Source organism: Adonisia turfae CCMR0081 (genome assembly GCF_011009555.1).
GTDB classification, from domain to species: domain Bacteria; phylum Cyanobacteriota; class Cyanobacteriia; order Phormidesmidales; family Phormidesmidaceae; genus Leptothoe; species Leptothoe turfae.
Window position 1 is genome coordinate 84,433 of sequence record NZ_QXHD01000003.1, and the last position, 47,045, is coordinate 131,477.

38 protein-coding genes and 1 pseudogene are annotated in these 47,045 nt (G+C 47.6%); 27 read left to right on the forward strand and 12 right to left on the reverse strand.

What is annotated here, in order from left to right; translation table 11 throughout:
- Positions 1-882: 882 nt before the first annotated feature.
- Entirely contained in the window at positions 883-3,162 is a 2,280-nt protein-coding gene (locus DXZ20_RS01185) for an NACHT domain-containing protein (protein WP_163695877.1), read from the forward strand.
- Between the two features lie 101 nt (positions 3,163-3,263).
- Here the strand turns inward: DXZ20_RS01185 and DXZ20_RS01190 are convergent, their stop codons facing one another.
- A complete protein-coding gene (locus DXZ20_RS01190; RefSeq protein WP_163696561.1) occupies positions 3,264-4,004 on the reverse strand; it encodes a transposase in 741 nt (246 codons plus the stop codon).
- Between the two features lie 364 nt (positions 4,005-4,368).
- On the opposite strand from DXZ20_RS01190, the gene DXZ20_RS01195 reads away from it, so the two are divergent.
- A complete protein-coding gene (locus DXZ20_RS01195; RefSeq protein ID WP_036020012.1) occupies positions 4,369-4,608 on the forward strand; it encodes a hypothetical protein in 240 nt (79 codons plus the stop codon).
- A gap of 397 nt (positions 4,609-5,005) precedes the next feature.
- Here the strand turns inward: DXZ20_RS01195 and DXZ20_RS01200 are convergent, their stop codons facing one another.
- Positions 5,006-7,378 (reverse strand): tetratricopeptide repeat protein, encoded by a 2,373-nt coding sequence (locus tag DXZ20_RS01200; RefSeq protein ID WP_163695880.1) that lies wholly within the window; start codon positions 7,376-7,378, stop codon positions 5,006-5,008.
- Between the two features lie 426 nt (positions 7,379-7,804).
- Between DXZ20_RS01200 and DXZ20_RS01205 the strand changes: the two genes are divergently transcribed.
- The 3 genes from DXZ20_RS01205 (at position 7,805) to DXZ20_RS01215 (ending at position 10,256) form a co-directional block, all read left to right on the forward strand.
- Positions 7,805-9,049, forward strand: coding sequence for an FAD-dependent hydroxylase (locus DXZ20_RS01205; protein WP_163695883.1), 1,245 nt, complete (start codon positions 7,805-7,807; stop codon positions 9,047-9,049).
- A gap of 400 nt (positions 9,050-9,449) precedes the next feature.
- Positions 9,450-9,722 carry a hypothetical protein gene (locus DXZ20_RS01210; protein ID WP_163664261.1) on the forward strand — a complete coding sequence of 91 codons (273 nt, stop codon included), beginning with the start codon at positions 9,450-9,452 and terminating at the stop codon, positions 9,720-9,722.
- Between the two features lie 255 nt (positions 9,723-9,977).
- A complete protein-coding gene (locus DXZ20_RS01215) occupies positions 9,978-10,256 on the forward strand; it encodes a hypothetical protein (protein ID WP_006514800.1) in 279 nt (92 codons plus the stop codon).
- A 64-nt stretch (positions 10,257-10,320) separates the two neighbouring features.
- Here DXZ20_RS01215 and grxC read toward each other — a convergent pair whose 3' ends face one another.
- Together grxC and DXZ20_RS01225 are read right to left on the reverse strand one after the other, a co-directional pair.
- The gene (grxC, locus tag DXZ20_RS01220) at positions 10,321-10,587 is read right to left on the reverse strand and encodes a glutaredoxin 3 (protein ID WP_163664259.1); all 267 of its coding nucleotides are present in this window, start codon (positions 10,585-10,587) and stop codon (positions 10,321-10,323) included.
- A gap of 89 nt (positions 10,588-10,676) precedes the next feature.
- Positions 10,677-11,810, reverse strand: a complete 1,134-nt coding sequence (locus DXZ20_RS01225) for a cob(I)yrinic acid a,c-diamide adenosyltransferase (RefSeq protein ID WP_163671647.1) — start codon at positions 11,808-11,810, stop codon at positions 10,677-10,679.
- A gap of 177 nt (positions 11,811-11,987) precedes the next feature.
- Between DXZ20_RS01225 and fraC the strand changes: the two genes are divergently transcribed.
- From fraC to DXZ20_RS01240, 3 genes are all read left to right on the forward strand, one after another.
- A complete protein-coding gene (gene fraC / locus DXZ20_RS01230) occupies positions 11,988-12,557 on the forward strand; it encodes a filament integrity protein FraC (RefSeq protein WP_163664257.1) in 570 nt (189 codons plus the stop codon).
- On the forward strand, positions 12,554-13,549 hold the full coding sequence (locus tag DXZ20_RS01235; protein WP_163664255.1) for a DUF5357 family protein: 996 nt from the start codon (positions 12,554-12,556) through the stop codon (positions 13,547-13,549). The genes fraC and DXZ20_RS01235 overlap by 4 nt, the downstream gene beginning before the upstream one ends.
- A 73-nt stretch (positions 13,550-13,622) precedes the next feature.
- Entirely contained in the window at positions 13,623-14,405 is a 783-nt protein-coding gene (locus tag DXZ20_RS01240; RefSeq protein ID WP_163664253.1) for an ABC transporter permease, read from the forward strand.
- An 82-nt stretch (positions 14,406-14,487) separates the two neighbouring features.
- Here the strand turns inward: DXZ20_RS01240 and DXZ20_RS01245 are convergent, their stop codons facing one another.
- From DXZ20_RS01245 to DXZ20_RS01265, 5 genes are all read right to left on the reverse strand, one after another.
- Positions 14,488-15,684, reverse strand: coding sequence for a hypothetical protein (locus DXZ20_RS01245; RefSeq protein WP_163695885.1), 1,197 nt, complete (start codon positions 15,682-15,684; stop codon positions 14,488-14,490).
- A 16-nt stretch (positions 15,685-15,700) separates the two neighbouring features.
- Positions 15,701-16,612, reverse strand: coding sequence for a SagB/ThcOx family dehydrogenase (locus DXZ20_RS01250; RefSeq protein ID WP_163695888.1), 912 nt, complete (start codon positions 16,610-16,612; stop codon positions 15,701-15,703).
- 145 nt (positions 16,613-16,757) lie between these two features.
- On the reverse strand, positions 16,758-18,065 hold the full coding sequence (locus DXZ20_RS01255; RefSeq protein ID WP_163664247.1) for a YcaO-like family protein: 1,308 nt from the start codon (positions 18,063-18,065) through the stop codon (positions 16,758-16,760).
- A gap of 4 nt (positions 18,066-18,069) precedes the next feature.
- Positions 18,070-18,930, reverse strand: coding sequence for a hypothetical protein (locus tag DXZ20_RS01260; RefSeq protein WP_250565546.1), 861 nt, complete (start codon positions 18,928-18,930; stop codon positions 18,070-18,072).
- Between the two features lie 1,098 nt (positions 18,931-20,028).
- On the reverse strand, positions 20,029-20,604 hold the full coding sequence (locus DXZ20_RS01265) for a Uma2 family endonuclease (protein ID WP_163695894.1): 576 nt from the start codon (positions 20,602-20,604) through the stop codon (positions 20,029-20,031).
- A 59-nt stretch (positions 20,605-20,663) separates the two neighbouring features.
- Between DXZ20_RS01265 and dacB the strand changes: the two genes are divergently transcribed.
- The 5 genes from dacB to DXZ20_RS01290 all read left to right on the forward strand — a co-directional run bounded on the left by dacB (position 20,664) and on the right by DXZ20_RS01290 (position 28,619).
- A complete protein-coding gene (gene dacB, locus DXZ20_RS01270) occupies positions 20,664-22,061 on the forward strand; it encodes a D-alanyl-D-alanine carboxypeptidase/D-alanyl-D-alanine endopeptidase (RefSeq protein ID WP_163695896.1) in 1,398 nt (465 codons plus the stop codon).
- A 202-nt stretch (positions 22,062-22,263) separates the two neighbouring features.
- The gene (locus DXZ20_RS01275; protein ID WP_163695899.1) at positions 22,264-25,497 is read left to right on the forward strand and encodes a glycoside hydrolase family 15 protein; all 3,234 of its coding nucleotides are present in this window, start codon (positions 22,264-22,266) and stop codon (positions 25,495-25,497) included.
- Positions 25,498-25,620: 123 nt separating this feature from the next.
- Positions 25,621-27,111 (forward strand): Asp-tRNA(Asn)/Glu-tRNA(Gln) amidotransferase subunit GatB, encoded by a 1,491-nt coding sequence (gene gatB / locus DXZ20_RS01280; RefSeq protein WP_163664237.1) that lies wholly within the window; start codon positions 25,621-25,623, stop codon positions 27,109-27,111.
- A 640-nt stretch (positions 27,112-27,751) separates the two neighbouring features.
- On the forward strand, positions 27,752-28,093 hold the full coding sequence (locus DXZ20_RS01285) for a hypothetical protein (RefSeq protein WP_163659702.1): 342 nt from the start codon (positions 27,752-27,754) through the stop codon (positions 28,091-28,093).
- 319 nt (positions 28,094-28,412) lie between these two features.
- Positions 28,413-28,619, forward strand: a complete 207-nt coding sequence (locus DXZ20_RS01290; protein WP_163659700.1) for a hypothetical protein — start codon at positions 28,413-28,415, stop codon at positions 28,617-28,619.
- Here DXZ20_RS01290 and DXZ20_RS01295 read toward each other — a convergent pair.
- The 3 genes from DXZ20_RS01295 to DXZ20_RS01305 all read right to left on the reverse strand — a co-directional run bounded on the left by DXZ20_RS01295 (position 28,577) and on the right by DXZ20_RS01305 (position 31,554).
- Positions 28,577-29,212 carry a response regulator gene (locus DXZ20_RS01295; protein ID WP_163695901.1) on the reverse strand — a complete coding sequence of 212 codons (636 nt, stop codon included), beginning with the start codon at positions 29,210-29,212 and terminating at the stop codon, positions 28,577-28,579. The genes DXZ20_RS01290 and DXZ20_RS01295 overlap by 43 nt on opposite strands.
- 293 nt (positions 29,213-29,505) lie before the next feature.
- On the reverse strand, positions 29,506-30,690 hold the full coding sequence (locus tag DXZ20_RS01300) for an LL-diaminopimelate aminotransferase (protein WP_163695902.1): 1,185 nt from the start codon (positions 30,688-30,690) through the stop codon (positions 29,506-29,508).
- An 87-nt stretch (positions 30,691-30,777) separates the two neighbouring features.
- The gene (locus tag DXZ20_RS01305) at positions 30,778-31,554 is read right to left on the reverse strand and encodes a PspA/IM30 family protein (protein ID WP_163661645.1); all 777 of its coding nucleotides are present in this window, start codon (positions 31,552-31,554) and stop codon (positions 30,778-30,780) included.
- Between the two features lie 504 nt (positions 31,555-32,058).
- On the opposite strand from DXZ20_RS01305, the gene DXZ20_RS01310 reads away from it, so the two are divergent.
- The 14 genes and pseudogenes from DXZ20_RS01310 to DXZ20_RS01375 form a co-directional block, all read left to right on the forward strand.
- Positions 32,059-34,365: a DUF6242 domain-containing protein gene (locus tag DXZ20_RS01310; protein ID WP_163695905.1), complete on the forward strand. Its 2,307-nt coding sequence runs from the start codon at positions 32,059-32,061 to the stop codon at positions 34,363-34,365.
- 42 nt (positions 34,366-34,407) lie between these two features.
- Positions 34,408-35,031 carry a DJ-1/PfpI family protein gene (locus tag DXZ20_RS01315; RefSeq protein WP_163695907.1) on the forward strand — a complete coding sequence of 208 codons (624 nt, stop codon included), beginning with the start codon at positions 34,408-34,410 and terminating at the stop codon, positions 35,029-35,031.
- A gap of 121 nt (positions 35,032-35,152) precedes the next feature.
- Entirely contained in the window at positions 35,153-35,320 is a 168-nt protein-coding gene (locus DXZ20_RS01320) for a PCP reductase family protein (protein ID WP_163659691.1), read from the forward strand.
- A gap of 66 nt (positions 35,321-35,386) precedes the next feature.
- Positions 35,387-35,590: a hypothetical protein gene (locus DXZ20_RS01325; protein ID WP_163659689.1), complete on the forward strand. Its 204-nt coding sequence runs from the start codon at positions 35,387-35,389 to the stop codon at positions 35,588-35,590.
- 462 nt (positions 35,591-36,052) lie between these two features.
- Positions 36,053-36,151, forward strand: a pseudogene (locus tag DXZ20_RS37150) (toxin-antitoxin system toxin component, PIN family protein); the annotation flags it as partial.
- A 24-nt stretch (positions 36,152-36,175) separates the two neighbouring features.
- Complete coding sequence (locus tag DXZ20_RS01330; protein WP_250565593.1) at positions 36,176-36,718, forward strand: DUF4253 domain-containing protein; 543 nt, start codon at positions 36,176-36,178, stop codon at positions 36,716-36,718.
- 1,243 nt (positions 36,719-37,961) lie between these two features.
- The gene (locus DXZ20_RS01340; RefSeq protein WP_163695913.1) at positions 37,962-39,893 is read left to right on the forward strand and encodes a phage tail sheath C-terminal domain-containing protein; all 1,932 of its coding nucleotides are present in this window, start codon (positions 37,962-37,964) and stop codon (positions 39,891-39,893) included.
- Between the two features lie 15 nt (positions 39,894-39,908).
- Entirely contained in the window at positions 39,909-40,430 is a 522-nt protein-coding gene (locus DXZ20_RS01345; RefSeq protein ID WP_006514820.1) for a phage tail protein, read from the forward strand.
- Positions 40,431-40,436: 6 nt separating this feature from the next.
- Positions 40,437-41,171, forward strand: a complete 735-nt coding sequence (locus DXZ20_RS01350) for a T4 family baseplate hub assembly chaperone (RefSeq protein ID WP_163668139.1) — start codon at positions 40,437-40,439, stop codon at positions 41,169-41,171.
- The gene (locus DXZ20_RS01355; RefSeq protein WP_163695916.1) at positions 41,168-42,019 is read left to right on the forward strand and encodes a hypothetical protein; all 852 of its coding nucleotides are present in this window, start codon (positions 41,168-41,170) and stop codon (positions 42,017-42,019) included. The genes DXZ20_RS01350 and DXZ20_RS01355 overlap by 4 nt, the downstream gene beginning before the upstream one ends.
- A gap of 3 nt (positions 42,020-42,022) precedes the next feature.
- The gene (locus DXZ20_RS01360) at positions 42,023-43,255 is read left to right on the forward strand and encodes a Pvc16 family protein (protein WP_163695918.1); all 1,233 of its coding nucleotides are present in this window, start codon (positions 42,023-42,025) and stop codon (positions 43,253-43,255) included.
- The gene (locus DXZ20_RS01365; RefSeq protein ID WP_163695920.1) at positions 43,252-45,252 is read left to right on the forward strand and encodes an ATP-binding protein; all 2,001 of its coding nucleotides are present in this window, start codon (positions 43,252-43,254) and stop codon (positions 45,250-45,252) included. Before DXZ20_RS01360 ends, DXZ20_RS01365 begins: the two co-directional genes overlap by 4 nt.
- On the forward strand, positions 45,249-45,641 hold the full coding sequence (locus DXZ20_RS01370; protein ID WP_163695922.1) for a hypothetical protein: 393 nt from the start codon (positions 45,249-45,251) through the stop codon (positions 45,639-45,641). The genes DXZ20_RS01365 and DXZ20_RS01370 overlap by 4 nt, the downstream gene beginning before the upstream one ends.
- The coding region (locus DXZ20_RS01375) for an eCIS core domain-containing protein (protein ID WP_250565547.1) at positions 45,634-47,045 on the forward strand (1,412 nt) is incomplete at its 3' end. The genes DXZ20_RS01370 and DXZ20_RS01375, both read left to right, overlap by 8 nt.

Below are 47,045 nucleotides of genomic sequence, written 5' to 3' on the forward strand. Positions count from 1 at the left end.
GCGTCTGTTATCCCAGGGTGGGCACGAGGCACCACCCCTACAGGGTTGTTGGTTTGAACCGGGGGTATGAATAATGACACGACGTAGGGGCACTCCCTTGTGGATGCCCCTTGCGATATGGTTGCCAAGTTGCAATCCTCACAATTCCGGATTGTCATGAGGATATTTGTGCTCTGGAATTCTGGTGAATGACGTCTGTTATCCCAGGGTGGGCACGAGGCACCACCCCTACAGGGTTGTTGGTTTGAACCGGGGGTATGAATAATGGCACGACGTAGGGGCACTCCCTTGTGGATGCCCCCTCCGACATTGTCGCCAATTTACGATCCTCATTGAATTCGGATTTTGGCAAAATAATAGGCACGCTATCCTAGAGTCAATCGCTACCTGCACCCCCTATGGCGTAGGAGTAGTCCAATGACTTGGCAAGAATTATAGAGTCAAGCATTACACCTGCCCATTGACCAGCGCTGGTATTTGATTCAAGCATTGTTGACATCGATTCAACAGGACACTCGTCCAACCCAAATAACTGCTCTTTCATCTGAAGCAAATTCAATCCCTGGCTTAGATCGCTGGACTCAATGCTTGGTTGGGGTTATCCAACTTACCTCAGAAGATACGAATAACTCCTATGTGGACTATCTGGAGGAAAAATATAGCCAATAGGGGGTCGGCAATGTTGGGTTAATGGGAATTTTGGCAAGGTGCAACACATGTCGATGGGGTGCAACCCAACCTACGGGGTGCCAACATCTGCCTACCTTTGCCAGATTTTTTGCCCTCGCTGTGTATTGATGTTACAGACTATAAAAATCAATAATTTGCAGCATATTCTCGGAATGAATGCCATATTCATAAAAGTTGATTCTTGATGGGTTTATGGCTGCTGATCAACCGCCGGGTCCTGAACGTCGTTGGATAGAGCAAGGTCTAAATCAGTTTATTCGCTGGGCTCCCCTGGGGGGCAGTGGCAGTGCTTTTTTACATTTCCTATTGCAACAGGACTGGGGCATGTCCATTGCCATGTTTCCGGTGACGGCGGTAACGGGGATTTGGGCCGCCTATACCGAAAGCTTTTTGGGGCGTCTGCGGGAAATTTTTAGTGAGCGCGGTAGCCAAGACGCTGAGGCGCTGGTTAACAAGCTAGATCGGATGGATCAGGCCTTACAATGGCAGCTGTCGGGGTTTGACGGCAAATATCTAGAGCGGGTAAGCGCCGCCTGTTTGTATAGCGAAACGGAAGGCTACCGCCAGCCCGATGACATTAAAATACCGTTGCTAGCAGAAGTATTTGTGCCCCTCAAGTTTAGTGGCAGCGGCTTTAGTAAAAATACCGCTGGGGATGTGGTGCCCTTTCAAATGGGGACACAATCCGAAGAGATTCAGGCACTGATGGGAAAGCAGGGAGAGCAAGATCCGCTGACCATTTGGGATATTCTCTCTGAAGCAAAGCACAATCCCCGTTATCGATCCATTGCGATTCAGGCCTGGGGTGGGTTTGGCAAAACTACGTTAATGAAGCATCTGGCCTTTACCTATGCCCACAATCCCGGCAAAGTGAGACGTTCTAAAGCCCCCAGGTTGATACCGGCACTCTTATTTTTGCGTAAGTGGAAACAGGTACTCACCCAGGAAAATCCACCTACACTACCCGAGTTACTAGAAAACCATTATATTGCTAACCTACCAAGGGCTGATCAGTTAACCATTCCAACAAACTGGGCTAAGAACGCCCTGGGCAATGGCAAGCTACTGGTAATGTTCGACGGCTTTGATGAAGTGGCAGAAGCAGACCGACCCGCCATCAGCGAGTGGATTAGTGAACAGATCCGCAACTACAGTAAGTCGGTGTTTATTCTCACCTCTCGTCCGGGGGGCTACAAGCAGTTTACGGCGGAGAAACCCAAAACAAATCTGTTGGTGAACCCATTTAACGAAGACCAGCGAGAGGACTTTGTGCGGAAATGGTATGGCTGCCAAGAACGGTATGGGCGCAGTCAGAGCAAAGAGAATGCCTTAGCAGTCATCGATATTGCCAATAAGAAAGCAGAGGATTTATTGCAACAGATTGAAGGGCGAGACGAACTACAGGCAATGGCGACAAATCCACTGTTGCTGAATATGATTGCCACGTTTCATCGGTTTTATCCGGGCAGTGAACTGCCCCGGAAGCGGGCGGAGCTGTATCAAGAGATCTGTCGACTACAGCTGGGAGATCGACCCAGGGCGAGACAGATTGATATGGTATTGTCCCCAGAGCAGGCTCAGCAGGTATTACAGTCCCTGGCACTGGAGATGACCCGGCGAGAAGTGGAGATTATTGCCTATGATCAGCTACTGGCATTAGTAACTGACTATGTGGCTGACCTGGATGGCACTGTGCCGGTAGAGGAGTTAATCAAAAAAGTAATCCGGGTGAGTGAGCTATTGGTGGAGCGAGAACCCAGGGAGTATCAGTTTGCCCATAAGAGTTTACAAGAATATTTGACAGCGGCTGAAATTAAGCGACAGACGTTAGAGCATTTATTGATTGAGACAAATGAAGCTTGGCGGGGGACAGTATTGCTGTATGCGGCTCAAGTCACGCCTACTACCCGTTTGATTGAGGGGCTATGTGATGTGGGTGGGGAGGAGGCCCTAACACTAGCCTATGATTGCTGGTATGAGAACCCGAAACGTGTGCCGGAGGCTACCTATCAACGGGTGATGGAGCTGAGTTATGGGGTGCTGGAAGGGTATATGGCAGAGCGGGAGTGGCGGAAAGCTGATACGTATACTTATCAGGTGATGGTGCAGGTGTGTAAACAGGAAGCCTATCTATCGTTTGATAATTTACGAAACTTCCCCTGTGAGGATTTGAATAGAATTGATGACCTGTGGCTGAAGTACAGTGATAACCAGTTAGGCTTCAGTGTTCAGAAGGAAATTTGGGTTGATGTGGGTGGTAAGCTGGACTTTGGCAAAGATTGGCAATCAGCAGGGAAAGCCTTCCAAAAGTTCGGAGCTACAGTCGGTTGGCGAGTGGAGGGTGAGTGGGTGTATAGAAAAGGAATTGATTTTGATTCTCCGGAGAAAAAACCTGGGAGCCTTCCGGGTGTGTTTCGATCTGTTGTGTTTGTTGTCGATCTCTTCTCTCGCATCCAGGCTTGCAAAGTGTAACAGATAAGGCTTTTCGCAGTTCGTAAACAATTATTTCAGGCATCAGATCCACCAGTTTTCAAGGGTTTCAACGATCCGATACCTGGCACTAACGGGCTATTTTACTTTTCTGGATGTTTATTTGCCTCAATAAATTTCTCGGTTACCCGCTTAACCTCATCCCGCTCAGAAACCCGTGCATTTTCCCAAAGTTCCTGCTGTCCTGGGGAGGGTCTACGTTTGCCTTTCTTAGGGATCAGCCCTTTCAAAAGTTGACTACCCCAGGCACTTTTGCGCTCTGTTTTTGGCTTAGGCCGATACCGAATGCAAAACCGCTTATAAGCTTCTGCGCACTCATCCAGACTCGCTCCCAGGTCCAAAAATGCCGGGTGCCATTGGGTCAATCCATCCTGGGTTAACCGCTCATAGGTACCATAGTTGCTGAAATCATAGAAAAAGCCTCGCTGCATATTGGCCGCTTTCGGGTTGGCATGGATATACCGAATCGTATTCAGTGCCCGACGATAGTCATTCATGGGAAACCCGCTGCTGTGATAACGTTTCTCCCAAAAATGCCCCGTCCGATTAAGCATGCGGTTAAAACACATGGCCGTATACCAATTAAGCCAGTGCATTATCTGGGGTAACTCCCCCGGCTGTTGCGGTTCGATTAGATAATGCACATGGTTGCTCATAACGCACAGGGCATAGAGCTTAAACCCATATTTCTTCTGACATTCTTGAATGGCATAGAGCAACACCGAGCGACATTCGTAACGGGTTAAACGAAATTCTCGATTGTTACACCGAATGGTGATGTGATAACAAAAACCAGAATACAAAATACGATTTGGTCGCGGCATCATCGACACCCTAGGGTTTACTCATCAACCTTTTTCAATATGAAACCTTCGATGCCTGATTAACACTTTGTATCTTGACTCCAACAAAATTTTGTCCTACTTTCGTCTAATGTCGTGATGTTCACGACGCTCTCACTAGAACCTAATAATTTGGCACCATCGGCAGGTGCGGCAACACCGTACCGATGGCTAACCCCCAGAAAGCCAAGGCCAATCTGGAGTCTGGGCATTATTATGCCTCAGTCACCCCGATTAGCAAAACATTCACGGGGTGGCTGAGTTCTTAGGTTCTGGCTTTCCTTAAGCCTCATACCTCTTCTCGTAAGAGGCCGAGGCCTTGTACCCAACCGGAGAACCAGAACCCATGTTTCAAGACAACGCCCAAGGCGCGTTTAACCTTCCGCCTGCCAACAATCCCTTGCCCGACTACCAATACGAAACCGTTAACCACACCCTATTCGGCAGCCTTACCGCCATCCGCAATACCATTGCCCTGTTGCATAAGCTCCACTATGCAGAGCCGAACGACTGGAGTAAACCGCTGCCCACAGGGCGACCCAATGAGATGATGGCAATTTTAAGCAAGCGGGTGCGAGTGGATTGAGGAGTGAACGGGTAACGAAATATCGGCTAAAAGCATATTAAACAACGTCCTCCCCTTGGTAAGGGGAGGTGCCGTAGGCGAAGGGGTCTCGACCACTAGTGCCAAGTCTCGAAAACCCCTCCCTGACGGTTCCCCTTGGCAAGGGGAACCAAGTATCGCCAAGCCTTTGAGAGCGCTCTCATCTCTGCCAAATAGACTTTAGGAGTGGTCTTGAGCTTCACAACCAACCTTGATGTAAATTCTGTGCCAAGTCGGCAATGTTGGGTTAATGGGAATTTTGGCAAGGTGCGACATATCTTGATGGGGTGCAACCCAACCTACGGAGGGGTGGTGGTGGGTTGGAATGCGATCGCACACAACCACAGACAATAACCCACCCTATAAAACATTCAAACCCTCAAAAATCACGATAACAATTCAGCCGATCCATTGTCTGTTTGCGATTCAGAGTATCCTGCAACTGTTCCGCAACAGCCAAGCCCCGATCGTACGACCCGTTTCTGCCATAGGCAACCGCAATTTTCTCATAGAGACTACCCCGATCCTGTTCATCATCAACCGCCAAATCCTCACGCAGATAAATCACCTGAGACTCTTCACCAGGGACTGTCTTAGCCACCTCAAAGGCCCGATCCAACAGCGGCACAATGGACTCCGTCTGTCCCAGATAGCTATACAACTCAGCCATGCGTAGCCACTGATCTACACCGACCTCAGAAGCATTAGCAACCCGATTCAAAATCTTTAAAGTTTGATCAGTCTTACCATCTCGAAAATAGAGTTCTGCCACTCGCATCATTTCAGCCGCTTTGATGGCAGAATCCTCACGGGATTCAATCACCTCTAACGCAGTGGCATAGTCTTCTTGATCTTCAATTAAGCGATCAACCAGCAGCGTTTTCCAACGAGGACTTTCAGGATACTCTTCTGGCACTGCATCTAACATCTGCACTGCAAAGCCATATTCCCCAATTTCGGCCCAAGCCTCAACCAATGGTTGTAACATCCACAAATCATCGGTTGATTGCGCCTTTAGAGTTACCAAGACCGGCTCCAAAAAGTCACTAGCCGCTTCAGTCAGCCCCATTCTGGCATGTTCCAGAGCAATGGCATTTAACGCTATCAACTGATCGGGTTCATTGTCTATGGCCTGCGCCACTTGATGTGCCTGCTCTACTGTGACATCCGCTGCTTCTAATAAACCGCCCCGTTGTTGTTGCAAGCCAATCCTGACCAATGCTCTAACATAATCAGGTCCAGGGAAAGAATTGGTTTTCTCCACTGTGGCAAAGGCGGTGTCAAAGTCTCCAGCAACGGCATAGGCCACGGCAATCTCACCCCAGGCTCGATTTGTGTTGGCGATGTAACTGGGGTCAATCTGCGCAGTTGCCTTGAGGGCAGATTCTATTTGCCCCGACTTAGCGGCGGCAACGGCAATGGTGGTGTAATCTTCAATCTCGTTAAATGACAGACCTTTGGCAACTAACATGTCAACGGCTGCGAGGGCCAGGTCATAATTTTCTAGCTCAAGGGAACGCTTATGGATTTTCTCCCACAGATCACGTTGCATGTAATCCTGTTCCACCTCAGCCGTTGCCGTCATGGCCTGCTGCAAGGCATCGCTGGCTACAGCTTTATTGTTTTCAACGTTGGCATAGTAGGTGGCCAAATCCATGAGGCCATCAACTTTGAACTGACCCCCTGGAGCAACTGCAAGTGCCTTCATGGTTGTTTCAGAAAGGCCAGCATCCAGCATCGTTTCGGTAAAAAGTGGCCCTGGATAACCATGGTTGGCAATGGCCGTAATGGCCTGATCAAAATATAGCTGTGCCTGGGCCTGATCATCGCGTTTGGCCAGGTATACACCAATGTTCTTGGATGCTTCGATCGTCGGCTCGTCCAGTGTCAGTTGCTGTACTAGATCGGCGGCCTGGTCCATTTGCCCCAGTCGAGCCGCTGATAAGGCAATACTGCCCATGGCATTTTCTTGGGCGTAAGGCTGCTCGATAGACTTCGCTAGCTGTAGGGCCTGACCTATATCTCCCGCTTCAGCGTAAATGACAGCAATGGCGGCTAAGGTTTGAGACTGCCTGTCTGGGTCCTGAGGGTTAATGGTCTCAGCCTGTTGTAAGGCTTGGTTGGCAACTTCGATCGCGATCGCACCCGCACCAACAGCCGCATATTGTCGGCCAACCATCGTTAATGCTGTTGTTTGCAGCCCTGCCCCCTGCACATTGGCGGCAAGTTGTCGCGCCTGGGAGAGTAGCTCTAGAGCTGTTGTTTGCTCTCCCAGGGCGGCATAGCCTGCGACGGTTTTTGTTAACAAACCACTTTTTTCAAACCTGTAATCGTCCGGTATTCCCTGGACTAAGGTGTTGGCTGATGTCAGCACAGTGCGGGCGGCAGCAGTGTCGCCAAGCTTAATCAGAGTATCCACCTCACGGATACCCTCATCAATATTGACACCATTTTCAAGAATAAAATTCTCTAAAATCCCTGCTCTGATATTACTATCAGTGGCCTTCGACAACTCCAGTCCCTGGGTTAGATGCTCGACGGCAGACTGGATATAGCCTTTGCCCAGGGCGATACGGCCCCATTCAGTTCGTTCAGTAATCCGGTAGCGCAGATAATCATTTTTCTCATTGATGCACATTTGGGGAGATTGCGATCGCACCGGCAGGGCCACGCCCAACCAGACCAAACTACCCAAGCAGGCAAGTGCCAACCAACGGTGGCTGTAACGGTACATAAATTGTTGAATACCCATAACTAACGGCTAACTTCAGGAGAACATAACTGAAAAACAAAGCAAAAACACACAGCACAGAGCTTTGCCCTTAGCAGTTCTAGCATTCTCGAAAAATACTCGACCACACCGTAGTTTCAATCCATATTGCTGCACAATCCAATGGCTAAACGAAGGAGGTCTACCCGCTTGGGGGTATCTAAATGGGCCAATTTGAGCTACTGCCTATTTTTAGGATGGCATTGCTGATCCTTGGGATGACTTTAGTCATAAAACATCAGTCATAAAACATCGTGAAATAGCCATAGCTTTAGACCGATGCATCCTTTAAATCAGCACACATACTGTTCAGGGTGTCTCGCCTAAGATGGGCACCCAACAAAACTAAAGTTGCCACTATTAAATGAACGCGCAAAAATATAAGTAGTTATGTTATAACCTGTAACTTTGAACACTTCTACTGCTAGCTACCCTAACGAAACAACCGCCCATCAACAGCAGATTGCCCAAACTGATGTTGCTATTGTCGGGGCCGGTATAGTGGGATTGACCTTAGCCTGTGCGCTTCGCCATAGCGGGCTATCGGTAACCATTATTGAAACTCAGAGTCAGGCGGGAACGGCTGCTCGCGATCGCGCCTACGCGTTTTCTCTCGTGTCGGCGCGTATCTTTCAACAGCTGGGGGTATGGGACCAGGTGGGCCCCAACATCACCCACTATCAGCGCGTTCGTATGTCTGATTCAGACCATGGCCAGGCGGTTAATTTTTATCCCAGTGATAGCCCAGCTGAGGTGGTTTACTATAGCGCAGAGCATCCAGTTTTGATTCAGGCTCTTCAGGGCTTAGTACCCCACATTCAGTGCATCACAACCTACTATGAAACGACGGTAGTTGATATCCAATCAACACCAACGGCGACGGAGCTGACCTTAGAGCGAGGGGGTGAGCGACAAGTCTTACGTGCCCGCCTGTTAGTGGGGGCCGATGGTGCCCGTTCCCAAATTCGCAACTATGCCGGAATTCAAACCGCCGGATGGGCGTATTGGCAATCCTGTATCACCACGGTATTGGCCCCAGCTAAGTCCCATCAGAATACGGCTTACGAAAAGTTTTGGCCCAGTGGCCCGTTTGCTATTCTGCCGCTTCCTGGCAATCGGTGCCAGGTGGTTTGGACAGCTCCCCATGCTGAAGCCCAAGCCATGGTAGATCTCCCCGAAAAGGCCTTTATGGCTGAGCTACGTCGGCGTTATGGTGACGACATGGGCGACTTGAAAATGTTAAATCCTCCCATGATATTTCCCGTGCAATTAATGCAAAGCCATCACTATGTAAAACCGGGTCTGGCCCTGGTGGGGGATGCGGCGCACTGTTGTCATCCCGTGGGGGGGCAAGGGCTGAATATGGGGATTCGTGATGCGGCGGCCCTGGCAACAGTTTTGCAGACTGCCCACAGTCGCCAAGAATCCATTGGTGATATCCAAGTACTTAAGCGTTACGAACGTTGGCGGCGCACTGAGAACTGGCTGATTTTAGGCATGACCGATCTTCTCAATCGGATGTTTTCTAATAGTATTCTGCCGCTGCGGTGGCTCCGCCAGTCAGGGTTCTGGGTGATTGAACATACGGCCCCCCTCAAACGCATGCTTTTGCGAGTGATGACCGGTTTCTTTGGACGACAGCCCACCATTTAAGGCAAGTTTATTGCAAAGATGCAGCTGAAAGTGCAGACATGGGAGTCAGTCATATAGGTGAGGGCTACCCTAAATAATCCAGTTGAGCAGCGTTAGGAGACTTATACTTAACGCTGTTTTAATAGATATTCATAAATGTATTACGGACTGCATAAACCTAATTTGATATGTATCCACCGTAGCCCAGGATATACATTACGCTTTTTGGCGTAAACGATTACTAGGATTGCTGATGGTTTTGCTGGCGTGGATTTCCTATTCTTTGTATCAAGGGTGTTTCAAATGACAGTGTTAGTCAATAACGGTTGTTTAACGATAACAACTTGCAGTCAGGCCTTACTTGGCTGACGTGTCATTTCTACCTACGCATCAACCACTACACCTGGAAAAACGTCGCATTATGCAGTCTTTATCTCTACCTAACCCTGCTCGCTTTCAAGCGAACAACTATCCAATGCCAGCTGTTAAGGCATCTACTATGCAGCGGATGGGAGCTCGTTGTTGGCGTTGTTTAATCAATCAAGGTGTGCCCTTTAAAGACGCTAGGGAACTTGCGATCGCAATTGTTCACTTCATCTATTTAGATAGCACCCCATCCAAGACACAAAAATATTTAATTGATCAATACCAGCAACATATTTGTGCTGCGAGATTGTCATCTCTGCAGTTTTAGGGAAGTTCAAACGCTTGTGCTTAGGTATTTAACAATGGAACTGACGGGGTACACAGGGTCTGTGTGATCAATCACCCCAAAGATATGGGAGCAAATCACACCAACCTTTTCGCAGGTTGAATAAATTTAAAAACATAGTCTTCACGGTTTTTGTAAAGGCTTTACATGGAGTCAGCAATCTAACGGTCCCACGGTGTTCTATAAGATTTGTTGTTTCCTGAGTCACACTTACCCGCTTATGTGGAGGGGGATCTTATGCAGTCACCAGCAGCTGTTTTATTAGAAAGAAAAACAAAATCCATTTCCAAAGGCTCTAAGCGAGCAAAGCTTAAGCGTATAGGAATCAAGCATTGGCAGCGCCTGATGAGAGTTGGTGTCCCCCAGGATCACGCCAAAGAAATTGCAATTGCAGTTGTTCGTTACAGCCATCTTGACTGCCGTCCATCGTTTGAGGAGAAGCGCTTAATTGGCCGCTACTGTCAGCATCTATGCGCTGTTGGTCTGTGGCGTTTAGAAATGTTGCTAGGCAGCTGAAAGTATTTACACGTAGGGGCGCACAGCTGTGCGCCCCTATCACAAAATTATTATCAATAATAATCTACGCTGAGACTGCTAGCAGCTCATCTAGCTTCTGACTAGCATCCAGGGCATGGAGCGAATCACAGCCGCCAACATGCTCGTCATTAATAAAAATCTGAGGAACTGAACGTTTACCATCAGACCCACGGGCCACCATAGCATCCCGTGCTTCTTCGTCCCCATCAATTATATGCTCAAGATAATCAACACCTTTGCTGTCTAAAAGTCGCTTGGCGCGAATACAGAAAGGGCAGGTCATCCAAGTGTAGATCTCTACCTTTGCCATAGTTTAGATACCGGAAATAAAAACTGCTGGTGAGATCCTAACGCATCTATATGCCAGAAATCATGCCAGAAATCTGTTAAATATGCGGCTTAAAAATCTACACCACGTTTGAGTTCCACACCCCGCTCTGCATAGTGTTTGTGGTTAAATACTTCGGAATGGGCACTGGCCAGTTGAAAGTAGGCTGGGGGGTTTTTGCACCGACCCGTGATGATTACTTGGGTATCCTTCGGTTTACGCAATAATGCCTGGATAATGGGCTCTTCTGGCAAGAGTTCCAGGTCTACGGTGGGGTTGAGTTCATCCAAAATGATGGTTTTGTATAGGCCCGAAGCAATGGCTGTGCGAGCGATTTCCCAGCCGCGCTCAGCCTCCACATAGTCAATGGTTTGCTGCTGACCGCGCCAGACAATGGCATCCCGCCCACAACGTTGGTGGTCCACCAGGTTCGGGTAGCTCTGACGCAGGGCGGCAATGGCTGAATCCTCGGTATATCCCTTTCCTCCCTTTAGCCACTGAATGATCATGACCCGGTGAGACTTGTCCTGGCTGATGCCAATGCCGATGGCCTGTAGCGCTTTGCCCAGGGCGCTGGTGGATTTTCCTTTGCCGTCTCCGGTGTAAATTTCAATGCCAGTGAGACCTGGAATCTCGGAGGTGGCATAGTGTTGGGGTTTCATCTCCGAGTGTAGATCGGCCACCTCTAGCAAGGCGACAGGGGCACTACGCCCGGTTGCAATAATTTCTAAATAGTCAGGCTTGCGTCGCAGGGTACGGACAACATCGTCAATGTCCAGCAGTCCCAGGTCAAGGACCGGGTTTAACTCATCCAGCACCACAACAGAATAGAGACCCGATGCGATCGCTCCCTTCGCCACATCCCAGCCTCGCTGTGCTTCTTGCTTATCAAACTTAGTAATGTCGTCAGCTCCAAAATACTCAGCTCGTCCCGTACGCACCTGATCGATCAGGTGGGGAAAGCCCCGTTGCAATGCCTCAATGGCGGCATCTTCGTCATAGGTGCGTCCGGGGCCTTTCAGAAACCGCAACAGCAGCACCCGACTTTCCATAAAAGTTTGGATACCTAAGCCAATGGAACGCAGAACCACCCCCAACGCCACCTGGGATTTACCTTTACCTTCGCCGTCGTAGACATGGATCTGCCCCACCATGCGCTCTGAGTTTTTTTGCGCGGTACGAATACCGATACCGGAACGAACCATGGGGAGCTTAGGAGTATAGTTGGCCGCCTTTGATTGTAGCGTTAGGCAACGTTGTAGGGGCATTGTATGCAACGTCTCTACACCAATGCCCCAAAATTAAACGCATCATTTATATATTTAGATGTTCTTATTTGCAAATTGGGTATACCCTAATGTCTGAGATTCTCGGATGGGTCTATGGGCGAACTTGAACCGGTTTTTCCGCTCAAAGCGGTAATGTTCCAGATTGTATTTTTATTGGTGGCCATTGCCTTAGAAGGAATGGTGCTGCGGCAACAGCTACGGCTTGGTTACAAGCAAAGTATCCGATATGCAGCGGCGGTTAATTTACTGGCGGTGGTGGTCGGTTGGTTGGCCTTTTTGGCGATCGAGCCGTTGTTTGAACCCAGGCTCCAGGCCCAGGTGATTAGCTATGTGTTGTTTGACAACTTGATCAACAATACCCTCAAGCCCCAGATGGGATGGATCATTCTGGTGATGGGCCTGGTGGCGTTCTTTATGACGCTAATTCTGAAGCTCAAAGGACTGGAGCTGATGATGAGAGCTGCCAATGAATGGAACTTACCCTCTAAGCCGAAAAATCTGACCCGTAAGGAACGCTATAGTCGCTCTCGAACGGGTACAACCTTATATAAGGAAGCTGCCTCTCAATTTGCGATCGCAGTCCTCCAGGCCAATGCCCTGAGTTTTAGTGCCATCCTACTATTATTGATACTGCGGTCTTACGTTCTGAGGGGTGTCGCATGATTGACGTACTCAAGGATGCCATTAATAAAATTCGCGGCCTGATTACCCCACCTAGCTATCTGTCTTGGCAAACATTGTTGCTGCTCAGTTTATTTTCTTGGGGCATGGCAACCATTGCTGACAGCACTGAAGCCACCCCCTTCACAGTGGCCTTACTGAGTGCCTTTAGCTGGTTATTTTTAACCGTTGCCATCTGGTGGGGGCTCGCCAAAAATCCGGTGATGCTGGGGGATATTTCCATCAGTCCCTGGATTACATCGGCGGTCCTCTGTGTCTTTCTGTTCAGGCCCTGGACGACTGAGCGTTTGCAGTTAGCCATTAGCCTATGGCCAGTGATCGCAACGATCCTGGTGGCGATTCCTAAATTTTCAAACTGGAAACTGGAGTGGAAGCTACCCAAGCCCCCGGTACGTCAGGAACTGATTGTCCTATTGCTAATCAACCTGTTGTTTAGCAGCTGGATCATGTTTTACTTTCGCATCCAGCATTGGTTTAACGACTATCCTAGCCTCATTGCCGAAAATTTAGATAACAGCGCCTTTGTCTACCGACTTGGCAGTAATACGGACAGCGATTCCCAGGCCAATATCCTCTTAACTAGCGCGGCGGATACCCTAGTTAAAGAGTTGGATAATGCCCCCTGGCCCCGCGTTGAGCGCTGGCTGCTGAACTTGGACAACAGTATTAATTCCGTTGCCGAAGGAATTGTCCTCAATGCGATAAATGAAGGCGTCTTTTGGAGCCTGGATGCCCCCCGTCCCAAATCTCTGTCCAATGGCTATCAGCTACGGTTACGCGCCAACTGGCTAGGACCCACTGCCCAACAAAATGGCTATTACGTTGAAAAAGTGTGCACCCTTTTACCCCGCACTCTCAAAAAAAATACCAATGATGAATCTCCTCAGAATTCAACCCCCACCGCCCAGGTAACCTGTGCTGATCAGACCACCAAGGTTGAGCGTCAGGGCATCCTTGAAGATGCGGCCACCTAGATGCCGATATCTGTGGGGACGTTCCATGGAACGTCCCCACGTGACAAAAATTAAATGAGAGATAAATCCGCCTATGCTAAATCTGCCTCGCATCATCGTAGTTGCACGTAATGTCTTTTTAGAAGTCATTCGCGATCGCATCCTTTATCTAGCAGGGCTATTTGCTGTACTGATGGTGCTTGCCTCAGTATTGCTCCCCCCCGTTGCAGCTGGTACATCGGAAAAGATCTTTCTAGACCTGGGCATGGCAGCCATCAACCTATTTACCCTGGTGGTGGCGATCTTTGTAGGCACTAGTTTAGTCAACAAAGAAATCGAGAAAAAAACGGTGCTGGTGCTCATTGCCAAACCCGTTAGCCGGTTTGAAATTATTCTGGGTAAACACCTGGGGCTATCCGCTGTGATCGGGGTGCTAATGCTGGTGCAGACAGGCATTTTTATCGTGCTGCTTACCGTTCAACAAATTGAATTTCCAGCCGGGAGCATGTTGGTTGCGATCGCCTTCATGTATCTCGAAATGCTGCTTATGATCGCCATCACTATTGTATTTGGCGTCTTCACCAGCTCTCTACTCGCCACATTACTCTCATTTGGCACCTACCTAGTCGGCCACCTCAGCACCGACCTCCTCAAGCTCAGTCAGCTAGCCGAATCCGAAAATTTCCAGAAAGCCATAGAAGCCATGTATTTGGTCATTCCCGACCTGGAACGCCTCAACCTCAAAAACGAAGCCGTCTATGGTGCCACACTGCTGCCAGACCCTGGCACCTTAGCCCTAAACGCGGTCTACGCCTTAATCTATACAGCCCTTTTACTCCTCATCGCCGGTAACATTTTTACCCGCCGACAGTTTTGAGAGTCCAGCGGCCTCATTTACCTAACTTCTTTCCCAGATGCGACTATCCAGAATTTTCTTTAACTTGTTGGGACGGTTACAACTAGGTCCAAAAAAAATGATAGATAGTGGGAAAGAAAATAATTGCGAATATCATTAACCAATAAACAGTAATGAAAAATATAGATATTGAAGCATATAAATATTTACCCAAATTCATCGAAAAAGATGCCAAAAACTTATCTGGTCTGCAAGACACTAAAAACCTAAAGCCTCTTTTAACTTCAACCATAGAATTTTGGCAAAATTCTTCTACACCAAGAGCATCCACAAATACAAAATATCCGTCAGAGCCAGGAACAAAAAAGTTTCCATTAATCAAAACACGAAGTGCCATAAAACATAGCAAAAGAAAGCAGATAAAAGACATATCTGGCCCAAAAACCTGCCTAACAAAAACCATATTTGCCAACAAAAGTAACAACAATATGTCCATTGCGATGCCAGCAATCGAGACTTTAATTTTTTTACCTTTGTCTTTCCAGAAAGACACCGAGTCTACTGATGTATAAACAACAGGAATCATCCCTTGCAGAAGCGCCAAACCCATGCTGTTAGAGTATCCCCCAAGCCATTTATAGATAAGATAGTGCGCGCTTTCGTGAAGAAACGTAGTCAGTGCAATTAAAAATAGTACAATCAAAGAAATAAGTACCTGCGGGAGAGTAATGAGACTCGCCAAGTGGATAAACTCAATGTTATAGTTTTCTCTCGCAGCTAACAGTAAAATATTACCTAAAACAAGTAAGAAATAAGTCAGTATTGAAAATTTCTGAAAAATTTTATTCGAACAGGCCTTTTCCAGCCAGGTCCCCTTTAAATCTACTGAAAATAGCTTAAAAAATTGGAAATTACCTCTCATTTCCCTTTTCAAATTCAGCCCGAATTTCTTTTTCAAGATCGCCGCTAATTTCAGAAAGGCATAGTCAAAGATCGTCTTTTTTTGCATCCTGGCAATATCTACAGCCAGTTTTCTTTGCTCCTCTAAGCTAAGCAGTAACTTCAACCTGCGAGCATGTCCTATAAGCTCTTCAACAAATTCAACATCAAAATCAAATTTATCTTTATAGATATTAAAAATTATCTGGTAGTCAGGTGTTTTAGCATACTGTTTGATCATTTCATATTCGATTTTACTTAAGCGCAAAATTGCCTGATTGATCTGGTTTCTCAGCACCAAGGCGTCGTTTTCATAATCAATATAAACAACTTCAAAGTTTTTATTTAGCGCTTCTTGCATATTTCCAATATAGTGTCTATCTGATGTCCTTCTTGCCAACTAAAACGACGTTTAGAACTGTTTCATCAGCCCCATCTAAGCCCAACACCTCATTTAACTCATCATCGTAATAGCCTCCACAAGCACAACATCCCAAGTCCATGGCCGCACAAGTCAAGTACAGATTTTGTGTAATGGCACCTGCATCAATCAAAGCAAACCGCAAACCTCGATCTTGATATTTGTATGCAGTTCGATTTAAGCATCCCGCCAGAATAATGATTCCAGAAACGTTCACAAAATCCATATCAGCTCGACTAAGTGAAAAGAAAATCTCTTGGACGATTTCTTTAACATTGTTATCCCGAAAGCCCCCCCTCGGCATAAGTCTATCCAGAGTAACTTGCTCTTGATTATAATGGTAAACCCCATTCTCTAAACCGACCGTATTTGAACTGATCAAGAACAACTCAATTGGGTATAGGCCTCCACCAGAACCTATGTTTCGCCTTGCAGGCATGCCCCTCATAATCGGTTTGTCATCATCTTTTCTTTTCGCAGGGTCTAAAATAAAACAACCGCCTTGCAACACTTTTGATAATTCATCAAAGGTGATTCCTTCAGGAGAATAATGGCGATTGCTTTGTCGACGATGATAGATTTCCTGTAGACTATCTAACAGCTCACAGGCTGAGTTGTCGTCTGACAAGTCTGGCAAAGGTATACTTTCGAACGAGCTGAGTTCTGCGCTATTGTTGCAGATATGTCGCACAATATATGAGTTACTCGTAATCTCATGAACGTGCTTACCGAAATCATCAACGTTATATCGCGTAATCTTTGAGACTTCTATAAAGTCATATGATTCTGGACTTAAATGCTTGTCATAAAATGCATTGTGATGTTTATCTTTAACATCTACAAGGTAATAATTATTCTGACCTCTCATGTTGTCTACATCCTTCTCTAATTTACGGTTAAAAGTCGTTTGAACGCCCTAAAATTAAAATTTTATACTCCGCCAATGTGAAAATTTGAGTGTTCCTATAGGCAAACACCAAATTTGAACGTAGCCAAGGTGTTAGATTCAACAATCATGGGAAGGGATGGGGCAAGCGTGTAAATAAATGGTTGTTTTCGTTGAAGATATCCGAGCCTAGAAATGGATAATTATGGACGCCGGTAAGGTATGCCCATCCTGGCACAACAACTCGCATCGTGAAATAATTAACACTGGCCGCATCCGGCGTGGTTGATTCGTAATATAGAACTTTGTTGAAATCAAATTGTTGATATTTATCAAGAATATCCTGTAAAGAGGTTATTTTTTTCTCGTTTGGCTTGAAGAAAATTTTATCACTAACATCCTCGAAATTCATGGCGTCACGAATAACCGGCACCTCTTTTCTGTGTTCGGGGAAATTATTGTAGTAAGCAAAATGTTTTTCGAAACTGTCCAATGAGTCAAAATCATTCAACTTCTTTTGATCGCCCCACAATTGCTTGTTGTAAAGCATAATTGCATAATCAACCCCCTGATAAGCTTCTAGCGCTGCTTTCATTAAAGATTGGCGCTTATCGAAAGCAGCCGCTGAGCCCGTCGATTGGTAAACTTTGCCCTTGTACTTAAAATACATAAAAACAACAGCAGCCTCAATGCAAGAGATAGGCGACAAATCAAATATTTTCATTTGCACCGCTGGATTATCGTACAAATTGGCTATCTTCGGATCGTCACCAAAGGCCTCCAGAATCATGCTTGGTGAATATTGTGGCAACCGTAATCTATTCTGGTTGTACCAAAAATTGCAGAAGGCATGCCTTTCAGCACATTCACAAAATCCTCCCTGAATAGCATGCTTTGGAGTAGGCCCAGCTGCCAATCCGGTAGTCGTGGTATTGAAGATATGAACTCTCTCAAAACAGTCAGGGCGATAACCAAAAAAGATTAAAAATGCTGGCACATAACAAGGTTCGTTATTAGACATCAAGTCATGGCACAGTACCCAATTTATCTCGTCGCTTGGTCGCAGCCTTGAAGCGAGGAAACCTTCTTTCTCATATTGAAAACCGGCATAAAGTATTATTTCATCTGGATGCAAAGCATTGCCTATTTTAACGATGTCTTCGTAGGCTCCACGCACCAACATACTGCTGTCATAAATGGTAGAGCAATATCTTTCATAGAATTCTCCAATGACGGCGGCATCTGCGTCAGTTTCGCCAAAAGCAATCGCTCCAGCGGTGAGTTTTGATAGTTTACTGCCCAGCATGTCAAGGTTTGATCCCTCGCAGACACTTTGGTACAAATTGCTGGGCAAAAAGCTCCTATTAGGGATTCTGTACAACTTGCCGTTGATGAGTCCCGCCTCTTTTTCGATCAATTCATTTCGAAAATGCATAGATTTAAATATTGACAGGGGTCTTATGGTAATAGGGGTTACAAACGTCACAATGCGGGATTTTTAATACCCTAGCGCGGGAAACCTGAAAATCGAAATTGTCAAATGTGATACTTCTGCCGATCAAAGACGAATATGTCCCTTCTGTGATGAAGTATTTGTTTAATTCGATTTCTAAATAATTCAGCGCGGCTTCAAAGTAAGGCGTTTTGGTTATGTCAAATAGGTGCAACGAATTTTTGTTAAAACTTTCAATAAAGGAAAGATATTTGGTTGGATTTTCAAAGTTTACGATTTTTCTTTTCGCGTAACACTGCAAACAAGGACTCTTGAACCTCGGCTCGGAAATAGGCCCCAACGTAAACGATGAATTATCCATGCTCAGGTGGAACAAGGTAAATCCGTCTTTATAGGCTTTTTTATTTAATTGTAAAAAGCGGTTATAGTCTTTAAATATAGGGGCGACAACCAAAGTTAATGTGGCTTTTTCTAAGTCGGTGTCGAAATTTTCAATATTTACCCATTCGAATTTTTGTAGGCGCTGACTTAAGGCATTGAAAAGAATATGATTATTTTCTAATGTGGAGAAAATGCCAATGGTCGCCTTGGTAAAGGGAGTAGCTTGAACAGGTGTAACAATTTCGTTGGCAATTAACCAATCTATGATTTGAACAAAAAGCTCCTTGTCGTCATCGAGTTTATGCTTAACTTGCTCAAAAACGCGATCAGGGTTGGGTTCATCTTTTAAATACTGCAAGATGTCCCCAACGATCTGACTTTGCTCACCTTTCGCCTGCATTAACTGATGATCGCCTTTTGAAAAGAAAAGCGTATCTTCATTGGAAAATACGGAAGTGTTAGTCAACGCTAGTAATTTAGTCATCTGAATAAAGAACAATCCTACCTGAAGAAATTCGCTCTACACCATACTAGTGGTCCATCAACGTTCACAGTGGGAGCACATTAATTGTGTTGTTGTAGCGGGCTACACCCGCTACAACAACACAGCACATTAGACACCTGCACAAGGAGTATTCCTTCAAATACAATAGCTACAGGTGTAGCAAGAGGACAGGGAACAGCGGTAGAAGATACTCACTCAGCCCTGTTTTCCACAGGTTCAAGGAATCATACATAGTCTTAGCTTCCCAGAATCCTTGTGAGTTTCCTCATAAAGTTGTTATAGAGGCGTTATAGCCACCTTATCCTACACCCCTACACAGCAGCTACAGCAGCAGCTACAGCAGGCGGCAGCGACAGGTCTCTCACTCATATATGCTGGTCCATTCCTTTTTTCCACAGATTCAAGGGTCAATGATAGCTTTGTCTTTTCTGGAGTCCCTGCGACTCCCCCATTAGATGGCATTGTAGATAATTTTTTCACAACTTAATCACTCCAATGTTAGTAGTACGATAATCACTCTAGTGAAGCATTAGCAAATTAATCCGTCCAAAGACCAAATGTCATGTTAATAATTCCTTGTACTTCACTACATAGCCTAAGATTCTTCTCATGATGGATAAGCTTCCAATCCTGTGCTTTTGGATGACTTAACTATTACAGAAATCCTTGGCGGAAAAAATCCTGAAAAGTTCAGGTTTATTCAGGTTTAAATTCAGATTTATTCAGGTTTATTCAGGTGTTATACCAATTCTCATAGAATAAGCTACTGGGCTCTGGCTATAACGAAGTGGAACAAAGTCCAACATTTCCCCAGGTACCAAAGACAAAGCTATATGAGTTTTTAGCAACAGCCAGAGAAAGTGAAATGAGGGCTGACCACGAATTGCGCCCATGGGTGAGAGCTTTGCGGCCATGCCACTGGAAGATTATGGTCGAGGAATGAAATCATAGAACAACAACCATTCCTGTAGGGGCAGGTCTCGTACCTGCGTAGGCGTTCCCTGAGCGGAGTCGAAGGGAACGCTAGCTCAATCGGTTGGATGGTGGGCCGTGCCCACCCTACAGGATATTCTCAACGTTTAAAACAAAGCCTGGTAAAACATCTCCGCCCTTAAGCTGTTGTGGATCTTGTAATACTTCAACAGTCTGACCCGGACGATAAATCTCCACAGCTTTCTCCTGCGGGTTAATCAACCACCCCAACCGCACACCGTTTTCCCGATACTCTTCCATTTTTGCTTGCAGCATTACCAATCGATCCGTTACAGAACGCAGCTCTATGACAAAATCAGGCGCAATGGGAGGAAACTTTTCCCGGTCTGCGGGACTCAGTGCTCCCCAACGACTACGCTCAATCCAGGATGCATCGGGAGACCGCTCTGCTCCATTAGGTAACCTAAAGCAGGTGGACGAATCAAACGTATAGCCCAGTTTGACCTGTCGATTCCATAGATTCAAATCAGTCGTGATATCAGCATTACGACGACCGCTTTCACCACCTGTAGGGGACATAATTACCAATTCTCCCTGGGCAGAACGCTCAAATTTCACATCTGGGTTGGCTCGACAAAGCTGATAAAACGCCTCGTCTGTCAGGGTACCAACCGGGTCAAGGGTAATGGTGAAAGCAGTCATGGGCAAAAACGCTAAGATTAGCCATTGCTGATTCAGATTATAGAAGATCGGTTTATTCCATGAAGCATGTCAAACCTTGGGTCACCCTGATCACTGCCCTCGCTGTTCTGTTTCCCAGCACCTCAGCCAGCGCCTACTGTCGTGCTGACCTCACCCGAGAAATTGACACCATCGCAGCCCAGCCTCTACTCAAAAAAGCTCGCCTCGGTGTGCTGATTGAAACCCAGTCCGGTCAGGTCATTTACAGTCGCGATGCCGATCGCTACTTCGTGCCCGCCTCTAACGTTAAATTACTCACAACAGCAGCGGCCCTATTTAGTCTGGGGCCTAACTTCACCATTCGCACCTCAATCTATGGTGAGTCTCAGACAAATAGCCTGCAAGTGGTGGGCCGAGGCGACCCCACATTTAGCGACGAGCAACTCAACAACCTGGCCAGCCAGCTCAAAACCCAGGGCGTTAGCAATATCAGTAATCTCCTTGGCAATGACACCTATTTTGCTGGACCCACTGTTAATCCCAACTGGGAATGGGAAGACGTCCAGGCCGGTTATGGAGCCCCTGCCAATAGCTTAATTATTAATGCCAATGAGCTGGGCCTCACCCTTTACCCTCAGGCGGTCGGCCAACCTCTACGGGTGGAATGGGACGACCCTGCCCTACAGCGCCAATGGCAGATTGACAACTTTTCCCGCTCCGTTGCCGCTGGCCAACCAGAATATATCGACATTGGTCGTGACCTGAGCCGCCCCATTTTGCGAGTTTACGGTCAGCTCATTTCCGGAGCCGCCCCCGACACCGCGTCAGTTGCCGTCCCCAATCCTGCCGATTATTTCATTAACCGCTTTCGCCAAAGCCTCAACCTTCAGGGCATTACTGTTAACCAAAGCAGACTCACAACCTCAGCCCCCAATGGCCCAGAGCTAGCCGCCGTGACCTCACCGCCCCTCGCTCAATGGATCGTGCGCACCAACCGCAACAGTAAGAATATCTATGCCGAGGCCATGCTGAAATCCCTAGGAGCCAAAAGTGATGAAGATGCCACTGCCGCCGGCATTATGGCCGTAGAAACCATTTTGCAACGGGCCGGTGTCAACCCAGAACTCTATGAAATTGTCGATGGCTCTGGTCTATCGCGCCATAACCTGGCCACCCCCCAAGCCTTTGTCGACACCCTCCAGGCCATGGCCCAATCCCCCCATGCCACTATCTATCGCAACTCCCTAGCTGTAGCGGGCAGCAGTGGCACCCTCCGCAATCGTCTAGGTGGCATTCGCTTTACCGGTAAGACAGGGGCTGTCAGTCACAACGCATCCCTGTCTGGTTACCTAGAACCCGCCAACTATGACCCCTTAGTGCTCAGTATCATCATCAATAACTTGGATCAGCGTGGCAGCGTGCTGCGGCGACATATCGACGACATCGTCAAAGTTGCTGCCCAATTGAATGACTGCTAATCTGGCTAGCCAAAATGTGGAAAATACTGACCCCGTCCAGGCAAATTAGACGAGAGTCATCAGCCACCTGGGAATATTGCAGGGGGGTAAGTTAATATATAACCTTACTTAATACTTTTTTTAGGTTCCTATCTCTACAAATATTCCTTAACGTTCCCTGCTGATTCGTAGGCAAGGAATTACTGATATTCCCTAGCATCGCATGTCTCGCTTTTCCTCTCGCCAAGAACATCTCGATTATTACTACCAGCAGATTCAAACGGTTATTTTGTCGCGTCAAAATCCAGTGACAGGTCTGCTGCCTGCGAGTACCGCTGTTAATACCCACGGCGACTACACGGATGCCTGGGTTCGAGACAATGTCTACAGCATCATGGCGGTGTGGGGACTGGCCCTAGCCTATCGCAAAATTGATGAAAACCTGGGGCGTACCTACGAGCTAGAGCAAAGCGTTACTAAACTTATGCGCGGTTTGCTGTTTGCCATGATGCAACAAACGGCCAAAGTGGAAACGTTTAAACGCACACAAGATCCATTGGATTCACTCCATGCCAAGTACGATACACCCACCGGTAGCACCGTGGTTGGCGATGATGAATGGGGCCACCTACAGTTGGATGCCACCTCGGTTTATCTGTTGATGCTGGCGCAGATGACCAGTTCGGGACTACAGATTATCTACACCCGTGACGAGGTCGACTTTGTTCAAAATTTGGTTTACTACATCGGTCGTGCCTATCGCACAGCTGATTATGGTATTTGGGAACGGGGCAATAAACTCAACCACGGTAAGCCTGAGTTGAACGGTAGTTCAGTCGGTATGGCTAAAGCAGCCCTGGAAGCCATGAATGGCCTGAACCTGTTTGGTGTGCGTGGCGGCCACGGCTCAGTTGTCCATGTTCTACCTGACGAAATTGCCCGTACTCGCATTACTTTAGAATCTTTGCTGCCTAGGGAATCGGGTTCTAAAGAAATCGATGCCGCCCTCCTCAGTGTGATTGGCTTTCCTGCCTTTGCCGTTGATAACCCTGAGCTATTGCAAGCGACCCACGATGCCATTGTGGAGAAGCTACAGGGACAATATGGCTGTAAGCGTTTTCTGCGAGATGGGCACCAATCTGTTGTTGAAGATGCTGAGCGCTTACATTATGAGCCGGGTGAACTCAAGGCCTTTGAGCATATTGAATGTGAGTGGCCCTTATTTTTCTGCTACCTGCTGCTCAATAGTCTCTTCCGTAATCAGGGTGCTCAGGCGGCTTTCTATCGAGAGCGGCTGGAGGCTTTGGCGCTCAATAAAGATGGCTTAGAACTGTTACCTGAGCTTTATTATGTGCCCATGGCAGTGATTGAAGCGGAGCGCGAAAATCCCCACAGCCAAATTCGTGAGCCCAATGACAATGTGCCCCTGGTCTGGGCCCAAAGTCTTTATTACATGGGGCAAATGCTCCAGGACGGGCTGATTACCTTGGGTGATATTGATCCGTTGGCCCGGCATCTAAAGGTGGGGCAAAATCGTCAGCCCATTGTGCAGGTTTCGCTGCTATCAGAAGACAGTGACCTACAGCGAGAGTTAGCCAACTATGGCATTGAGACTCAGGTGTTAGAACAAATCGATCCGGTTCAGGTGCGAACATCGACCGATTTAGCCGACCTCTATGCCCAAATTGGCTGTAATGAGAAATTAGCAACAACGGGGCGTCCTGATCGTCGTCTGCGCAGTTTGACCACGTCACGCATCTTTCGCATTCAGCGCGAGACGGTTGTCTTTGTGCCAGCTTTTTTAGATCCCAGTCAGTTCTATATCACCCTCGACTATCAGTTTTTGGTGGCCCAGATTCGGAGCGAACTGGCCTACATTCATGAACATTGGAACGAGCCAGGCCGCCCGACGGTTACCTTGCTATTGACCCATCGCATGTTTGAGTTGGGGCATAAAGCCATCAATGATTCCCCGCTGCTACAGTTGATTTTTGAGTTAAAAGATGGTGAGTGTAATGGCGTCCCCATTAAGGTAGGCTCTCTGTTTCAGCTGATGCTAACGGCGGCCACTGAGCGCATAGAAGATGTGCCTTTGCCGAATTCAGGTGAGACGCTGTCGTCTTACACCATGCCGATTTCAGCCTATCTGCCCCTGTCCGATAGCAATACGAAGCCCCTCAGTCAGATTCAGGAGCTAGATCTGGAACGAGAAACGGATGGTTGGCGGCTACTGCAATCTCTTAAAGCGTCTGACAACCTGTATGAGCAAATTGAACTCCTCAGTAATTTGTGTCGCTTAGAAAATCTGGCCTTTGATACTGGCTGGGGGGCAGAAACGGGTGAAACAGTAACCCTGGCCAATTTATTGAATGAGATTTATATCAAAGCCGGGCGTTTAGAGCTGTGGGGCATTGTGCGCCGGGCGGCGGGTTTGCTCAATAAGATGGCCATTGGTCTGGCGGATGCGGCCACTGAACTGCTGGTGCGTCAGAAACAGATTGCGGTGGGTAAGGCCTACAGTGAGGCCTCCCTCATTACTGATCCGCTATCGCCGAAGGAATTACTGACCAAGATCAATGAGTTTTGTGGTGAGGATATTCGCGATCGCACCCTCACCCAAGAAATCCTGATTTACCTCAGCGTTCTCATCACCTCAGAACCCGAACTGTTCGAAGGCCTACTCACCCTACGCATCAGCTATGTAATCTTGTTAATTAACAGTGAGATTTGCCGTGAGCAACACTGCACCCAGGATGAAGCCTACGAAACCCTCATGGCCATGAGTCCTTTCGAAATCAAGATGCGTCTGCGGCAGGTCTTGGCAGGTTACGAAGGATTAGATAACAATCTGTTTCGCCAGGAATCTATTCAGTCCCGTAAACCCCAATCCGTCAACTGGGTGGTCCTCCCTCTGGCTGAAGAAACTGACCTCTCCGAAGAAGAAAACTGGTTGCACAAACGTCAGCGAGAAGGTGGACTACATCGCGTACCCGAAGACTTTTATCCACGGGTATGGCGACTGCTGAAACACTGTAAAGGCATCGTCATCGGCGACAAACTAGAGCGACGTAATCGACTCGTCAGCGAGCTTGTTTTGTCCGATACGACCCCTGAAGAAAAAGACTTTGCCCTCCGCATCGAGCACCTGTTCAATAAAATTCAGGCCCCCGAATACCGTCAAGTCAATGTTGAAGCCCTGATGGAACTTTCAGAACTCTTTGACCTCAACCCTGACTGGCAGGTAGACGACTATATCGTGCTCGATGTCCTCGTCGGGCACGCCGTCCGTCTCGCTTGGATCGATGGCGGCGACCATCGCGCCCATCGTTATCTTCAAGATAAAGCCAAAGCCTGGCGCTCATTTTACCAAGATTCTCCCCACTGTTGCGCCAAATACATTGCTCGATCAATGCAGTTCTTGATTGAGCTAAACGAGGGAGAGGTATTGCCAACGTAGTATTTTGCAAAATTGTTTTTGGCAATGGTGTAGGGGCGTTCCGTGGAATGCCCCTACACCATTGCCCCCAATCTCCCGCCAGCCGCTACAATAGGACACGTTCTATTTCACCCACTGTCCACTATGACCGCTGCGGCACCTGCAAAGACCGAGTACGAAGCCGTCATTGGCTTAGAGATCCACTGCCAACTCAGCACCAATACGAAAATTTTCACCCCCAGCTCAGCGGAGTTTGGGGCAGATCCCAACACCCACATTGACCCCATCACCGTGGGCATGCCTGGGGTATTACCGGTGCTCAATGAAAAGGTTTTGGAATATGCGGTCAAAACAGGCCTGGCTTTGAATTGCCAGATTGCACCCTATAGCAAGTTCGACCGTAAGCAATACTTCTATCCTGACTTGCCGAAGAACTACCAAATTTCCCAGTACGACCTGCCCATTGCTGAGCATGGTTGGATTGAGATAGAACTGGTGGATAAAAAAAGCGGCAATGTAGAACGCAAGAAAATCGGCATTACCCGTCTACACATGGAAGAAGACGCCGGTAAGTTGGTCCATGCCGGTAGCGATCGCCTTGCAGGTTCCACATATTCATTGGTGGACTACAACCGAGCAGGCGTTCCCCTCGTCGAAATCGTCTCTGAACCTGATTTGCGCACGGGCAAAGAAGCCGCTGAGTATGCCCAGGAAGTCCGCCGCATTGTTCGCTACCTGGGCGTTGGCGACGGCAACATGCAGGAAGGCTCGCTCCGTTGCGATGTCAATATTTCCATCCGCCCCAAAGGTCAAGAAGCCTTTGGGACCAAGGTGGAAATCAAAAACATGAACTCCTTCAGCGCCATTCAAAAGGCGATTGATTACGAAATTGAGCGTCAGACAGAAGCAGTTGAAAGTGGCGACGAAGAGATTGTTCAAGAAACCCGTCTGTGGGATGAAAGCACCCAGGTTACTAAGAGCATGCGCTCTAAGGAAGGTTCTAGCGACTACCGCTATTTCCCAGAGCCTGACTTGCCTCCCATTGAGGTGTCAAAAAAGCAGCTCGAAACTTGGAAAGCTGCGCTACCTGAGCTGCCCGCCGATAAACGTCATCGCTATGAAACTGATCTAGGCCTGTCTGCATATGACACCCGTGTGTTGACAGATGATAGTTCTATTGCCAACTACTTTGAGCGCACCATTGCCACTGGTGCTGATGCAAAAGTATCTGCCAACTGGGTCATGGGCGATATCGCTGGTTACCTCAATGCTGAGAAGCTATCCATTGGCGATATTGGGTTAACCCCTGAAGGGCTGGGTGAAATGGTAACTCTGATTAGCTCCGGCACCATTAGCAATAAAATTGGTAAAGATCTTCTGCCCACCTTACTCAAGGAAGGTGGTTCACCTAAGGCCATCGTCGAAGAAAAAGGCCTCGTCCAGATTTCTGACCCTGCTGCCATTGAAGCCATCATCGATGAAGTCATGGCAGATAACCCAGATGAATTAGCCAAGTATCGTGCTGGCAAGAAGAAGCTGCAAGGTTTCTTTGTGGGTCAGGTCATGAAGCGCTCCGGTGGAAGAGCAGATCCTAAATTGACCAATCAGTTACTCGGCAAAAAGCTAAATGGGTAGACTGGACGTGTTGTTGATGGGCGGTTATCCTGTTTCAGGACATTGAAAAGCGCCTATCGTAGGCTCTAGGCTCGCATTTAGGGTTTTAAGGATGGTCAAAAACGTCCACATAATGGTTTGAGCCACTGACTTTACACTGACTTCATACTTGTAAAGTTCTAGCAAGATTCGCAAAAAAACTGAATAGGGGGTTACACCCCACATCCCATCCGTGGCATACTATGTTAAGTAGATGCACCCTGATGGTTGGAGAGCTTGTAGCTCTCCTTTTTTTTGAGTATTTTTTGGCGGCAAAAGTTTTTTTAGATATAGGATTTTTGTCGCAGCGGCAGCCCCCTGCTGTACTCAAACCTCTCACCCTAAAGAATAGGTTCTCGATCGCTACAGAGGTTAACAGAGAACTCTTTTAGGGTTATTCCTCGGGTAGAATTTAACTAATCCTTAAGGTTTCATTGTGTGAAGACTTCAGTTATGGGGTGCTCAACAATGACACCTATGTGTGAAATCTATCTATAACGAGCACGTTATGCTGCATTTTTCTAGCCCCAAAGGTATGCATTAGGCACGGGAATTTTCCTGTGCCTTTTTAGTATCTACGGCTAGGGCAGCTTTAAGCCTTTTGATATCTCTCAGAATCACCATGACTTATAACTTTGACATCGTCGGAGTCTCTCCAGTTTGGAATTTCTTTAAACATCAGCAGTATGTAGAGCAGTCGCCTAATCGCAGCTGTGCTTATTTGGGTAGCTACGAGTGCACCCTGGATGGCTTTATTGAGGCGACATCGCTGATCTATAAAAAGCCGGATTGGGATTGGGATAAGGTTGTCAGTGAAATGGTAACCTTTTGGTTAAATGCTGGGGATCATGTGAGCCAGTGGAAGAAAGAGTTGGCCCAGGCCGAAGAGACCAGTTTGCTTGTGGGTCGAATAGCGAATTTTCAGAGTTTACGTACCGAATTTGAAGGATTAATCGAAAATTGAACGCATCCCTCCGTAGGAGGAGGCTTGTCCCCCCTACGGAGGGATCAAACGCATGTATGCCAAGAGATGCATCGCCTTCAAAAGATCAAAGCTTACCCTAAATGTTTTACTTGCTTCGTTTCTCTTACAGCCCATAGAATTCAACAACGTGTGCAAATTGTCTTAACAATCTGAGATATTTGGCTTACGTTATATGTCCGTATAAAGCCACGACTTCACGTATCAAACATTACGTAAAAATTCAGGGTATTTTCGCAGTTTTTATCCAACTCAGCTCAGAATTAGCGGAGACTAGAGTCATGTCAACGAATTAAATGCCATGTCTCTAGATGAATTTGAGCAGTATTATCGCGAAATGATGGGCAATGCCCTTAATCAGCTTCAGCGAGTAACACTGCTTTCATCAAACCTGCAAGGAACCGTAGAAGAGATTAGTGTCTCTTTGCAACAACTCAGCCGCACAACAGAAGAATTTATTAGCGATCAGCGCCAAAAACCTGATGATGAGCCAGGTTCTGAGTCTTGACCCTTCCTCTCGTGCCTCCCCCGCTCTTGGGAGGCCCGCTCTTGGGAGGCTCTCTCCTGGGAGGCCCTCTCCTGGGAGGCCCTCTCCTGGGAGGCCCTCTCCTGGGAGACATTCTCCTCAGGGGTTCTCTCCTCAGGGGCTCTCTCCTGAGAGACATTCTCCTGGGAGGCATTCTCCTGGGAGAGCCTCTCGTAAGAAATAGGTTTGGGTGGCAGCTTTAACAAAGAGAGAATTTTGCTGTTGAGGGTGACTGGCAAAATAGGTTTAACCATATAGTCGGTTGCTCCAGCTGCTAATGCCCTGCGACGATCAGCTTGAAACGCATAGCCACTGACAACCAAAATAGGGATGGCGTGAAATTGGGCATGGTTTCGAATTGCCTGGATCAGCGTGACTCCATCTATGTGAGGTAGCTTGATATCTAGCAATACCAAATGGGGTAAAAACTCCTGCATAATCTCAATACAGTTGTTGCCATCAACCAGTGGCAATACCCGGTAGCCACATTGCTCTAAAAAGTCTGCAAACAACACACGGTTACCATAATCATCTTCGATCAGTAATATACGGCGTTGCTCTTCTGGAAAATTCATAAGCAGTTGCAGCGCACTTGCAGGCTAATCAACATTGATTGGCAGATGTAACATTTACAAGACCCGGTTGAAACAAATCTCTTAATGGTTGAACTAGGACCTCATTTGACAGGACACAGTAATGATTTGCTGTGTTGCTATATACGTACGAATACTGGGCTCCATTTTTTCGTCGTATAAATCATACCCATACGTGTCATAAAAATACTTGGTACACCTAAGGATAATCACCTGTAATATCTGGGGTGTTTGAAGTGTATACGTTTAGGCTTGTTTCTTCATCAGTAAAGTTTCTATACACTGAATTTATTTTTTCTATTCATAAACTCAACGATGTGCTGAGCAGCCTGTTCTAAAATCTCAGGGGATTGCACGAGAGCAAAACGAACGTAGCCTTCGCCAGATTTTCCGAACCCTCTACCCGGGGCTAGTGCTACACCAGTGGCCTCTACCAGACGCACACAAAAGTCAATGGAGTCGTTAAATTCTTCAGGGAGCCTGGCCCAAAGGTACATAGTGGCGTCAGGGCTAGGCACTGCCCAACCGTAGTGATTGAGGGCGTTAACCATGGCATCACGCCGGTTTTTGAATGTATTAACGGTGGCACGCACACAGTCCTGTGGGCCGTTTAGGGCTGCGATCGCACCCCGCAAAATTCCTTGATACTGATTAAAATCCACCGTTGCTTTGACCTGACGCAGTGCCAAAATCAGCTCTGGGTTACCAATGGCATAGGCAATGCGAAACCCCCCCATGTTGTAAGCCTTGGAAAAGCTAAAAAACTCAATGGAGCAGGTCTTGTCTCGATCCGCTTGCAACACCGACGGCGCAGGTTTTCCATTGAAGCAATGGTCGGCGTAGGGAAAGTCATGGACCAGCACCAGGTCGTGTTTCTGGCAAAAGGCTACGGCCTCTGCAAAAAAATCAGGTGTTGCCGTTGCCGCTGTGGGATTGTGGGGATAGCTCAGCACCATTAGCCGTGCCTGGGCGATTACTGCTGTTGGGATGTCGCTAAACACGGGCAAAAAGTCTTTTTCTGCCAGTAACGGCATGGAATAAATTTGCCCGTTGGCCAGGTGAATACCCCCTGCATGGGAGGGATAGCAAGGGTCTGTCAGTAAGGCAAAATCCCCTGGATTCAAAATTGCCAGGGGTAAATGGGCCGTGCCTTCCTGGGAGCCAATGAGCGGTAGGACCTCTGTCTCTGGATCCACTGCAATACCAAACTTCTGGGTGTACCAGCGGGCGGCTGCCTGGCGAAAGGCTCGGGTACTTTCAAATAGGTTGTAACCATGGGTGATCGGGTCATGGACAGCTGTTGCGATCGCATCCAAAACATGGACTGGCGTCGGTAAATCCGAAGACCCCAGTGATAAATCTACGATTGTCTTACCTGCCGCCCGCGCCCTGCCCTTAGCTCGATCCATATCGGCAAAGACGTTGGTTTGAAGAGGGGCGAGGCGATTGGCAAATTGCATGGGAAAAGGGAGTGGGCAATAGTTTTATCTTAAACCCATTGCCTAATGGCTTGAGGGTGGGCAATGCCCACCCTACAGATGGTCCAATTATAAATTGTCCAATTCTTGCTTCAATGCCTCTAACTCGGCATCAACAGCTTTATTAACCGGAGCATCTACTGGCTGCTGGGCGTCAGCGGGGGGCAGAGCTTCCTGATTAACGGAACCACCCGACAGCTGGGCTTTCATGGCCGCCAGTTCTGAATCGACATCGCTGCCTGCTTCTAAGCTCGCAAACTGACCTTCGAGGTCGGCACCGGCTAGCTCGGCAGCGGCCTGGCCACGGGCTTCCATCTCAAGGATTTTTTCTTCCATGCGCTCAAAGGCACCGACGGAGCTGTTGGTGCTGAGATTGCCCACGGTTTGCTGTAGCTTTTCGTTGGCCTTAGCCGCACTGGCACGGGCCTTGAGCATGTTTTTCTTGGTCTTATACTCAGAAATTTTGCTTTCTAGACCAATCAGATTACGCTTCAGGGTATCCACTGAAGCCGTCTGCTGGTCGAGCTGGGTCTTTAGGGCTGCCGCTGTCTCGGCATGGCTCTTTTTACGGACGAGGGCTTCACGGGCCAGGTTTTCATCACCCTTTTGCAAGGCTAGCTGGGCGCGCTGAGTCCAAACGTTAGCTTCTGACTGAGCTTTTTCCTGCTGCTGCTCCACCCGCTTTTTGCTTGCGATCGCACCTGCCACAGCCTGGCGCATTTGTACCAGATCCTCCTGCATATCCATGATGCTTTGCTCAAGAATCTTTTCAGGATCTTCGGCCTTACTTACGGCATCGTTGACATTTGCGCGGATAAGTCGGCTAACGCGATCAAATAACCCCATTGGTCTTCCTTGTCCTTGATAAGTTTGTGTTTGGGTTTGAGTGCATAGGGCGTTGATCAGACGGACCATATTACAGCACCTAATGGCACCTAGCGCTTTAGTTTTAGCACACGTTGCCGCACCACAGAGGTGTGGATAAGCGCCTATGCATATCTTCTAGGATCTCTAAAGAAATGATATTTTCCTCAGATTTATTAAAAAATTTTAGACCTGACGGGTGTGGGCTATAGGATGACTTAGTTTTTGGGTATTAATGTAACTAAGTACATATGAAATATTCTTGATGAATGCCCCCATATATTGGGCCTGCATCTTTAATAAGTACTTATAAGCGCTTAATCGCAAAGCAATTAAGCGTATTGGAATCAGGTAAACCCAGCTTTAGCAGCGCTTGGCAACGGGTCTTGTAGCATCCACTACCTGAAGAAATTTAGCTAGTAACATTTGTCTTTTAAGATGCATTTCCTTAAACGCCACCTTCCGGTTGGTTTATCAGACATAAGGATGGCTATAGCTAACCTATTCAGGCCGTGGCTAAGCTTGGTGATTCTGAGTCTTTTGCTAACCATTATTGGATCTTTTCAACCGGTCCAGGCCCATCGGCCCCATGATGTGGTCACCCAAGTCAAGCTTTCGCCCAGTTATAGCACCGATCAGACGGTCTACACAGTAGTGCGGGGCAATTTACTAAAGTCCGTTGATAAAGGCGAACACTGGCGACGGATTGTCCAGGGACTAGATACCCTCACGCCGCTTTCGACACTGACCATTGATCAAGTTGAGGGCAAAATGTTGGCCCTCGGTACCCATGGTGATGGTATTTTCATCTCCAATGACGAAGGTGAAAGTTGGCGTCGTTCTAGCGATGGCTTAGGGGCCCAGGACATTGGCTTGGTGCATAGCCTGTCTAGCCAACCTCAGGTGATGATGGCTGCTGGGACAGAAGGGGGACTATTTCGAAGTGTAGACAGCGGTCAAAGCTGGTCCTCGGTTGTGGATGCCAACCAGCTATTTCGAGCGCTGACTGATGCAGATGGCGTTCTATGGGCTGGGGATGAGACGGGGCAACTGTTACGTTCAGATGATACTGGTCAAAGTTGGCAATCATTGCTCACGGTGGCAGACGACTCGATTACAACCCTTGCGTCTAATGGCACGGTTGTGTACGTGGGAACTGCTTCTAAAGGGGTGTTTCGACTAAATCCTGGGACCTTAGAAATCATTGAGGTCAATAAGGGGTTAGAGGATTTACGGATTCAGGATGTGAAAACCCTGCCGGGTAATTCTAGGGGAGTCATGATTTCTAGTTGGGATCAGGGCATCTCTATCTCATTGGATAGTGGTGAGACCTGGACTGATTATCCCCATGGTCTAAAGAAAGATCGGCAAGCTGATGAGTTTGAGACCCATCACTTTAGTGAGATTGCTATATCGGACAATTTTGTTGACGACAAAACCGTATTTTTAGGTGGCTTTAACGGTCTCTATCGTTCTTTTCAAAGCGGTCAACGGTGGCGAGAGATCAACACATTAGATCCGGGTGTGGTGGTCGCGATGGATATATCACCGAACTATGGTGAAGATGGTACCCTGGCCTTGACCACCTATGTGGGCAAAATCATGACCAGTAATGACCAGGGTAAAACCTGGCAGCTGACCATGAATGGGGCTGAAGTGCCTCGGTTAAACCGTAGTTTTAAGGAGACTTATCAGGATCCACGACGGTTTTTTGATATCGCCTTTTCTCCTGATTATGCCACTGATAAAACAGTATTTACGGCAGGTCTATGGACAAAGTTTTTACGCTCAACCAATGGAGCGAAATCCTGGTCTATCCACGCCCTAGGTAAAGAAGCTCGCGGACTAACATTGCTTTTGTCCCCTGAGTTTGGCTCTGATAAAACCATGTATGTTGGCAACCAGGCGGGACTCCTCTTTCGTTCTACCAACGGGGGTAAAACGCTCAAAGAAGTTGCAAAACTGCCTTGGAAACGAGGAAATGATAGTCCTTCCATGGTGATTTCCTCTGGGTTTGCCGAAGATCGCACCTTGTATGTGGTTGCAGAGACCGGTGTTTACAAGTCCACAGACGCTGGTGAAACCTGGCAGTCTACTACGGAAGCTAGCCCCATCGCCACAGCTGGCAATTTACACATTGAGATTTCGCCTGATTATCCCCAGGACCAAACCCTATTTGTCAGTAGCTACGATGGATTGTTTAGAACTACAGATGCAGGCGATAGCTGGCAGTCAGTTGCGATCGCAGATATTGCCCCCGACCGAGCCTTTTTAGAAGGCGTGGCGATCTCACCTAACTATGCCGCAGATGGCACCGTTATGGTGAGTTTACGCGGCAAAGGACTGTACAAAAGTGTGGATAAAGGAGAGTCCTTTGCCCCCATTGGCGATGCCAGCCTGGCATTTTCTCGGATGTACAATGTGCCCTGTGCTGGACGTCCCATCGAGTTTTCGCCTAACTATGCCCAAGACAACACCATCTTTGGCTTTGGGACAGCGAATACTGACATTTATCGCTCCATCGATGGGGGTAGCACCTGGGAGATTTTAGCAACCCCCGATGTGGAGGCCCCCACTGAGATTAGCACCCTTAAGACGGTCGCGATCGCAATAGAACTCTATCGAGGCAGAATCCTTAAGGTATTGCTGGCCGCGATTGTAGCGATTGTGGCCTATTTTGCCGTCCGACTGTTGCGCCTCGACAAAATAATTAAGCTGAATCAACGGTTACTACAATTGGGTACAGCAATGGTGAGCTTTGTAGTCGCTCTAGTCGTGTTACTAAAAATTTAGCCATCACCATGGTGCCAACGACGACGATAAATAGGAGAATCAGTGAAACAGCGTAATGTGGCAATTCTCGTTTTTGACGATGTAGAAGTTCTGGATTTCTGTGGTCCCTTTGAAGTCTTTTCGGTGACTGGCAAGCGAGATGGCTCGGACCCGTTTAACGTCTACACCGTGGCGGAGCATACGCCTATTGCCGCTAGAAATTCTCTCAGTGTTAATCCCACCTATACCCTCGATACATGTCCTCAACCAGATATTTTGGTTGTACCCGGTGGAGGGGGGAGACATGTTGATGGCACCCCCTTTGGCACTCGTAAGGAGATGCATAATGAGACGCTTTTGGCCTGGATAAATCAGTGTTATCCTCAATCTGAGCATATATTGTCAGTATGCACAGGGGCACTTGTTCTAGCTAAAGCAAGTTTAGTGGAGAATATGGCTGCGACGACTCACCATGGAGCCCTAGACGAACTGCAGCAGATTGCGCCTACTGCGGAGGTCAAAGCAAATGCCCGAGTGGTGGATAGTGGCAAGCTTATCTTTTCCGGTGGTATCTCAGCAGGAATTGATGCTGCCTTTTATCTGGTAGCCAAGCTTCTAGGTAAGGATGTTGCCTTAGAAACGGCCACCTACATGGAGTACGACTGGTCAGGAGAATCCTATGGCTAAGCTATCATCCCAGGTCATGATCTAGTTTATGAAAATTCTAATTCTTTCCTATTCAAGGTTTTTCCTATGCAAAAGCTGAATTTATAGCTGTAAAGTAAAAAAGCACTATATGCGATCGCCCATGAGTAACTCCATTGAATGGACCCCAGAAGCTAAAGCACGTTTGAAAGAAATTCCCTTTTTCGTGCGCCCTGCTGCCCGCAAAAAGATTGAGAAGCTAGCTCAGGAGTCAGGCGCTACCCAAATTACCATTGAAGTCTACGAGCAAGCCAAAAAGAAGTTCGGGTAATGCGATATTCAGAAATCTATATACGTTCCCTGGCCAATGTTGTTCTAAGCAATCTTAAAATTAAATATGCCTACCGTTGGAATTATTGGTGGAATTGCCCCTGCCTCGACAATTGAGTACTACCAATTCATTGTTTCTGGCTATCTTAAGCGAGAAAAGAGTGGCAACTATCCTCAAATTATGATCAAAGGAACAATCAAAGCTCTTCGAGTCACACTGGTCAAACCAGTAGCTTACCTCAGATATTCAGTTACAGCTGTGAGTGCCTGAATAGCCCTTGAAACGGACGCTTAGGTTAAGGCATAGCAAACTTTTCGGGATAGTTAGTCTCACGCCACTGTAGATGGGCGTTAGGCCTCTTCCCTCATCAAATATTTGAAAATTGCAGAGGTATTTTTTGATGTACTCCGAACAAAATCTCACAGCTTCATATTACTCGAATACTCAAGTGCTTAATAGCGTTCGGCTTCATACAGGAAGCTCAAGCATTTTATGAATGCCTACAGAAAATTTATCAAGAAGACAGCGACCAGATTGGTGGTGAGACATTTCAATACTGGACAGATGCGGTTAACTCTGCATAATGTGCTGGGCTGTATTGATTGTTGGGTCGCTACATCGTTCCCCTTAAAGACATTAGCCTTCTTAGCCTGCCCATTAAGAACAACTTTAGGAGTTATTTTCATGACTGTATAAATGCCATGATACTAAATACGGTGCTATAGTAGTGCCATGGGTGCTGATTCATCTTTTCGGGTTGTGATTGATCCAAACGTTGTATTTGAGGGCTTAACCAAACAGGGCGGTGCTGCTGGTTTGGTCATAGATGCACCGATTCAGTCGAGGGCACTTGAAATGGAAGATATCAAGTCGGTTTTGAGCGAACAGCTTGATAAGTCAGTGAGAGACTATTCAACAAGAGATTTTGGAAGAGATAAGTATTTTGATGCAGTATCGGTAATAGTTTCCGAAGAATTAGCTCGCTCACAACTGGAAAAAATAAGGAAAGTACTACCCGCAGGAGCGCTTGCTTTTATTGGGACAACAAGAAATCTATCTAACGAAGAAGTTAATGGGCATGAGTTGGTAGTAATCCTTTCGAAGGACAAATTCGACATCTTGAGAGCGGCTGCTTCTGATGGAATTAACTACGATCTAACAACGGAAAAGATTATAGAGAAGTTGAAGGCCTGGGACCGTGATTTGGAACTGGATATCTGGCAGGCAGAAAGTGACACGATTCAAATGAAAGTTCAGAGTCTTCCAGGGGATCTCCAAGCGTTCGGTGAGGAGATATATGAATTCTGTCCAGACATTGTTGATCAAGGATCTGGAGATGTGGAAGATATTCTCGAATATTTGAAAAGCGAGAAGGCCATTTATCTTTGGTGGGACTGAAGATATAGAAATGCCTACGCCTAACAAATGGATGCAGCCGAACCGGGAGAGATTTCGGCATGAAACCTTATATTCATCAGCGATCGTCTGCTCTTAGACGTTATAAGCCTAACCATGAGCAAATTATTGAGTCTCGTAATCGTAACAGTATTTCTCGGTTGCCTTGGCTGTAGTCATCATCAAGCGACAATATCTGATACCGCTGATCTACAGAGTCCATCCACGAATAAAGAAAGATCACTCTCTCTATTTTCAATCAACTCGTCTGATGGGATCATACTCATCACGACAAATAACATCGCGTCGTACGACTGGGAATCCCACACAATCACGTTGAAGCCAGGCGTGAAGGAACGGCTTTTAACAAAGTTAACCCCAGATCTTGTCAGTGGACATCCATTCCAACTTACAGCCAAAGGTCAGCCCATTTATGACGGCAACTTCATAACATCCCTATCATCGATTACTTTAAACACCCCAGTCATTGATCTCCAATCATTCGATAGAATCCCCCTTCGTGAAGATCAAATTCGAATAGAACTTGGATATCCAACAGAAGATTTTTTTCAAGGCCATGACCCACGAAATGCGGATGCCATTTACGAATCGCTAAAAGAAGCAAACATACTCAAGGACTAAGCTGCGGCTGATAACCAGGCGAATGAACCGGACTGCATGACGTCCTCGTTACCACACGGGCAGCATACAGAAACGTCATCAAACTTGGCTGGGCTACACAGAAACACAAGGCAGCCCAGCACTACAGAAAACAATCACCCAAACTTATCAAACCATTGGCATTGAAGAGATCCTAGTCCACGCAGGGGTAAAAGAGGCAATTTTCATAAAAGAAATGAATGTTGCCCTTCAAGCTAGCGATCACACCTTCATTATTAATGCAAAAATTATTTGCCAACAAAAATATTACGAGTCATTTAAAACTGATGCGATAAATTGCAAGTTCCTACAATTCAGTAGAGATGTGTGTCGCTATTTCTTAATGAGAGGTACTTCTTAAGATCAAAAGGTGCATCAGCTTTTGAATAGGTTAACTATGGGGATTCTTGTCAGCTAAACTTGTTAACTAGAGTAAATATCCCATAGATTTACCTTCGTTACGCCTAAAAGAAAACTACTGTAAGTTATCTTGTCGTAGATTTTTCATATTAGAGAGAAGTGTAATTGATACATTTATCACGGTTACCACAATAATGCTGTAATTGAAATTCAAGGATTCCTTCCCATGCCAATTACGCCAACCTATCCAGGTGTTTATGTTGAGGAGCTTCCCAGTGGCATTCGCACAATTACAGGTGTCGCCACATCTATCCTGGCCGTTGTCGGCTACTTCACCAGAGGCCCTGTTGATAGCCCGGTTCAACTCTTTAATATAGGAGATTTTAATCGAGCGTTTGGCGGCTTAAACTCTAATAGCGAAGCTAGCTACGCTATCCAGCAGTTTTTTCTGAATGGCGGGACAGAAGCATGGGCTGTGCGGGTGACGACGGATGCAGCCAGTGCGTCAACGGCAGTCATTAATGCTCTCACTGTTGAAGCCATTAGCCACGGTACATGGGGAGATAATGTTCGGTTTCGAGTTGAACCAGTGGGCACGGCAGCCGATGAGTTTAACTTGATCGTTTCAGAATATCCGGCTGATGGCGGTCTGGTGCCCTTGCGGCAAGAGGTTTTCCAAAATCTTTCCATGACTGTAGCTCAAAACAATTTTGTAGATGCCGTAGTCAATGATGCCAATACGGGCTCACAGCTGATACAGGTAACTGCGTCCGGAGCATCGTTACCTGAGATCAATGGCACACTTTCTGCTGCCCATGCTGATGATCCAACCATTCCAGCATCACCAGCGGTCACGGTCACCATTGCCCGCCCTGATGGTAATGGCGGCACAACCTTGCCAGCTACTCCAGCAGCAGTTTCTCTCAATCTTGAAACCGGTAGTCGCTCACTGTTAGAAGTTGCCCCTGCCTTAGAAGCTGCAATTCGGGCTACCGACCCGACTGAGCCAGCCTTTGCTGGCGCAACTGTAACGGCTGTGGGAGATCGCTTATTGGTCCTAGCCGGACCCGGCAACCCCCGCGATGTAATTGGTTTCACGGCTGGTGCCACGTCAGACGCTTTACTGTTGACAAGTACACCCACTGCCAGCGCCAATATCCAAGAATATATTCTGGGGGGGGGGGCCATTGCTGGCAGTGGACAGACTGCTGGAGCTGCTGGCGATAATGGAGCCTTACCCGGTAGCACTGAGCTAATTGGTGATCCAACGGCAAAAACAGGGATTCATGCCCTGGAAGATGTGGATCTGTTTAATTTGCTTTGCATCCCACGCAGTGCCATCGTTGACGGTACTGGCTCATTAACAGCAGAGCAGGCCGGGGCGGTGATGACGATGGCCGAAAGCTATTGTCGGAGACGGCGAGCCCTGTTTCTGATGGATACACCCAACAACCTGAGTACTCCCCAGGCAATTAAAGCCTGGCTAGGGGCTAACAACAACCTCAGGTCCGATCACGTTGCTCTCTATTTCCCTCAGGTCAAAATGCCTGATCCATTGAATAATTTTAAGCTGCGCACAGTGGGTGCCAGCGGCACAATCGCTGGGCTTTATGCCCGTATTGACAGTGAGCGTGGTGTGTGGAAAGCCCCAGCAGGAACTGATGCTACCCTCAGCAATGTGTTTGGGTTGGATGCCTCGTTGACGGATGCGGAAAATGGCACCCTGAATCCCCTGGCCATCAACTGTCTACGCACATTTCCGATCTATGGAACAATCTGCTGGGGGGCACGTACTTTAGAGGGGGCCGATGCCATTGGTTCAGAGTATAAGTATGTGCCGGTGCGACGGCTAGCGTTGTTTATTGAAGAGACCCTCTTTAGAAGTCTCAAGTGGGTTGTTTTTGAACCCAATGATGAGCCGCTATGGGCACAAATTCGCCTCAATGTTGGCGCATTTATGAACAATTTATTCCGTCAGGGGGCCTTCCAGGGTCAAACGCCGCGCCAGGCCTATCTGGTGAAATGTGACAAGGAAACAACCACCCAAAACGACATTAATCAAGGCATTGTCAATATTTTGGTGGGCTTTGCACCGCTCAAGCCTGCTGAATTTGTCTTTATTAAACTGCAACAGCTAGCGGGCCAAATTCAAACCTAATAGGAGGAGTTCACAATGGCGCAGTTTAGTGTCAATGCTCAACGCTTTGACCCCTATAAGAATTTTAAGTTTCGCGTCAAATGGGATGGGCGATATGTAGCAGGTGTGAGTAAGGTGGGTGCCCTGAAACGCACTACCGAAGTGGTAGAACATCGTGAGGGTGGCGACCCGAGTACCGTGCGTAGGTCTCCTGGCCAGAGTAAGTTTGAGGCGATTACACTGGAGCGCGGTGTGACCCACGATCTTGAGTTTGAGCGGTGGTGTAATAAGGTGTGGAACTATGGTTCTGGTCTGGGGGCAGAGGTATCGCTAGCGGATTTTCGCAAGGATATTATCATCGAACTTATGAACGAGGCGGGACAGGTGGCTATTGCTTACAAGGTTTACCGCTGTTGGCCTTCAGAGTGTCAAGCATTGCCAGAATTGGATGCCAATGCCAATGCCATTGCCTTTGAAATGGTGACCTTACAAAATGAAGGATTTGAGCGTGATCTTGATGTGGTCGAACCGTCTGAGCCTAGTTTTGTCGAACCATAGGTGACCATGAAAGGGCTAACAGCGGCTAATTTGCTTACGGTATGGGAACAAGGGATATCCCAAAGTACAGCTCAGCGTGGGTTGCTGTTGTTGATGGCGGCCTGTCCAGATCAGTCTCCTGAACAACTGGCTCAGTTAAGTATTGGTCAGCGGGATAACCATTTACTCACCTTAAGAGAACAAACCTTAGGTTCACAACTGGTTAGTGTTGTAAATTGTCCCAGCTGTCACAATAATTTAGAGCTCAACTTTGCCGTGTCTGATATTCGGCAACCGCCAATATTAGAGCCATCCTCAGGGTTACTGCTAGCAACAGAAGACTATGAAATCGAGTTCAGACTCCCCAATAGTCTTGATCTGCATGCGGTTGAACAGATGTCTGATGTATCTCAGGCAGCGCAGCAGATTTTAGAACGCTGTATTCTCTCTGCGCACTATCAGGGCCAGTCGGTTTTGCCAGATCACATTCCACCCCGTATCAATCAAGCATTACTTGAGAAAATGGAACAGGTGGATCAGCAGTCCGATATACAACTTGCCGTCAGTTGTCCTGACTGTGGGCATCAATGGCAGGCCCCGTTCGACATTTTGAGTTTTTTCTGGCAAGAGTTAACAGCCTGGGCACAGCGGGTTTTACGAGATGTTCATCAGTTAGCATCTGCCTACGGTTGGCGAGAAGCTGACATTTTAGCTATGAGTCCTCAACGTCGACAGTTTTATTTGGAGATGATCCATCAATGAGTCACTACCTCCAAACCATCGTCGCTAAAAACATGGGTCATCTATCCGTAGTGCGGCCTCGCTTGGCGTCGCCGTTTGAGCCACCTGCGGATACAGTGTCACTGATGCCTCAGTTCCCCATGGAGGCTGAAGCTGAGACGTCTGAGAGTGGGCCAACCATAACCCGCGAGCCTAACTTGAGGCAGCCCCAGTCAAATACGGTTAGTTTGGTGGCCCCATTCCGTTCTACGCCCTCATCTCAATTATCTCAACCATCAGTCCTACTACCCACGGCTCCGACGATATCTGATGCTTCTGTATCACCCTCTGATTTAAAACCCAGAACTCTATCAGAACCATTACCGTCCCAATCGTCTGTTCCTACTCCAAACGTATCTAGAACAGAAGGCCCTTCTTCAGCACCCGTCGTTGAGCCCCTTACCAAAACGAGTCTCCCTCGGCCCATAGCTGCAAGCATACCGGTAACTCAACATTCCCCACCACCGCTAGTCTCTTCTCAAGCGTTAGCTTCTTCTCAAGGAGCTACACAAATCAGTCAGCAGCCTGTAGTTGAGCCTATTCAACCCTTGTTAGTTGGCCTTAGTCAGTCCCAAAACGTCGCTGATGACTCTTCTGCACAACCGTTAGGTGCTCCTGAATTCTTTTCCACCCCTCGCTCTTTCTCTAGAGCATCTTCTCCGCCGTCATCTGAGACTAGTGGCCCAACTATTCAGGTCACCATTGGGCGCATTGATGTGCGAGCTGTTATCCCAAAATCGGCTCCGCCTAAATCATCTAAGTCTCGCCCTGCGAAGCCGTCCCTACAGGATTATTTAAAGGCTCGAAATAGCTCGCGCCATGGAGTTTAAGCCATGAGTACTGCCCTTGCGATTGGTGCTGTTACAGCCGTTCTTAGAGGTGTATTAACCAATCGGCTGGCCAGTGTTTCGGGGAACTTGGGGGGAAGTACGCCAGATGTTTCTGTACTCCCACCTGACACTGTGCTGGCATCGAATGAAGTGAATGTGCCAGATACGCTGAATTTGTTTCTCTATCGGGTAATGCCCAATGTGGGCTGGCGAAATATTGGCTATCCAGCCAGGGATTCCCAGGGAGAACGGGTGAGTTGTCCACCGCTGGCTCTAGATTTACATTATTTGCTGAGTGCTTACAGTCAGGTGCCATTTCGCGCTGAGGTGATGCTGGGCTACGGCATGCAAGTGTTGCATGAAGCCGGTGTACTCCCCCGTGAGCTGATCAGTGCAAGGCTTTCGGACTTAGTTAATTTTCCTGAAAATATTCTGGCTGCATCTACCCTGGCAGAACAAATTGAAATGATAAAAATCACCCCTGAAGGGTTGAGTACAGAAGAGATTTCAAAACTGTGGTCAGCTTTTCAGACAAATTATCGGCCAACGGTGGCTTATCACGTCTCTGTAGTACTTATTGAAAGCGATCGCACTACTCGCTCAGCACTGCCTGTACGGGAAAGCCAGGTATTCGTTATGCCTTTGAAGCGCCCGGTAATCAATGCAGTACAACCTCAGTTGATTAATCCGAGTGGGACACTCACCATTCAAGGCTACAACTTGCAGGCAGATGAGCTCAGGGTACGAATTAATGGAGACACTCAGATAGCTCCAACAGCAGACAATATAAATGATACAGAGATTTCTGTTGAATTGCCCAATACGTTACAAACTGGCGTAAAAACCGTCCAGGTTGTTCACTACATTAATTACGAACCCAATGACGAAGATCCAGCAGACTTGCGAGAAGGCTTTGAGTCAAATACGGTTTCCTTTATTTTAAGGCCTGAGATTTTTAGCATTAATCCAGACCCAGTGGCACAAAATCAATCATTGACTCTAACCGTTGTTACCCCTGTCAGTGAGCGGCAACAGGTGCAGCTGCTTCTAGGCGATCAATCAATTTCTAATTTTCAGCTAGTGGGTGCTTTACCAACGACGACACTGACGTTTGATATTCCGGCTGATTTCACTCCAGGTGAATATTTGGTGCGGTTACGGATTGATGGTGCTGAAAGTGAATTACAACCGGAAACAGGTTCCTATTCTGCCCCAACCGTTACTGTAAGCCCATGATGCCGACTGACCAGGACTGGCAAACCACCAATCAACACCGTCTAGCCACGGCGTTAGAGGATGTGTGTCAATGTTTGCGGACTTACATAAAACAGCGTCAGGGAGAATCGGTTAATCAGGAAACAGCGGCTCCTACAGAAATAGTAGAGAACTCTACAGCCAATCAGCCGGTATCTGCTCTGGATTATTTATGTGATGCCTTTGGGTTAACTCACTTTGAACGCCAGGTGTTGTTGCTCTGTGCTGGGGTAGAGCTGAGTGCGTCTTTGACCCAACTGTGTGGAGCAGCCCAGGGTGAACGATTTATGTACCCGACGTTTAGCCTGGCATTGGCGGCCTTTCCAGAGGCTCGCTGGGACGCCCTTGCGCCTGTGGGACCGTTGCGCCGTTGGCGGCTGATTGAGGTGGTTAACAGTGATAGTTTGACCCAGAGTCGCTTACGAATTGATGAACGGGTGCTGCATTATTTAACCGGAGTGCCCTACCTGGATGAGCGTTTAGATGGCCTGATCTATCGGTTGCAGGCTCCTGGTTATTTATTACCGTCTCAGCAACGGATCGCCCAAGAAATGGCTGATATTTGGTTGGAGAGTCAGCTATCGGTTCCGATCATTCAGCTATGGGGTGGACAGGATGTGGGTAGCGCGATCGCAACCACCGCCTGTCAAGCCTTAGGCACCGTCCTGTATCGTTTGCGGGCTATGGATATTCCGGGTGCGATCGCAGAGCGCGAAGCCCTGGCCAGACTGTGGGAACGCGAAGCCGTCCTCAGCCGGAGCATATTGCTTTTGGACTGTAGCCAGCTGCCCGCCACCACTTTAAAACAAACCGTTATTCCATTTGTAGAGAGTTTACAGACAGACCTAGTGATAGTCGGCACCGATCCAGTTGTCATCGGCGATCGGGCTATGATTCACCTGGAACTACCCAGGTCGAATTGGTCAGAGCAGCGACAGCTATGGCAGCAAGCCCTCAATACCCACGCCTTAGAGGTCAATGGCCACCTGGATAGTTTGGTCTCTCAGTTTCGGCTCAGTGCTGTGAATATCCAGTCTGTCTGTGCTGAAGTCAGTCGTTTACCTAAGCCTCATTTAACGAAGAATCTAGCTGAAAATCTCACCGAGAACCTGGCCGAAACCTTGAATGCAAGACTTTGGGAAACCTGTCGCCTACAGACCCGGCCCCAGTTAAATGATCTGGCCCAGCGGATTATCCCTAAAGCTACCTGGAACGAATTGGTACTGCCAGAGCGGGAACAACAAATGCTGCGAGAAATTGCCGCCCAGGTGAGACAGCAGGCTAAGGTATACGACACCTGGGCCTTTACCACTCGGGGCTCCCATGGTCTGGGCATTACGGTTCTGTTTGCTGGCCCTAGCGGCACCGGTAAAACCCTGGCAGCTGAAGTGATTGCCCATGAGCTGCGGTTAGATTTATATCGCATCGATCTGAGCCAGGTGGTAAATAAATATATTGGTGAAACAGAGAAAAATCTGCGGCGGGTGTTTGATGGGGCCGAAGCGGGTGGCGCTATTTTGCTGTTTGATGAGGCCGACGCCCTGTTTGGTAAACGCAGTGATGTCAAAGATGCTCGCGATCGCTATGCCAATCTTGAGGTGAGTTATTTACTGCAGCGGATGGAAGCCTATCGAGGGCTAGCTATTTTGACAACAAATTTAAAGAAGGCCCTGGATACTGCATTTCTGCGCCGTCTGCGCTTTGTGGTGCAGTTTCCGTTTCCCAGTGTGGAACAGCGGCTGGAGATTTGGCGGCGAATTTTCCCGGAGCAGATGCCGACCCACGGGTTAGATTTTCATCAGCTGGCCCGCTTAAATATTACTGGGGGCAATATTCGTAACATTGCCTTGAATGCTTCATTTCTAGCGGCAGATGCTGATACACCAGTGACAATGCATCATTTATTGCGAGCAGCGAAAACTGAGTATTCTAAGCTTGAAAAGACACTGACAGATACGGAAGTGAAGGGATGGGTATGAGCGGAGACCACCAGGGGCAACAGCCGACCGTAGAGAATATGGGCAATATGGTTGACAGCTCCCATGGGTCTTCCTTTGAGTCGGTGCGGCAGCCAGTTGAATCACAGACGTTTAAGTCTCAATCCCTCCCTCCCTATTCTTTGAATCTGCATATTGATCGGCTCACGCTGCATGGATTTTCGGCTTTGGATCGCGATCGCATTGGGGCAGCGCTGCAAGCAGAATTGGCTCGGTTATTTGCTGAGCAAGGCATGCCGCGAGCGTTAGAGCAGGGAAGAAGCATGAATCAACTGAATGGGGGATCGTTTGAAATGGCGACAGATATCCCTCCCCGAGTAATGGGGACTCGCATTGCGCAATCGATTTATCAGGGCTTGGGCCATGGGTAAGCAAGCACAAACACACATCAAGACAGAATTTCAGCCGTCCGTGACTTCAAAGTCATCGCATCTATTCCAGCGCCAATGTGGGTGTGAAAGGTCTTCAGGGCTAGGGCATCGGGGTGGGTCCGGCGGTCAGTTACTGACACTGAAACAACAGGCGAGCGAGCGAACAGAAGCCAAAGAAGCACCACCAATTCTACATGAGCTATTAGGAACACCCATGCTAAAAATTCAGCCGAAGCTGAAGATTGGGGGACCGAATGATAAATATGAACAAGAAGCCGATCGCATTGCAGATCAAGTAATGCGGATGCCAGAACCTCAGATTCAACGCCAAGTTGACCTGGAGGAAGCTGATGAAGACATTGTTCAAGCCAAGCTCCGTTCTGCGCAGACGCCTCCTGTCATCCAGCGCAAATGTACTAAGTGTGAAGAGGAGGAAACGATTCAACCAAAAGCGACACCCTTAATGCAGAGACAAGTCGAGTCTGAGGAGGAAGATGAAGAGACACTTCAAACAAAAGAATTACCAGGCAGTACACCTGAAGTCACACCAAACACTCAGACTCAAATCAATACCCTGCGCAACCTTGGAAAACCTTTGCCAAAATCTTTACGGGCATTCTATGAGCCAAGATTCGGTATGGATTTTAGTGGCATACGAATTCATACCGACCCCTCTGTCAACAAAATTGCCAGTTCACTGAATGCGCGAGCATTCACACTTGGTCAGGATATTTTCTTCAACCAACAAGAGTTTCAACCTGAGACAACTAGCGGGAAACAGTTATTGGCTCATGAATTGACCCACACAATACAGCAAGTTGGAGGACATTCTCGTCTGCGAGTGAGGCAATCTCGCGATGATGCCGCTTATGTGAATACCAATAACACTACGTCTGCAAACGATGAAGCCGCTTATGTGAATAACAATACCGCTACGCCTGCAAACAACAACACATTTCACCCACCATTATCTCATCATCCAACACTGTTGACAAAACCGATGATTATGCGGCTGTCACTAGAGCGCTTTAAGAAACGTCTTGGTTATGCTGAGAAGAATGATGAGAATGAACCCGACAAACAGAAACGTACAAAGCAAGAGCTTGTTATCAATGAGTTGTTTAACCATCCTACATTCCAAAATCTTTGGAACTGGTTAGGAAATTGTAAATGCCAAAGAGGAGATCACGGGCCAATCAAGCTGCGTATACGTCGTACATTCAGCGATAGTGCTCAGACGTTTGGTGGTTTCGATCAGAAACGTGGCATCCTGACGATTAATCCGAAGATACGGGCAGCCAGAGATAATCCTCTGGAACTGGTCGACACTATTGTGCATGAGGTAGTTCACGCTATCTCTTGGGCCAGACGTAACCGGTTATGCCCTGGTCAGGCTCTACCGCT

What these genes read in the sequence shown, in the direction of transcription:
- DXZ20_RS01195 (WP_036020012.1), top strand. Translation starts at nt 4,369, where the DNA reads ATGTTTCAAGACAACGCCCAAGGCGCGTTTAACCTTCCGCCTGCCAAC.
- DXZ20_RS01300 (WP_163695902.1), bottom strand. Translation starts at nt 30,690, where the DNA reads ATGCAATTTGCCAATCGCCTCGCCCCTCTTCAAACCAACGTCTTTGCC.
- DXZ20_RS01265 (WP_163695894.1), bottom strand. Translation starts at nt 20,604, where the DNA reads ATGACTGCTTTCACCATTACCCTTGACCCGGTTGGTACCCTGACAGAC.
- DXZ20_RS01350 (WP_163668139.1), top strand. Translation starts at nt 40,437, where the DNA reads ATGAAAGGGCTAACAGCGGCTAATTTGCTTACGGTATGGGAACAAGGG.
- DXZ20_RS01225 (WP_163671647.1), bottom strand. Translation starts at nt 11,810, where the DNA reads ATGGTTCGTTCCGGTATCGGTATTCGTACCGCGCAAAAAAACTCAGAG.
- DXZ20_RS01200 (WP_163695880.1), bottom strand. Translation starts at nt 7,378, where the DNA reads ATGGGTATTCAACAATTTATGTACCGTTACAGCCACCGTTGGTTGGCA.
- DXZ20_RS01330 (WP_250565593.1), top strand. Translation starts at nt 36,176, where the DNA reads ATGGAAGATATCAAGTCGGTTTTGAGCGAACAGCTTGATAAGTCAGTG.
- DXZ20_RS01250 (WP_163695888.1), bottom strand. Translation starts at nt 16,612, where the DNA reads ATGAGAGGTCAGAATAATTATTACCTTGTAGATGTTAAAGATAAACAT.
- DXZ20_RS01355 (WP_163695916.1), top strand. Translation starts at nt 41,168, where the DNA reads ATGAGTCACTACCTCCAAACCATCGTCGCTAAAAACATGGGTCATCTA.
- DXZ20_RS01185 (WP_163695877.1), top strand. Translation starts at nt 883, where the DNA reads ATGGCTGCTGATCAACCGCCGGGTCCTGAACGTCGTTGGATAGAGCAA.
- DXZ20_RS01360 (WP_163695918.1), top strand. Translation starts at nt 42,023, where the DNA reads ATGAGTACTGCCCTTGCGATTGGTGCTGTTACAGCCGTTCTTAGAGGT.
- DXZ20_RS01275 (WP_163695899.1), top strand. Translation starts at nt 22,264, where the DNA reads ATGTCTCGCTTTTCCTCTCGCCAAGAACATCTCGATTATTACTACCAG.
- grxC (WP_163664259.1), bottom strand. Translation starts at nt 10,587, where the DNA reads ATGGCAAAGGTAGAGATCTACACTTGGATGACCTGCCCTTTCTGTATT.
- DXZ20_RS01325 (WP_163659689.1), top strand. Translation starts at nt 35,387, where the DNA reads ATGCCTACCGTTGGAATTATTGGTGGAATTGCCCCTGCCTCGACAATT.
- gatB (WP_163664237.1), top strand. Translation starts at nt 25,621, where the DNA reads ATGACCGCTGCGGCACCTGCAAAGACCGAGTACGAAGCCGTCATTGGC.
- DXZ20_RS01345 (WP_006514820.1), top strand. Translation starts at nt 39,909, where the DNA reads ATGGCGCAGTTTAGTGTCAATGCTCAACGCTTTGACCCCTATAAGAAT.
- DXZ20_RS01255 (WP_163664247.1), bottom strand. Translation starts at nt 18,065, where the DNA reads ATGCATTTTCGAAATGAATTGATCGAAAAAGAGGCGGGACTCATCAAC.
- DXZ20_RS01240 (WP_163664253.1), top strand. Translation starts at nt 13,623, where the DNA reads ATGCTAAATCTGCCTCGCATCATCGTAGTTGCACGTAATGTCTTTTTA.
- DXZ20_RS01340 (WP_163695913.1), top strand. Translation starts at nt 37,962, where the DNA reads ATGCCAATTACGCCAACCTATCCAGGTGTTTATGTTGAGGAGCTTCCC.
- DXZ20_RS01245 (WP_163695885.1), bottom strand. Translation starts at nt 15,684, where the DNA reads ATGCAAGAAGCGCTAAATAAAAACTTTGAAGTTGTTTATATTGATTAT.
- dacB (WP_163695896.1), top strand. Translation starts at nt 20,664, where the DNA reads ATGAAGCATGTCAAACCTTGGGTCACCCTGATCACTGCCCTCGCTGTT.
- DXZ20_RS01190 (WP_163696561.1), bottom strand. Translation starts at nt 4,004, where the DNA reads ATGCCGCGACCAAATCGTATTTTGTATTCTGGTTTTTGTTATCACATC.
- DXZ20_RS01235 (WP_163664255.1), top strand. Translation starts at nt 12,554, where the DNA reads ATGATTGACGTACTCAAGGATGCCATTAATAAAATTCGCGGCCTGATT.
- DXZ20_RS01305 (WP_163661645.1), bottom strand. Translation starts at nt 31,554, where the DNA reads ATGGGGTTATTTGATCGCGTTAGCCGACTTATCCGCGCAAATGTCAAC.
- DXZ20_RS01320 (WP_163659691.1), top strand. Translation starts at nt 35,153, where the DNA reads ATGAGTAACTCCATTGAATGGACCCCAGAAGCTAAAGCACGTTTGAAA.
- DXZ20_RS01215 (WP_006514800.1), top strand. Translation starts at nt 9,978, where the DNA reads ATGCAGTCACCAGCAGCTGTTTTATTAGAAAGAAAAACAAAATCCATT.
- fraC (WP_163664257.1), top strand. Translation starts at nt 11,988, where the DNA reads ATGGGCGAACTTGAACCGGTTTTTCCGCTCAAAGCGGTAATGTTCCAG.
- DXZ20_RS01285 (WP_163659702.1), top strand. Translation starts at nt 27,752, where the DNA reads ATGACTTATAACTTTGACATCGTCGGAGTCTCTCCAGTTTGGAATTTC.
- DXZ20_RS01295 (WP_163695901.1), bottom strand. Translation starts at nt 29,212, where the DNA reads ATGAATTTTCCAGAAGAGCAACGCCGTATATTACTGATCGAAGATGAT.
- DXZ20_RS01290 (WP_163659700.1), top strand. Translation starts at nt 28,413, where the DNA reads ATGTCTCTAGATGAATTTGAGCAGTATTATCGCGAAATGATGGGCAAT.
- DXZ20_RS01365 (WP_163695920.1), top strand. Translation starts at nt 43,252, where the DNA reads ATGATGCCGACTGACCAGGACTGGCAAACCACCAATCAACACCGTCTA.
- DXZ20_RS01370 (WP_163695922.1), top strand. Translation starts at nt 45,249, where the DNA reads ATGAGCGGAGACCACCAGGGGCAACAGCCGACCGTAGAGAATATGGGC.
- DXZ20_RS01210 (WP_163664261.1), top strand. Translation starts at nt 9,450, where the DNA reads ATGCAGTCTTTATCTCTACCTAACCCTGCTCGCTTTCAAGCGAACAAC.
- DXZ20_RS01310 (WP_163695905.1), top strand. Translation starts at nt 32,059, where the DNA reads ATGGCTATAGCTAACCTATTCAGGCCGTGGCTAAGCTTGGTGATTCTG.